Raw genomic sequence first — 56,609 nt, forward strand, 5'->3', positions numbered from 1 at the left:
GTGGCGTCGATGGCTGATCCCCGAAACCACAGCGATCGAGACAGCGGCGATGGCAAAAGGCAAGAACGTATAGACCAAACGATAAAGCAACAATGCCGCAATCACGTCCGAGCGCCCTGAGGCGCCCAAACCAGCGATCAGCGTCGCCTCAAAGGCGCCAATACCCCCCGGCGCATGGCTCAGTATTCCAACCGCAATCGCGCCGATATAGATCGCGAAGAAGAACGGGAAACCAACGCCCAGATCATCCGGCATCAGCACGTAGAGAGTCATCGACGCCCCGAACAGATCGCAGATGGCCGCTACGGTCAGAAGCCCGGCCAGCCGACCTCCGGGCAGGTTGAAGCCCAGCCCTCCATAAGCCAGCCTGCGCCCACCTTTAGCCAGCCAGAAGAGCAGAACCGCCAGCGCGATCAGAAGCGTCACGCCGATCACAGTCTCCAGCGTTGGGCTGATCGGCAGGATTTTCGAAATCCCGTCCGGGTGCATGGTCAGCAGTGTGCCCAGCAGCAGCACCATGCCCGACCAGAACGCAATCCACGACGTCGCAATGACACCCGCAACTCGGCTGAGGTCCAGCCCCAGCGATGCATAGATGCGATACCGGATCGCCGTCCCGGTAATGTATGAAAAACCAAGACAATTCGAGACGGCATAGCCGCAGGCCCCCGCCATCCCAGCCACCGGCAACGGCACCTCACCATCCGCCACGCTTTGCACCGCCAGAACGTCATACATCGACAACGCAAGAAAGCTGAACGCCGTCCAACACAGCGCAAAGAACATCAGCTTCCACGATGTGTTCGCCACATCGGTCTGTACATCTCCCCATTTCACGTGGGCAGATAGTTCATGCAGAACAACCAGTGCGATCAATGTCACCAGAATCGGAACAGCGATCCGCACCAGCGGCTTTTCCAGAAAGCCGGTGATCTTCTCGGCCCAGCGTACAGCCCAGAGCTCTTGCTCAGCGTCCTGCGTGGTCATTCCATCCCTCTGCTCAAAGGCGTGACAATCGTCATTGGCGCGCAACAGGCGCGCAGGGGGACCTTCGCATAGTTTCGCAAAAGCGCAAAGCGTCAGAAGGGGTTACACCCGGCCTTTCCGCGTGGACAGCAACAGATTGGTCTCGGACCGGGTGATCCCCTCCATCCGGCGGATCTGGAACAGGATTGCGTCCAACTCGGCCAGCGTATCGGTTCCGATCTCGGCAATCAGATCCCAGCTTCCATTGGTGGAATGCACCGCGCGCACTTGTGGCATCGCGGCAATTCGCGACATGGTGCGTTCGGTTCCGCGCCCTTCGATTTCCAGCATCATTAACCCGCGCACCGGACTTTGCGCCACGTCACGCCGGGTGAGAACAGTAAACCCTACGATCTCGCCCGATTGCTTGAGGCGCTGCAACCGGCTGCGCACCGTTGTGCGGGTCACGCCCAACGTCTCGGCCAGCTCAGACAGAGAGGCACGGGCATCACGGTGCAAAGCGCTCAGCAGGCGATTATCCAGATCGTCCATTAAGTGTTTCCATTTTGGAACCTAAAAATTCATTTTGAACAATTTGATGGCTTTTCGCAAGCCAAAGAGAATGACTAGATAGAAACATGACCACGGAAAACATCATACTCGTCGGCGCCCCTATGGATGCCGGTAAACGCCGCCAAGGATGCCGGATGGGCCCAGACGCGTATCGCGTCGCCGGGCTGAAGACAGCCTTGACGAACCTCGGTCACTCGGTTCTTGATGCCGGAGATGTCCGACCCGACCAAACCGATCTGGCCGAACACGCGCACCTTTTCGCATTGCCGGAATGCGTCGGCTGGACCAAAGCGCTGCAACGCGCCGCGCTTGAAACAGCACCCAAAGGCGTGCCGATCTTCATGGGTGGCGATCACGCGCTGTCGATGGGCACCGTTTCGGGCATGGCCCTGCACGCTCAACAGCTGAACCGTCCCCTGTTTGTGTTGTGGCTGGACGCGCACAGCGATTTCCATACCCCCGATAGCACCGATAGCGGCAACCTGCACGGCACCCCGGTCGCCTATTTCACCGGCCAATCGGGTTTTGACGCCTTTCCCGAGGTCACAACCCCCGTGCCGACCGATCGCGTTGGCATGATCGGCCTGCGATCTGTAGACCCGGCCGAGCGCGCGCGCCTGGAACAGGACCGTGCTATGCTGGCCGATATGCGCAGCATCGACGAACACGGGATCAAGGCCCCGCTAATGGCCTTTCTGGATCGAGTCCGCGCCGCAAATGGCCTGCTTCATGTGTCGCTCGACGTTGATTTCCTCGACCCCTCCATCGCCCCGGCGGTCGGCACTACTGTTCCCGGCGGCGCGACCGAGCGCGAGGCGCATCTGGTGATGGAATTGCTGCACGAAAGCGGGCTGGTCTGCTCGCTCGATCTGGTCGAGCTCAACCCGTTTCTGGATGAGCGCGGCCGTACTGCAAAACTGATGGTCGATTTGGCTGCGTCGCTGATGGGGCGGCGCATCTTCGACCGCCCGACCCGGAGTTTCTGATGACCCAACCCTCAGACAAAGCCCTCGTGCCCTTTGTGTCAGTCGACAATATGATGCGCCTTGTGCACCATATCGGCCTTGAGCGCATGATCACCCAGATCGCCGCCCGCATCGAAGTAGATTTCAAGCGGTGGGAAAGTTTCGATAAAACGCCCCGTATTCCCGCTCATTCCCCCCATGGCGTGATCGAGCTGATGCCGACGTCTGATGGCGAGGCCTATGGGTTCAAATACGTAAACGGCCATCCCAAGAACACATCCGAAGGGCTTCAGACGGTCACCGCCTTCGGCCTGCTTGCGGATGTCTATACCGGTTATCCCACCCTGCTGACCGAGATGACCTTGCTGACCGCCCTGCGCACTGCTGCCACATCTGCCCTGGTCGGCAGTTACCTTGCACCAAAGGGCGCCACAACCATGGCGATGATCGGCAATGGTGCACAATCCGAGTTTCAGTGCCTGGCATTCAAGGCCATGTGTGGAATTACCTCGGTACGTCTGTACGACACCGATTCCGCTGCAACCGAAAAATGTGCGGCGAACCTAAAAAACTCTGGCCTGACGGTTGTGCTATGCAAAACGCCCGAAGACGCCATCGAGGGTGCTCAGATCATCACCACATGTACGGCCGACAAGAAATACGCGACAATCCTGACCGACAACATGGTCGGCCCTGGCGTGCATATCAACGCCATCGGCGGCGATTGCCCTGGTAAAACCGAACTGCATCGAGACATCCTGCTGCGCTCGGACATTTTTGTCGAGTACCCCGAACAAACGCGCATCGAAGGCGAAATTCAGGCGCTGAACCCCGATCATCCCGTTACTGAACTTTGGCAGGTCATGACCGGTCAAGCTGCGGGTCGCAAGGACAACCAGCAAATCACACTGTTTGACAGTGTGGGCTTCGCAATCGAGGACTTCTCGGCCCTTTGCTATATCAAATCAGTAATCGAAGGCACCGACTATTTCGAAGCACTGGATATGCTCGCTGACCCGGACGATCCCCGAGATCTCTATGGTATGCTGATGCGGGCAAGCTAAACAGGGGGCTCTGCCCCCGCCGCCCTGCGGGCGACTCCCCCGGGATATTTGGGGCCAGATGAAGTACGGATCCGCTTTTCATCTGGCTAAAAATATCCCGGAGCGCGAGGCAGAGCCTCGCAAATTACCTGCTACCCAGCCAAGGACGGCAGATAGAGCACGATACCAGGGAACGCCACCAACAACGCGATGGTGACGGCGTCTGCGATGAAAAACGGTGTCACGCCTTTGAAAACATCCTGAACGCTCAGGTCCGGGCGGACCCCTGCAACCACAAAGCAGTTGAGCCCAATGGGTGGGGTTATCAGGCAGAACTCGGCCATTTTCACCACAAGAATACCGAACCAGATGGCGCACATCGGGCCAGACATCCCAAAGGCGCTTTCAGCCGCGCTGACGGTTTCACCGCCATTCAAGGCCATTACTGCGGGGTAGACCACCGGTAACGTCAGCAGCAGCATCCCGATGGCGTCCATGAACATGCCCAGAACCGCGTAAGCCAGCAGGATGCAGATCAGGATCAGCATTGGCGACATCTCAAGCGATGTGATCCAGTCCGAGAATGCCCCGGGCAGATCCGCGAACCCGAGGAACCGAACATAGATCAGAACCCCCCAGATGATCGAGAAGATCATGGCCGTCAGCTTTGCTGTTTCCAGCAGGGCCGATTTCAGCTCGGTCCAGCGCATTCCGTGAAACAGCGCAAAACAAAAGACGATAAAGGCTCCGATCGCGCCGCCTTCGGTGGGGGTGCCCCAGGCCTTGTCGCCAAAAGGGTTGTAGACGAAGCAGATGATGATGAGGATCACGGCGACGATTGGGAACGCACCGGGCAGTGCCGCAAAGCGCTGCTTCCAAGTGAACCCAGTAACGGGTGGACCAACTGATTTGAAGATCACGGCGATGCCAACGATCAGCAGACCGTAAATGACCGCTGAAAATGCGCCGGGGATGAAACCGGCCAACAGCAGTTTGCCGACATCCTGTTCAACGATGATCGCATAGATCACCAGAATCGCAGATGGCGGGATCAGCGAGGCCAGTGTTCCGCCAGCAGCGACGACGCCGGCCGCGAATTGTTTATTGTATCCGACCTTCAGCATCTCGGGGATGGCGATGCGCGCAAACACGGCAGAAGTGGCGACCGAAGCGCCCGACACTGCCGCAAAGCCAGCCGTGGCGAAGACGGTGGACACCGCCAACCCGCCGGGCACCCAGGCGACCCAGCGTTTGGCAGCTTCAAATAGCGCTCGGGTCAGACCTGCATAGTAGGCAAGATAGCCAATCAGGATAAAGGTCGGGATCAGGCTGAGCGTATGGGCCGCAACCTTGGAATGAGGCACCTGCCCCGCCGTTTTGACAGCCACGGTCAGTGCTTTGCCAAAGCGGTCGGGATCATAGCCGAACTTGGCCCAGAAAATCCAGACCAGCCCAACCAGACCTGCCAAACCTGCCGCAAAGGCCACGCGCATCCCAGTGACGACCAGAACCAGAAGGCCGCCTGTGACCCACAGGCCGATATCAATCGTGTCCATCTAGTCCTGCCCTTCGAATTGCTCGGCCTCGGCAGCCGCCTGGGCGGCGACATCCTGTATCAGCGGCACGGCCACTGGTTTCTCCAGCCCTAAGACAAAGGCGCGGCCATAGCCCCAGATTTGCAGGATCAGCCGCAGGCACAGCACCGAGAAGGCAACCGGGGCCAAGAGTTTGGCAGGCCAGAGCGGAATACCGATGTCGATTGAGCTGTCACGGCTCCACAACGGTGCGCCGAAATCGAACGAGCGGTCGAAATGGGACCAGCTGCCCCAGACAAGGGCTAGCATCAGAACAAGGATCAATACGACCGAGATCAGTTCGAACAGCCACAGCGCCCGCCCGTGCAGGCGCGAGATGACGATATCCATTCGGATGTGCCCGCCATCCCGCTGGACAAAGGAAATACCAAGGAACGCGATCAGTGGCATGGCCTGTTCGATCCAGTCCACATAGCCAGGCAAAGGTGCGTTGAACGCGTTACGCCCGCTAACCGATACCACGGCCAAAACCATCAGCCCAAATACAGCTATCCCACTGATCAGGGCAAGGAACCGTTCCAATCGCAATAATTGATGATCCAGACGGCTGAGACGACTGCCATCCTCAAGCACCGTGGCCTGTCCTGCCATGCCGGTGATCCCCTATTGTCTTTATGGGTGTCCGGGCGCCGATGAGGCACCCGGACGATGCGATCAGTTGCCGCCGCGCTGTTGTTTCAGCGTGGCCTGAACGAGATCATAGAGGTCCTGCGCAGGCAGACCTTGGGCCGACATGTCCGCTATCCACTGCTCGCGGATCGGATCTGCCGCCTTGGTACGAAACTCTTCGATCACCGCATCGTCGATTTCGACCTTTGCGACGCCCTTCTCGGATAGGACGCTGTCCCACTGTTCCAGCAAGCCACCATAGTTGGCGAGGTAATGATCAATCGCCTCATCAATCGAACTGTCCAGTGCCTCTCGATGTTCGGCCGGTAGGGCTTCATAGGCGTCGATATTTACTACCACCGGGCAGTTGACTGTGCCGGGGTTGAGGTTTGCGGTCCACCAATCAGCCTCGTTTATGGTGCCGAAAGACAGGTGAGCATGTTGGGCAAAGGCCACCGTGTCGACAACGCCCGATTCCATCGCATTGAACGCCTCGGTCGCGGGAACCGAGGTCGGGACACCTCCGACCGCTTCGAATGCCTGACCCAGACCACCGGTCGCACGCACACGCATGCCGTCGAAATCAGCCAGCTTGTCACGCGGATCGCCGGTGCCGACCAGATTATACTGCGGCATGGGCGAGGTCATGATGATACGCGCGTTCCACTGAGCCATCTCATCTTTCACCGCCGGGTGATCGTAAACAGCGTGGCTGACGGCCACCTCTTCTTCCAGGTTGTTCACCCCAAGGAACGGTAGCTCCAGCACCGTGATGGCCCGGTTCTTGTCGCGATGATAGCCCGCGCAGAATTGCGCCATCTCGAACGCGCCGATCTCAATCCCATCGAGATTCTCGCGCGGTTTGGACAGGCCGCCATAGCTGACATTGATGGTGAACTCGCCATTAGTCTTTTCACTGACCAACTCGGCCAGTTTTTCAACGTGCTCAGTAAAGGCGCGGCGTTTACCCCAGACCGAAGCGCTCCATTCGGTTGCTGCGGCCTCAGACACGAAGGCGACGGTCAAAGCGGCAACAGCCGCACCGCTCAGCATCTTTTTCATTGTGATCTCTCCCTTTTTTGCGCCCCTTCCCCAGGGCGCTTGCAAGCAAAGCTAGCGCCAACATCTTAAAGTGCCAACCCCCAGAGCGGGACGCGTGTCCGTGTTCCTCGGTTCCGTTTGGCGCTAACAACTAAAAGATGAGTTTCAAATACCTATTGCCTATGGATCAGAAGCCAGCTGTCACGCTTTTCACTTGTTACAATCAACTATATGTTTCTATTTTATTTTTCATCCGTTTTACAAATTTGTTTTCTAATTTGACAGGATTCAAGAAATTTATTTACAAACTAATCCTTAGTTTTCTGTAATTTATTCCCTTGTTTTCAGTTCTCCGTATTATTCGGTACGGGGAGGATGCGGGTCGACATTGCCAAATCAGCAGGCAAAATCGAGCCCGTCAATTTCAGTCCTAGAGGGAGGAGCCTCAGAATGACAACCGCTGCCCAGGCAGATGCCAAAGCTTATCCGCCAACTGCAGAAACCGTTGCGCGTGCACATGTCGATGCTGACAAATATTCCGAGATGTACGCAGCCTCCGTCAACGACCCTGTCGCCTTTTGGGGCGAGCAGGGAAAGCGTGTCGACTGGATCAAACCGTTCACGCAGGTCAAGGATGTCAGCTATGATTTCGGTTCGGTTGGCATCAACTGGTATGCTGATGGTACGCTGAACGTTTCGGCCAACTGCCTGGATCGCCATCTTGAAACACGCGGCGATCAGACCGCCATCATCTGGGAACCGGATGATCCAAACGACGCGGCTCAGCACATCACCTATGCCGAGTTGCACCGCCGCACCTGCCGGATGGCCAACATTCTGGAATCCTTGGGCGTGCGCAAAGGCGACCGCGTTGTCATCTACCTGCCGATGATCCCCGAAGCAGCCTATGCCATGTTGGCCTGCGCCCGTATTGGCGCCATCCACTCGATTGTTTTTGCGGGATTTTCTCCGGACGCATTGGCAGCGCGGATCAATGGGTGCGACGCCAAGGTTGTCATCACCGCGGATGAAGCCCCGCGCGGTGGCCGCAAAACCCCTCTGAAATCCAATGCAGATGCGGCATTGCTGCATTGCAAGGACACCGTCAAATGTCTGGTCGTCAAGCGCACCAATGGTCAAACCACTTGGATTGCCGATCGCGACTATGATTACAACGAAATGGCGCTTGAGGCAGACGATTATTGCGCCCCGGCTGAGATGAATGCCGAGGATCCTCTGTTCATCCTCTACACCTCCGGGTCGACCGGTCAGCCCAAGGGCGTCGTGCATACAACCGGCGGCTATCTTGTCTATGCCGCGCTGACTCATGAGGTCACGTTCGACTACCACGAGGGCGACATCTATTGGTGTACGGCGGATGTGGGCTGGGTCACGGGCCACAGCTATATCGTATATGGCCCGCTGGCCAACGGTGCGACGACGCTGATGTTCGAAGGCGTGCCCACCTATCCCGACGCCGGTCGTTTCTGGGAGGTGTGCGCCAAGCACAAGGTCAATCAGTTCTACACCGCCCCTACTGCGATCCGTGCCCTGATGGGTCAGGGCAATGAGTTCGTTGAAAAGCACGACCTCAGCGATCTGCGTCTGCTGGGCACTGTGGGTGAACCAATCAACCCAGAGGCGTGGAACTGGTACAATGATGTTGTCGGCAAGGGCAGATGCCCCATCGTAGACACTTGGTGGCAGACCGAAACCGGCGGCCACATGATGACCCCCCTGCCCGGCGCACATGCGACCAAGCCCGGCTCGGCGATGAAACCCTTCTTTGGCGTGCAGCCCGTGGTGCTGGATCCGCAATCCGGTGTCGAAATCAACGGCAACGGCGTTGAGGGTGTTTTGTGCATCAAGGACAGCTGGCCCGGTCAGATGCGCACCGTCTGGGGCGACCATGAACGGTTCGAGAAGACCTATTTCTCGGATTACAAAGGCTACTACTTCACCGGCGACGGTTGCCGTCGGGACGAAGATGGCGATTACTGGATCACAGGCCGCGTTGATGACGTGATCAACGTCTCGGGCCACCGTATGGGCACGGCCGAGGTCGAAAGTGCACTGGTGGCACATGCGGCCGTGGCCGAGGCCGCCGTGGTCGGCTACCCGCATGAAATCAAAGGGCAAGGCATCTATTGCTACGTCACCTTGATGAATGATCGTGAACCTTCAGATGAGCTGCTGAAAGAGCTGCGCACCTGGGTACGGACCGAAATCGGGCCGATTGCCTCGCCGGACGTAATTCAATGGGCGCCGGGCCTTCCGAAGACGCGCTCGGGCAAGATCATGCGTCGAATCCTGCGCAAGATCGCCGAGAATGACTTTGGCTCTCTGGGCGACACCTCGACACTGGCCGATCCGTCGGTCGTCGAAGACCTGATCGAAAACCGGGCGAATAAGTGAGGGAATGATGGACGCTGCCGTTACCACCACCCCCGCTGTTCTGATCCTTCTCGGCCCTCCGGGCGCCGGGAAGGGCACGCAAGCCCGGATGCTGGAAGATAAATTCGGTCTGGTTCAGCTCAGCACCGGCGACCTGCTGCGTGAGGCCGTTGCCGCAGGCACCGAGGCAGGTAAAGCCGCCAAAGCCGTTATGGAAGCGGGCGATCTGGTCAGCGACGAGATCGTCATCGCCATCCTGCGCGACCGAATGGCCAAGCCGGATTGCCAGAAAGGGGTCATCCTTGATGGTTTCCCCCGCACCACCGTTCAGGCCAAGGCGCTGGATGGGCTGCTGGCCACATCGGATCAAAAGATCAGCGCCGCGATTAGTCTTGAGGTTCAGGACGCTGAAATGGTCGCGCGCATTTCGGGCCGTTACACCTGCGCCATGTGTGGAGAAGGCTATCACGACACGTTCAAAGTGCCCGCTGTTGAAGGCAAATGCGACAATTGTGGCGGCACCGAATTCAAGCGTCGCGCGGATGACAACGCGGAAACCGTTGCGTCGCGCCTGTCCGCGTATCACGCGCAGACGGCGCCGCTGATTGACTACTACCGGTCCCAAGGTGTGCTGCAAGGCATTGATGCCATGGGCCAAATCGACGCCATCGCCAACGACCTGCAAGGGCTTGTGCGCGGGGTCATGAGTTAAGGGGAGGAGATAAGCCCAAACCGGGCTTTGATCCTTAAAACAGAATACTTCAATGGACCCGCCTTGGCGGACCAGAGAAGTTTTGCCGGACGTCACGGGGCGTTTGGCACATTCGAGAAGCGGTCCAACGCACTGGAGGAGTTGGGCAACGGGCCGCCAACGAGGTAGCGAAGGAGGAACCCGCAATGGCGGATAACACCACAAACTCCGCGCAGACTGCCGAGGCCGATAAGGGCTATTGGCAGGCCAACCTGCGTCTCATCTACATCAGCCTCGCGATCTGGGCGCTGGTGTCTTTTGGATTCGGCATTCTGCTGCGTCCGCTGCTGTCCGGCATCTCGGTTGGCGGCACCGATCTGGGCTTTTGGTTTGCCCAGCAGGGATCGATCCTGGTCTTTTTGGTGCTGATCTTCAACTACGCCTGGCGCATGAACAAGCTGGACGCCGAACACGGCGTGGAAGAAGACTAAGGGAGAGCGGGGATTATGGATCAGTTTACCATCAACCTGCTGTTTGTTGGCGCGTCCTTTGCGCTATACATCGGCATCGCGATCTGGGCCCGAGCGGGGTCCACATCTGAATTCTACGCCGCTAATCGCGGCGTTCACCCGGTCACCAACGGTATGGCGACTGCGGCGGACTGGATGTCCGCAGCCTCGTTCATCTCGATGGCAGGCCTGATTGCCTTCACCGGCTATGACAACTCGACCTTCCTGATGGGTTGGACCGGTGGCTACGTACTGCTGGCTCTGCTGCTTGCCCCTTACCTGCGTAAGTTTGGCAAGTTCACCGTTTCGGAATTCATCGGCGACCGCTTCTACAGCCAGACGGCCCGTATCGTTGCGGTGATCTGTCTGATCGTTGCGTCCGTGACCTACGTGATTGGTCAGATGACCGGCGTCGGCGTGGCCTTTGGCCGCTTCCTTGAGGTGTCCAACACCTCGGGTCTGCTGATCGGTGCAGCTGTCGTGTTCGCATATGCGGTGTTTGGTGGGATGAAAGGCGTGACCTACACTCAGGTCGCTCAGTACTGCGTGCTGATCACTGCCTATACCATCCCGGCAATCTTCATCTCGCTGCAACTGACCGGCACGCCTGTTCCGGCGCTGGGTCTGTTTGGTGACACTGCAAGTGGTGAACCCCTGCTGACCAAGCTGGATGCCATCGTGACCGAGCTGGGTTTCAATGAATACACCACCCACCACTCGAACACGCTGAACATGGTGCTGTTCACCCTGTCGCTGATGATCGGTACTGCGGGTCTGCCCCACGTCATCATGCGCTTCTTCACCGTACCGAAAGTGTCTGACGCACGTTGGTCCGCTGGCTGGGCGTTGGTCTTCATCGCGCTGCTGTACCTGACCGCTCCTGCTGTTGGTGCCATGGCCCGTTTGAACATCAGTGAAATGATGTGGCCGAATGGTGGCATCGAAGGTGGCGCTGTTTCGGTTGAACAGATCGACAATGACGCGCGCTATGACTGGATGGCCACGTGGCAGAAAACCGGTCTGCTGGACTGGGAAGACAAGAACGGCGACGGCAAAATCCAGTACTACAATGACAAGTCGGACGCTCTGAACGCGATTGCAGAAGAAAAAGGCTGGGCGGGCAACGAACTGACCAAGTTCAACCGTGACATCCTGGTTCTGGCCAACCCCGAGATCGCCAACCTGCCAGGTTGGGTGATCGGTCTGGTCGCTGCCGGCGGTCTTGCCGCTGCTCTGTCGACCGCTGCGGGCCTGCTGCTCGCAATCTCGTCGGCTGTGTCTCACGACCTGATCAAGGGCGCGATCAACCCGCAGATCTCGGAAAAAGGCGAGCTTCTGTCGGCGCGGATCGCAATGGCAGTCGCCATCGCCGTGGCAACCTGGCTGGGTCTTAACCCTCCGGGCTTCGCGGCGCAGACGGTGGCCTTGGCCTTCGGTCTTGCAGCGGCCTCGATCTTCCCGGCGCTGATGATGGGGATCTTCTCGACCCGCATCAACAACACCGGCGCGGTCGCGGGTATGCTGGCTGGTCTGGTCGTCACCTTGGTCTACATCTTCCTGCACAAGGGCTGGCTGTTCATTCCGGGCACCAACTCATTCACCGATGCTGACCCGCTGCTGGGTCCGATCAAGTCGACCTCGTTCGGCGCGATCGGTGCCATGGTCAACTTTGCCGTCGCCTACTTTGTAGCCGGCGCGACCAAGGAGACCCCGCAGGAGATCAAAGATATGGTCGAAAGCATCCGCATTCCCCGTGGCGCGGGTGCAGCTCAGGATCACTGAGCCCTGATGCGGCCCATTGGCCCATTGCCAAAGGCCGCGTCTTTCGACTGACTACTCCCGCCCGGCACACCACCGGGCGGGATTTTTCAACCCGAAACCGAGGAGTAGCCCATGCCCCTGTCCCATGACGAGATCACCCGGTTTCTGAAATCCGTCCATCCCTATGACGCCCTGCCCCACGACCTGCTGGATTCTGTCGCGCAACAGATCGAGGTCTGGGAGGTCGAAGAGGATTCTCCGATCTATGAGCTGGGCCATACCCTGCCCGGCGTCTTTGTGATTTACGAAGGACAGGTTGAGATCAAGGATGAGAACGACGCCGTGGTCTCTCATCTGGGTTTGCGCAATTCCTTTGGCGAACGGGGCCTGTTGAAGGACGGCAAGGCGCTCACCAAGGCCAAATCGCACGCGCCTTCAGTGCTGTTGGTTCTGCCGTCCGATCTGGTGCGCGAATTGATTGACGGGCATACAGTTGTCGCAAAGTTCTTTAACCGTACCCGTGATGCGCGCCAGGGCCCGCAAAGTCTGGCGACAAGCGCCATCGACGTGCTGATGGCACACAACCCTGCCACCTGCCCGCCGGACACTCTGGTCCGTGAAGCTGCGCAGGTGATGCGGGACAAACATATCTCATCACTTTGTGTAACCGAGGGGGACGCGCTGCGCGGGATCGCCACGTTGCGCGATATCTCGGGCAAGTTCGTGGCCGATGGGATGCCCGGCGACACCCCCATTTCAGCCATCATGACCGCCGATCCCATCACCCTGTCCCCATCCGATATCGGGTCAGACGTTCTGCACATCATGATGGAGCGCGGCATTGGCCATATCCCGATTTCCGAAGGCGGTCGTCTGGTCGGTATAGTGACGCAGACCGACCTGACCCATTATCAGGCCGTCAACTCTGCCGAACTGGTCCGGCGGATCGCGTCGGCGCAGACGGCCCAGCAGATGGCCGACGTGACCGATGAAATCCCGCAGCTTCTGGTACAGCTCGTCGCCGCCGGGAACCGGCATGAGATCGTCACGCGCCTGATCACCGATATCGCGGACACGGCTACAAGGCGGTTGCTGGCGCTGGCTGAGGCCAAGCTTGGACCCCCGCCTGTGCCCTATCTGTGGCTGGCTTGCGGATCGCAAGGTCGACAAGAACAGACAGGAGTGTCGGATCAAGACAATTGCCTGATGCTGGATGACAGCGTGTCCGAAGTGGACATGTCCTATTTCCACGCGCTGGCCAAATTCGTCTCAGATGGGCTGGACACTTGTGGGTATTTCTATTGCCCCGGCGACATGATGGCGACGAACCCGCGCTGGTGCCAGCCGGTGCGCGTCTGGCGCGATTATTTCAAGGGCTGGATCGCCAAGCCTGACCCTGAGGCGCAGATGCTGGCTTCGGTCATGTTCGACCTGCGCCCTATCGGCGGCGCTTTCCACCTGTTCGACGACCTGCAAGCCGATACGCTGGCTGCGGCGCGATCGAACTCGATCTTCGTGGCGCATATGATCTCGAACTCACTGAAACACACACCACCTCTGGGCCTTCTACGCGGCTTTGCCACCATCCGGTCGGGCGAGCACCGCAACACGCTGGATTTAAAACATAACGGCGTTGTGCCAGTGGTTGATCTGGCGCGGATTTACAGCCTGCAAGGCAAACTGCCGGAGGCCAACACCCGCGCGCGGCTGAAAGCGGCAGGATCGGCAGGTATCCTCAGTGCGTCCGGCGCGCGGGATCTGCTGGACGCCTATGACCTGATCGCTGAAACAAGGCTGGAACATCAGGTGCGTCTTGTGAAAGGCGACAAGAAACCGGATAACTTCCTGCCGCCATCGGACCTGTCTGACTTTGAGCGAAGTCATCTACGCGACGCGTTTGTCGTGATAAAAACGATGCAATCAGCGGTTGGCCACGGAAAAGGAATGCTGGGGTAAACCGGCTGGAAATGGGAGAGACAGAATGTTCCTCGAACTGATCGCCACCATCTTTGCAGGCATTGCATTCGCCGGCGTGGTGATGGTGATAAACAAATTTACCGGCGGTCGTCTGCCCAAATGGGTCGCGCCGGTCGCTGCAGGGCTTGGGATGATCGGAATGACGATCTCGAGCGAGTATTCGTGGTACGACCGCACCAAAGACACACTGCCCGACGGGATGACCGTGGTGCAAGAGGTCGAAAGCCGCGCGCTATACCGTCCCTGGACCTATGCGGTACCCTTCGTGAACCGGTTTGCGGCGATTGACACCGTCTCGGTCCGCACAAACGAACAAGTGCCGGAACAGCGGCTGGTTGACCTCTATTTCTTTGGCCGCTGGGCACCCGTGTCCAAGTTGCCTGTAGCGGTCGATTGCGCGCAAAACCTGCGCGCCAATCTAGCCGACGGGGCAGAGTTCGGGGCTGATGGGCAGCTTGTGAATGCCGACTGGATCACCGGCACAACCGACGACCCCATCATCGAGGCCACCTGCGGAGTGTAACATGCTGACCCGGCTAAGCCTGCGCCTACGTATCTTCCTGTTCTTCTGCCTGCTGGCCGTTGGCGGAGTAGTCGTCAGCGCACTGGCACTGTGGATCAGTTACCGCCGCGTGGCCGACCCGGACCTGATCAACGCGTTCATTTTTGCTGAAATCATCATGGGTTTCGGCTTCGTTGCACTGATCGTTGCCGTCTGGCTTTTGTTCGATGACAACGTCGCCAAACCGATCGAGCGTCTGTCAGCGGAACTGCGGGCGCGTGCTCATGCGGGTGTCAGCTCGGACATGGACATGCAGGCCGCGCGCTATCTGGGCGATCTGGCCCCTGCGGCTGCAGGTCTAGCTGATCAGCTTTCAGAAAAGACCCTGAGTGTGGCCGAAGCCGTCGCCGCCGAAACCGCACATTTGGCCGCTGAAAAGCAACGATTGACCGCTTTGCTGACTGATATCCCGGTGGCCATGCTGCTGGCCAGTCCGACCCATAAGATCGTTCTTTATGATGGACAGGCGGCCGAGGTTCTGGCTCAGATTTCACATCCCCGCCTGAACGCGGCACTGTCGGAATATTTTCAACCTGAACCGCTGGGAAATGCCTATACCAAACTGGTCAAAACCGGGATCGAGGTCAGCTGCACGCTGACAAGCACCGACGGCACCCAGTCATTTGCGACCCGCATGAAGCCCTTGGGCGATGCGCCCGGATACATGCTGATATTCGATGACAGCGTCGCCAATATCGCGCCCGAAGCCTCACGCCCGCTGGTCTATGATTTCGCACTGATGAACTCGGAAGCCAACCGCGCGCTTGAGACGCTGGAACTGCGAGACCTGTGTTTTGTCGTCTTCGACACCGAGACCACAGGTCTATTGCCGCACAAGGATGAGATCGTGCAAATCGGCGCTGTTCGGGTGGTGAATGGTCGGATCATCGAAGGCGAACAGTTGGATATGCTGGTTGATCCGGAGATGCCAATCCCGCCGGCCTCGACCAAGGTGCATAAAGTGACGAATGCCATGGTCCAGGATGCGCCCAAGATTGCCGAGGCAGGCCGCGTGTTCCATCAATTCGCGCGGGACGCCGTGATCGTGGCCCACAATGCGCCCTTCGACATGGCCTTTTTGCGCCGCCATGCCAACCAGATGAGCGTCGCATGGGATCACCCCATTCTGGACACGGTCTTGCTGTCCGCGGTGCTGTTCGGGGCCAGCGACAAACACACACTGGACGCGCTGTGTGAGAGGCTGGATATCACCATTCCGGACGCTTTGCGTCACACCGCCTTGGGCGACGCCGTCGCCACGGCTGAGGCTCTGGTTCGTATGCTGCCCATGTTACAAGCGCGCGGCATGAACACGTTCGGTGCGGTTATCGAGGCGACGCGTCAGCATGGGCGCTTGCTGGAAGACCTGAACTAAGCTGGAAAATATATCGGTTAAACACAGCTTTTCGTGGACAATCCCACCGGGTCGTGGCACCTGAGGCCCGGCCACTGAACGAGCGCGCAATGACGGAAACGACCTTTACCCCTACCCCGGATCAAAGCACCGCCTTCCGCGAGGCGTTGGGCTGTTTCGGAACTGGTGTCACAGTCGTTACTACCCACACCGAATTGGGTCCACGTGCGATCACGGTGAACTCGTTCTCCTCGGTCTCGCTGGACCCGCCTTTGGTGTTATGGTGTCTGGCAAAGGATTCCAACCGGTTCGGTGCGTTTCATGACTGCCAGCACTATTCAATCCACGTTATGGCGCAAGATCAGCAGGATCAGGCGCTGAAATTCGCCCGTGACGGCGCGGATTTTTCCCACGCGGATTGGGCGCCGGACCACGCCAACCGCCCGCAACTGTCGAATTGCCTTGCCCGCTTTGACTGCCAACTTCACGCCCGGTACGAGGCCGGAGACCACCTGATCCTGATCGGAGAGGTCGAAAAAGTCATGTATCGCACTGGAAAAGGATTGATTTTCAAACGCGGTCAATTTGGCGGTTTTGCTGACCTGATTTAGTTTATTTTATGTATTCACTTATTGCGATCTAATATCGTACAACCCCGTACAATGATTGGAAGCAAGAAGAAAATCGTCTTTGTCCACATCCCCAAAACCGGCGGAAGTTCGGTTGCATGGGCGTTGCGAAAAGAATTTGACCGACCAAATCCCCTTCAGCGGTCGCTCAAAAGCCTCGACAAGAGGACTTTAAATACCGGGCTTTACCCAAAGTCGAAATTCCAACCTCTTCCAGTCCATGCGAAGGCGACAGACTACGTCCAGCATTTGGGTGACAGATATTGGGCAATGCATTCGCTCGCCTTTGTTCGGAACCCGTTCGACCTCCAGATTTCGTTGTTCAGCTATATACAGCAGACCGATATTCACCCCTTGCATAACGCGATTAAGGACATCAGTTTTCGAGAGTTTATTATTGAGTATTGTGGGACCGAATGTTCGCCAAACTGTCAATCGTCGTATGTGTTGGACCCGCAGGACCGCTGCATCGTCGGTACTGTTGGGCGTTTGGAAAACCTAAACGCTGATTTCCGGTCTTTTTGCTCCGAGATCGGCGTAAACGCGACATTGGACCATGAAAACAAGTCCAAGCGATCACGTAGAATCGCCGAGTACTACGACCCGGAACTAACAGAAATGGTCATCAATGCGTTTCGCCCGGATTTCGATTTGTTAGGTTACAGCACCGATCCGCATGACTTGTCCTATGCGCAGATGAAACTGGCCCAGCACCCTAGACTGCAACCGCATTTGTCAGTCGTCTAGCGAGCCATGTACGGCCAACGCCTCAAGCTGGGTTTCCTGCGGGGTGATGATGCGGAAAGCCTCATGCACACCGGTCTCGGATAGTTCACGGGCAACGGTCAGCAGGGTGTTGGGCGCATGTTCTTCGCACAGCTCGGACATATGGGTGATCTCTGATTGCGCCACGCCCAAGGCGGCTTCGACCGAAGGTGCGCCATAGAACTGCACGAAATGCTCGGCCAGGTTCTGCGCAATCTGGTCGATCTCGGAGGGTTCCACCTGCGTCACGGCCACGAATGTCACCCGGCCAAAGGTCTCAACGCCCAACCAACCGTTCGAGAACGCCTGCCGGGCCTTGCCCTCAAGATCGCCCTCGCCCCAGTTCGAAAACTCGAACCCGCCCGAGATACACCACTCGCCCGTGCGGGCCGGGGAATGAAATACGTTCATGTCGCTTTCGTCGAAATGGATCGCGCGGGCCAGTTTCATCTTTAGTTCTCCAGTAGATCCGTCAAGGGGCGCAGGGTTGTTTCGGCACCGTCGCGGATCAGCATTCCGAACCGCTCGTCGGCGCCCAGAAAGACACCTGTGTCATAGGGTTCGCCCACCCCGCGTAGCAGCCCCATCCATTCGGCGTGTAGCGGCGCATTTCCGACTTCTTGCCAGCGGTTGAGCCATGTCAGCATGTGCCGCGACCAGCTTTCGACCAGTTGAGTCGGCGATACCTCGGCGCAGCCTTCGTCATAAAGCGCTGTGATATCTGGATTTTCGCCAGGCGCTTCGCTGGTTTGTATCAGCGCCAGTTCCCAGCCCACGATCAGCCAGTCGGGTTCGGCCTCGGGCACGGCAGCCGAGGCCGCGACCTGAAACATCCCGCACTTGGCCCCGTTCACACAGATCGGACCATCCCAGTCCAGATGCACCGCAACCTCGGGCGGTGCAAGGGCGCCAAGGGCGTTTTGAAAGCCCACGGCGCACAGAGGCAGCATCGCCATCGCGTCCTGAAGCGGAACCTCAGGTGCAAAGACGATAGCCACACGCAGGCGGTCCGCCTGAATGTTGTAGACCACCGTTCCCGCGTCGCAGCCCAACGCGGCCATGGCTTGCGCGCGCTGAAACGGATCCTCGCCGCCTTGCACCGGGTGGCCGACAAGCAGCGGAGGGAACACGGGTTCCGTCATGCGCTGCCCTTAGCAATCAGGTCGCGGGCGATTTTGCGGAACGCGTCGGCCTGCGGGCTGTCGGGTTTGCTGACCACGATGGGCGCGCCTCCGTCCGCTGCCACGCGAATGTCCAGATGCAGAGGGATTTCCCCCAGCAGCGGAACACCCAGCGATTCAGCCTCGGACGCCACACCGCCATGGCCGAACACATGTTCCTCATGCCCGCAATTCGAGCAAATATGCGTGGACATGTTCTCGATCATGCCGACGATGGGCGTTTTCAACTGGTTGAACATGTCGATCCCCTTGCGGGCATCGATCAAGGCGACGTCCTGCGGGGTCGAGACAACGATTGCGCCGTCTACCTGGAACTTTTGGCTCAGTGTAAGTTGCACATCACCGGTGCCGGGCGGAAGGTCAACGATCAGCACATCCAGCGCGCCCCACTGCACCTGGTTCATCATCTGCTGCAACGCGCCCATCAACATCGGACCTCGCCAGACAACCGCCTGCCCTTCGTTGGTCATCAGCCCCATCGACATCATGGTAACGCCGTGGTTGCGCAGCGGCAGGATCGTCTTTCCATCGGGGCTGGCCGGACGACCCGAGACGCCCAGCATCCGAGGCTGCGATGGGCCATAGACATCCGCGTCCAACAGACCCACGCGCCGTCCCTCAGCGGCCAGCGCGCAGGCAAGGTTCGCAGATACGGTGGATTTGCCGACCCCACCCTTGCCCGAAGCAACAGCGATGATCCGATCCACACCGGCCACTGGTTGAGGCCCGGTTTGCGCCGGTTTCGGCTTGGGTTTCAGATCCGGCGGCGCCTTGTCGGAATGCGCGGTCAGCATGGCCGAAACCTTGGCAACGCCATCCACCATCTGCGCGGCCTGCTCGGCCGTGGCGCGCACCGGCTCCATCTTGTCGGCGTGCTTGGGATCGATCTCCATCACAAAGCGTACGGCGTCGCCTTCGACGTTCAGCGCGCGCACGATACCAGCGCTGACAATGTCCTGACCCGACACCGGATCGGTGATCTTCTTGAGGTTCGCCAGAACCGCGTCACGAACACTCATGCCTGTAACCCTTTGATTTTCCCAACCATGTGGCTGCTGTTCATTGCATGTGTCTCCGTCTCATTCTGTTTATTTGACGCAATTGGGGCGCTGCCGCTAGGCTGACCCCATGCGCGTACTCCTTTTGTGCCTGAGCCTGACGCTCACCGCCACCCCCTCTTGGTCGCAAGAGGCGCTCGGGCTGACTGCCCCCCCCGAAGTTGCCGACTCTGGCCTGTTGCAACATATTCTTCCCCGCTTTTCTCTCAAGACCGGGATACGGGTTATTGCCGATGACGCGGGCGTTTTGGTGTTGGAAAGCGGCCCTCCGGGTGATCCGGTCTTTGCCCGCGATGGGGTGATATACCACCTGCGCATCGGGGACGACACCAAACACGAACGGTTCCGCGACTGGCTGCTGTCGGATATCGGCAAACGCACGGTCGAAGGGTTCGCCCCCGACAATGGCACGCCGTTTTCGGCTGAGTTCGAGATCGCCGCCGTGCAGGAAGAAACCGTGATCGACGGCGATGCCCTGTTGGGCGAGGAACTGTCGATGACCCATTGCGGGCGATGCCACGTGATCGGCCCTCAAAACCGCATGAACGGGCTGGGCTCGACGCCATCCTTTGCCGTACTGCGTGCGATGCCGGACTGGTCGGAACGGTTCGAGGCGTTTTTTGCCCTGAACCCGCATCCGGCCTTTACCCAGATCGACGGGCTGACACCGCCCTTCGACCCGGAACGCCCCTCGCCCATTCATCCGGTCGAGATAACGCTGGACGAGCTGGATGCGATATTGGCCTTTGTCTCGGTCATTCGCGCCGCTGATTTGGGCGCTCCGCTGCAACTTCAGTGATCCTTCCTTTTTGAGAAGTAGTCCTCGGTCGTGACGACCTTCGGGCGCGGCGCGGATTGGAACGGATTGTCCTGATGTTGAAACTGCGCGTTCACTCGGCAATTGTCGCACATCTGGATCATCCGCGCCTGATCCGAGGTGGCGAACATTGGATGCGTGCCCGACAGCTTCTCCATGATCCGTTCGACCGTGGATTTAACGCCGAACAGCGCGCCGCATTCGACACAGGCAAAGGGCTCTTCCTCGTTCAACACCTGCTGAGACAAGGCGGCATCGCTCAGGTCCAGTTGCGGGACCAGCGTGATCGCGTCCTCGGGGCAGATTGTTCGGCACATGCCGCATTGCAAACAAGCATCCTGCTGGAAGTTCAGCTGCGGCATATCCGGGTTGTCGATCAGCGCCCCCGACGGGCAGAGCGACACGCAACTCAGACACAGCGTGCAACTGTCTGTATTCACGGCCACCGCGCCGTAAGGCGCATCTTCGGGCAATGGCAGCGGAGCATCGGCCTGTGGATTAAGCGCCTGCGCGGCCAAGCGTGCGATTTGACGCCGATTTCCCAAGGGCAGCACCGTGTCGGCCAAAGGTGCTGGAACATCCTGACCATATAGCTGATCGGACATAGCGTCCGGGTCCGCTTCATCAATCAGGCCCAGCTTGCCCACGCCTGCGATGGCCTCGACCAATGCCAGTTCCCTGTCCAATGCATCCCGCTCGGTCGTTGGCGCCAGCAGCACATCCACACGGGCAAATCCATGGGCCAGCGCGGCCAGCATTTCGGAATGGCCAAAGCCCGAGATCACATTCAGTTCCAATGGAATCACGTCGGCAGGCAGACCACGACCAAAGCGGGCGGACAGTCGGATCATTTCAGCCCCGTGGGCATCATGAACCAGCAGCCGGGGCGCTTGTCCCTCGGCCCGTCGATAAGTGCGCGCCAGAATGTGCATCCGGGACAAAAGTGCTGCAACCGGCGGGTCTTCGTAGGTGATCGCTGTCGAGGGGCAGACCGCAGCGCATTCTCCGCATCCGGCGCAGATCATAGGGTCGATTGACACGTGTTCGCCCTCAGAGGTGATCGCACCGGTTGGGCAGATGTCCAGGCAGTTAGAACACCCTACCTGTTCGGCGCGGGAATGGGCGCAGAGAGTTTCCTCCATCCGAACATAAAGCGGTTTTTCAAAGGTGCCGACCAGTTGCGCCGCTTCAAAGGCCAGACGTTCTACAGCGACGGTATCCTTGGGATCGGCCCTCAGATACCCTTCGCGCTTGGCGGGGGCCTGCACGAAAGGCGTGTCCCCGGTCAGGTCCAGAACGATATCGCAGGATGAGCCCGCCCCGTCGCGCGGTTCCGACCATGCAAAGGCTCCGCGTCCGTCGGGTTCTAACTGTTGCAGCGCATCCAGCCGCAGGGAAAATCCACCCAAAGCACCGGTCAGCGACCGAACACGCCCGCGCACCACATCGTAGGCCCGCGACATCGGCTCGCTATCGTCGGTGCTGAGGACCGTGACGGCCAAGGTCGACGACAGGCGCTCGGCCAGATCAAACGCAACTGCACCGGGGCCGATGATAAAACACGTGCCTTCGCTGACGACATCCACGCTGGGCGTGATCGGCTGCGGCAACAGCGCCTCTGCAGCCAGCGCTGCCATCTTGGGGGCGGCATCAGCGCCCTCATCCGACCATCCCGCGCGGTCTCGTAGATCGACGAAACCTGGGGCCTCGACCCCAAGCTCTTCGGCCAGGTTGCGAAAGACTTCCTGCTCTTGCCCACAGGCGACAATCACGTCACCGTCCTGCATAAACTTCGCAGCTGTCTCCAATTCGCGCGTACACAGCGCCGTGTGGACCTTGGAACATGTCGCATCGCAAGCGGACGCAATCTTGTCTGCGTCCACGCGCTGAGTGCCCGCGCAGTCGCATAATAGTAGTTTGGTGCTCATATCCCCTCCCCGGATGTCGCGCCATCTCACAGCACAGTAGGCTGTATTCAGGGGACGGCAATGTAAACCCCATCGCAAACACGCCAAATCCAACCCCCGGACGCGCTAAACAACCCTGTTTTTCTACCGGGGAACAAGGCCCCTCACGAACTCGCTATCACCGTATGCGACTAAAGTCGTAGTGCTTGGGCTTGGCAGAAGATCATTTTGTGTACCATAGTGGACATGGGGAAGGCAGGGGAGAGCCTTCCGGGGAGGAATACGTGGCGAAGGCCGCTCATCAAATTGAAATGCCAATTGGCGTCGTCGTGCGCAAAACGCCCGGAGTCACTCGCTGGGCGAAATGGAACTGGCGCGCCGTCGCGGTTTTGCCCGGCGCCGGTCCTGCGGACTGGCACGAAATGCGCCGTGAAGGGGAGGCTGTAGAATACCACGCAGCAACCCTGCCCCTGACGTTGTGGGCGGATGAGACCGAGGCGTATATGGTCAACCTGTCCGACGGCACGCCCTCGATATACCTTGTGCTGCGCGATGCGCTGGACGGGCAGCGCCCGATGGATGCTGTGCTGGTCACAGCCTCACCCTATGAAGGACAGGATTACGCGGATACTGGTGAAGAGATTGTCGAGAAAATTCCAATGACCGACGGGCTGATCGCCTGGGTGCGGGATTTCGCTTTGGAACATCACCGCGATGAAGTCTTCGTTAAACGCAAACGCGACAAGAAACGCACTGATCTGGTCGAAGATGGCAAAGGCGATGCGCGCATCCGACAAACGTCTGATGTTTACCGCGCCCCGCGGAGGATCATCCAATGACCGAAGCCCGCGATTTCTGGTCCCGCCGCAAAGCCGCCGTTCAGGCCGAGGCTGAGGCCGAAGTAATCGCAGCCGAAGAACAGGTGATCGCAGATCAGCGCGCCGAGCTGGAAGAAAAAACCGACGCCGAGATTCTGGCCGAGCTCGACCTCCCCGATCCCGATCAGTTGCAAGCTGGTGACGATGTCTCGGGCTTTATGGCCAAAGCTGTCCCCGATCGTCTTCGCCGCCGCGCCCTGCGCAGGTTGTGGCGACTGAACCCGGTATTGGCCAATGTAGACGGCTTGGTGGATTATGGTGAGGACTACACCGATGCGGCCTGTGTGATCGAAAACCTTCAGACCGCCTATCAGGTCGGCAAGGGTATGCTTGCTCATGTCGAAGCGCTGGCCGCCAAGGCCGAAGCCGAGGCGGAAGATTCCGATATCGAGGTCGAGGCCGAGGAACCTCAGCCAGAACCCGAAGAAATCGACCTGCCCGACCCAGAGCCCGTTCTCGTGGCGGAAATAGAACCTAACGCGCCAGAGGAGGCGGAAGTCGCCCCTGCCCCGCGCCGCATGAAATTTGAATTCGAAGGATAACCGAATGACCGCAAGTGAAGCGCAACAGATGGATGTCTCGGCCGAGGATCGCCTGCGCGCGGATTTCTACAACTTTCTGGGCCTGCTGCTGGCCGGTCCGCCAGATCAGATGCTTCTGGACCAGATGGTGGGCCTCAGCGGCGATGACAGTGATCTGGGTCAGGCTATTCAGGCGATGGCTCGGGTGGCCAAAGTCACCAAACCTGCGGCTGCTGAACGTGAGTTCAACGCACTGTTCATTGGGTTAGGACGCGGAGAGCTTCTGCCCTATGCCAGCTTTTACCTGACCGGATTCCTGAACGAGAAACCATTGGCTCAGCTGCGCAATGACATGGCTGTGCGCGGTATTACCCGGGCGCAAAACGTCTATGAACCCGAAGACAACATCGCCTCGTTGATGGAGATGATGGCGGGTATGATCGTCGGCCGGTTCGGCGCGCCCGCGTCTTTGGAGGACCAGAAAGCGTTCTGGAACAAACATATCGGCCCTTGGGCCACGCATTTCTATTCGGATTTGGAAGGCGCCGAGAACTCGGTCCTCTATGCCTCAGTCGGCACTGCCGGTCGGGTCTTTATGGAGATCGAGCGCGAAGCTTTCCGAATGTCGGCAGCGTGAGACGTTGTCATTCGCCAGCGTCCCTTGCGGGGCGTTAAACTGCAAATGGGAAAGGAGACACCCATGAGCAAGACCAAGGAAGAAGGTGCAACGCGCCGCGACTTCCTCAAACTGGCCGGAACCGCAGCACCCGCTGCTGTCGCCGCAGCCAGCCTGACCGGACAGGCCGAAGCAGCCGAGCTGCCCACGGACGAAACCCGGATGCAGGACACCGCGCATACACGCGCATATCTGGAAAGCACCCGGTTCTAGGATCGGACGTTTTCACCACCCGACAGACGGTTGCGATTGGCCCTGACGTCGGTTTTGCGAAGTACCAAGCAGCCGTGACATACATGGCACGCAAGGGAGGAAAGTAATGCTTAGGAAAAAGACCAACGGGGTTGCGAGACGCCCCCAGCGGACAAGTATCCTGTCCCAGGTCGGCGAGAAAACCGTCGATCGCCGCGCATTTCTGCGTGGCTCGGGCCTGACGATCGGCGGCCTTGCCGCGATCAGCGCCACGGGTGGAACCGTGACGCCAGCCAGCGCCCAGACAGCGGCGAACACCGCCGTTGAAAACATCAAATCCGTATGCACTCACTGCTCGGTCGGCTGTACAGTTGTTGCCGAAGTGCAGAACGGTGTCTGGGTCGGGCAGGAACCCGGCTGGGACAGCCCGTTCAACCTGGGTGCGCACTGCGCCAAGGGGGCCTCGGTCCGCGAGCACGCCCATGGTGAGCGCCGCCTGAAGTACCCGATGAAAAAAGAAGGCGGAGAGTGGAAGCGCATCAGCTGGGAACAGGCGATCGACGAGATCGGCGACGGCATGATGAACATCCGCCAAGAATCCGGGCCGGACAGCGTGTACTGGCTGGGTTCTGCGAAACACAATAACGAACAGGCCTATCTGTTCCGCAAGTTCGCGGCCTACTGGGGCACGAACAACGTGGACCACCAGGCCCGTATCTGCCACTCGACCACTGTTGCTGGCGTTGCGAACACATGGGGCTATGGCGCCATGACCAACTCGTACAACGACATGCACAACAGCCGGGCCATCTTTATCATCGGTGGTAACCCGGCCGAGGCGCACCCCGTCTCGCTGCTGCATATCCTGCGTGCGAAAGAGCAGAACAACGCCCCTTTGATCGTTTGCGACCCGCGCTTTACGCGCACCGCGGCCCATGCGGATGAATATGTCCGTTTCCGCCCCGGCACCGACGTTGCACTGGTCTGGGGTATCCTGTGGCACATCTTCGACAACGGTTGGGAGGACAAAGAGTTCATCCGCACCCGTGTCTGGGGAATGGACCAGATCCGCGAAGAGGTTGCCAAGTGGACCCCGGATGAGGTTGAGCGCGTTACCGGTACGCCTGGCTCGCAGCTGCGTCGCGTCGCCCGGACAATGGTGAACAACCGTCCCGGCACCGTTGTATGGTGCATGGGTGGTACACAACACACGAACGGCAACAACAACACCCGCGCCTATTGCGTGCTTCAGCTTGCGCTTGGCAACATGGGCACATCGGGCGGTGGCACCAACATCTTCCGCGGCCACGACAACGTGCAGGGCGCAACAGACCTTGGTGTTCTGTCCCATACCCTGCCCGGCTACTATGGCCTCTCCGCAGGTGCATGGGGTCACTGGAGCCGCGTCTGGGGTGAAGATCTAGATTGGCTGAAAGGTCAGTTCGCCACGATCAAGGACAAGGAAGGCAAGGATAAGCCGCTCATGAATGAGCGTGGCATCCCGGTTTCCCGCTGGATCGATGGTGTTCTGGAAGACCCGGCCAACATGGATCAGGACAACAACGTTCGTGCCATGGTTCTGTGGGGCCACGCGCCCAACTCGCAGACCCGGATGACGGAAATGAAGACGGCGATGGAGAAGCTGGACATGCTGGTCGTGATCGACCCGTATCCCACCGTCTCGGCTGTTCTGCATGACCGCACCGATGGTGTCTACCTGTTGCCCGCCTGTACGCAGTTCGAAACACGTGGTTCGGCCACGGCATCGAACCGGTCGCTGCAGTGGCGCGACAAGGTGGTTGATCCGCTGTTCGAAAGCTTGCCGGACGAGGTCATCATGGCCAAGTTCGCCAACAAGTTCGGCTGGGCGGACCGCTTCTTCCGCAATATCGAGATGGAAGATTCCGAGACCCCGAATGTTGAAAGCATCACGCGTGAATTCAACTCGGGCCTCTGGACCATCGGCTATACCGGGCAGTCGCCGGAACGTCTGAAAAGCCACATGGCCAACCAGCACACGTTCGACAGAACCACGCTGCAAGCCATCGGTGGACCAAACGACGGCGAGTATTACGGCCTGCCGTGGCCCTGCTGGGGTACGCCGGAAATGGGTCATACAGGGACACCAAACCTCTATGACATGTCCAAGCCGGTGGCCGAAGGCGGCCTGACTTTCCGCGCCCGTTTCGGTGTGGAACGCGATGGTGACAACCTGCTGGCCGAAGGGGTCTATAGCGTTGGATCGGAAATTCAGGATGGTTATCCGGAATTCACGATGCAGATGCTGATGGATCTTGGCTGGGATGGCGATCTGACCGCCGAGGAACGCGCGGCGATTGACGCTGTTGCGGGTCCTGAAACCAACTGGAAGACCGACCTCTCCGGCGGTATCCAGCGGGTTGCGATCAAGCATGGCTGTGCGCCCTTCGGGAACGCCAAAGCCCGCGCGGTTGTCTGGACCTTCCCGGATCCGATTCCACTGCACCGCGAGCCACTCTATACCAACCGGCGCGATCTGGTGGAGGACTATCCGACCTACGAGGACCGTCAAGCCTATCGTCTGCCCACCCTTTATGCTTCGATCCAAAAGAACGACTTTTCAAAGGATTACCCAATAATCCTGACGTCTGGTCGTCTGGTCGAATATGAAGGTGGCGGTGATGAGACACGGTCCAACCCGTGGCTGGCCGAACTTCAGCAGGACATGTTCGTCGAGATCAATCCGCGCGATGCCAATAACCTTGGCATTCGGGACGGATCACAGGTCTGGGTCGAAGGTCCTGAGGGCGGAAAGGTCAAGGTGATGGCGATGCTGACCAACAGGGTTGGCGCCGGCGTGGCCTTTATGCCGTTCCACTTTGGCGGTCATTTCCAGGGCGAGGACCAGCGGCACAAATACCCCGCAGGTGCTGACCCCTATGTCTTGGGCGAAAGTTCTAACACCGCCCAGACCTATGGCTACGATTCAGTAACCCAGATGCAGGAGACCAAATGTACTCTCTGCAAGATCTCGGCAGCGTAAAGGAGGACGAAAATGGCTAGAGCAAAGTTTCTCTGCGACGCTGAACGCTGCATCGAGTGCAACGCCTGTGTCACCGCGTGTAAGAACGAGCACGAGGTGCCATGGGGCATCAACCGCCGCAGGGTGGTGACGATCAATGACGGCAACCCGGGCGAACGCTCGATCTCGGTGGCCTGTATGCATTGTTCGGATGCGCCTTGCATGGCGGTGTGCCCGGTCGACTGCTTCTATCAGAACGAAGAAGGTGTCGTCCTGCACTCCAAGGACCTGTGCATTGGCTGCGGCTATTGCTTCTACGCGTGCCCCTTCGGCGCGCCGCAATATCCGCAGGCGGGCAACTTCGGATCGCGCGGCAAGATGGACAAATGTACCTTCTGCGCCGGTGGTCCCGAAGAAACGCACTCGACCGCAGAGTTCGCCAAATACGGTCGCAATCGGATCGCCGAGGGCAAACTGCCCATCTGCGCCGAGATGTGTTCCACCAAGGCCCTGCTTGCCGGTGACGGCGACGTGGTCTCGGCCATCTACCGCGAACGCGTTGTGGCGCGCGGCTTTGGCTCGGGCGCGTGGGGTTGGGGCACCGCCTACGACCAGAAAGACGGCTAAGGTCTATCCGAAGCTCGACAGCCCCCTGCGCTAGGCCGGGGGCTGTCTTACCCTTGCCTGTGGCCGCCTGTCGGTCGCCGCCTTTCCTGACGAAGGTAGGACGCCTATGACCAACGATATCTACTGGCTGTTGAAGCTGGACCTGAACCCAGAAAAACAGTCCGAGTTTGAGGCCCTGATGGCCGAAATGGTCGCCGCGACCCTCGAGGAAACAGGCGCTAAAACCTATGAGTGGCACCAAAGCGACAGCGCCATTCACATCTATGAACGTTACGCAAGTTCAGATGATGCGATAATTCATATGCAGAATTTTGGGGCAAATTTCGCGGATCGGTTTATGTCCTTACTTAAGCCGGTTCAGTTTGATGTCTACGGCCCCGCGAAAGACGACCTTCAGGCGGCCCTGTCCCCTGTCGGAGCCGTTTTTCACAAGCAGATCGGCGGCTTTGACCGCTGACACGACCAAGAATAGGGAGAGAACCCATGCGCCTGATCCATTTTCTGCTCTTCTCACTCTTCCTGACCGGTGCCGCATGGGCGCAGGACGCCCCGGAATCCCCGGCACCGGATCGCTCGGCCACCGGAGGGGCCACGACGCTTGAGGATATTCTGGCCCGTCAACGGGGCGAGAAAGTGGACAACACTTATCGCTCGGAAAACACTGGCCAAGGCAATGTCGAAGGTTTGCTGGGGCAGTTTGGTACTGCCGGTGTGGCCTCGGACAGTGATGTCTATCGCGCGCTACGCTATGGGTCGGCGGATGTCACCGTGTCGTCTCAGGGGCCCGCAGCCAGTGTTCTTATCCAGGATGGTGGCATGTGGTGGTGGGCTTTCCGCACCGGACCGTTGCGAGAATACGGAACCTACATCATTGCAGGCATGGCCGCCGTGATCCTGCTGTTCTTCCTGATCCGTGGCAAAATCCGCATTGATGGTGAGAAAACCGGGCGCACAGTCACGCGTTTCAATGGGTTTGAGCGGTTCGGCCACTGGCTTTTCGCCGGGTCCTTTTTAGTGCTTGGGTTTACAGGGCTGTTGACACTGTATGGGCGGGATTTCCTGATCCCGATCTTTGGAAAAGAAGGCTTCGCGACTATTGCGCAAGGGTGCAAGTGGCTACACAACAACCTCGCCTGGGCCTTTATGTTGGGGTTGATCATCGTGACGGTGAACTGGATCGCTCACAACATTCCCAACCGGACCGACCTGAAATGGCTGGCCGCCGGTGGCGGTTTGTTCACCAAAGGCAGCCACCCGCCCGCCAAAAAGTTCAATGCCGGTCAAAAGGTCATATTCTGGTCCTGCATTCTGCTGGGCGTGTCGATCAGCCTTTCGGGCCTGTCTCTGCTGTTCCCGTTCGAGATGCCTCTGTTTGCCAAAACCTTCCAGATCGCCAATGCAACCGGCCTGCCTCAGGCAATGGGTTTGAGCCTGCCGGTGCAGATGTCGCCGCAAGAGGAAATGCAATACGCGCAGGTCTGGCATGTGATGATCGCCTATGTTTTCATCGCCATCATCATCGCCCATATCTACCTCGGCTCGGTCGGGATGGAAGGTGCATTTGACGCCATGGGAACCGGCGAAGTCGAAGAGCAATGGGCACGCGAGCACCACTCGTTGTGGCTGGAGGAGGTCCAGGAAAAAGAGGCCAGCAAAGCGGCGGCCTCGCCCGCCGAATAGATGCGCGGGCTGGTTCTGGCGCTGGCGTTGTTGCCCCTGCCCGCTTTAGCTGAGTTCTATACGCTCAAAGGTCATGGCGGTCCGATCATGGGGATCGCCACGGCCCCCGACGGGCGGATCGCCACCGCAAGTTTCGACAACTCTGTCGGCATCTGGTCGGATCAAATGCCGGAATGGCTGGAAGGTCATGAGGCGGCTGTCAACGCCGTCGCCTTCAACGGCACCGCGATCTATTCCGCTGGCGACGACTTCACCCTGCGCCGCTGGCCGGGTGGTGAGGTCGTGGGGCAGCACAAGGGTAAGATCGTACATGTCGCGGCCTCCAAAACCCATGTGGCGACCGCCAGTTGGGACGGCACAATCGGGTTGTGGCCCGTCGATGGATCGGAACCAACGACTCTGACGACCGGCAGCGGAGTGAATGCCGTGGCGTTTACACCTGACGGCAGCCAGCTTTATTCAGCCGGTGTCGACGGCGCTTTGCGCTTGTGGGATGTGACCAGCGGACAGGAAACTCTGCGGCTGGTCGAGCATGGCTTTGGCATCAATGAACTGGTGCTAAACACGCAGGACAACTGGATCGCCTATGGCGCTGTTGATGGTGTCACCCGCATCCGCGACCTGACCACGGGCGAGGAACGTGACTTTACCCTCGACCGTCGTCCTATTCTGGCATTGGCACTCAGCCCGGATCGCAGCATGCTGGCCGTCGGTGACGGCGAAGGCTTCATCATGGTGATCGACACGGTCGAGTGGCGCATCGCGCAGGATTTCCGCGCCACTTTACGCGGCCCGGTCTGGGCGTTGGCGTTTTCACCCGATGGTCAAAACATCCACGCGGGTGGTATTGATGAGGCGATGTACAGTTGGCCGGTCGCCAATCTGCGCGAGCAAGAACGGATGGCTGCGTCCGAGCCCAGCTTCCTCAAAAACCCCGATCAGATGAGCAATGGTGAACGGCAGTTTGCCCGCAAATGCTCAATCTGTCACAGCCTGACCCCAGACGGGCAACGCCGCGCCGGTCCGACGCTGCATGGCGTCTTTGGCCGCCGGGCTGGAACACTGCCGGGATATTTCTATTCGGACACGCTGCAAGACTCTGATATCATTTGGAATGACGAAACCATAAATGCCCTTTTCGACGAAGGACCCGACCACTACATTCCGGGGTCGAAGATGCCGATGCAGCGGATCACGCAGCCCAGCGACCGGGACGATCTGGTCGCCTTTCTGCGCCGCGCCACGGCACCGGAAAACTAACGCCGGAGGAGACAATGAAAGCCTTTCTAGCCGCCGTCGCCGCGATGGTCGTCATCGCGATCGCCGCCCCTGCTGTCCTGAACCAGATTGGATTCAGCGCAGCGGACGCCGGAACAGGATCAGCGGTGCGCTTGGACTGAATGCCCGAGTATCTGACCACCAAAGAACTGGCCGATCTGCTGCGCATCGGCGAGCGTAAGGCCTATGATCTGGCGTCTTCGGGCGAGGTACCCTGCGTGCGCGCGATGGGCAAACTTCTATTTCCCCGTTCCGAGGTTGTCGCCTGGTTGAATGCTTCACGCTCGGGTCCTCAGGTTGAAGATCCGCCCTTGCCTCCGATTGTGGCGGGCAGCCATGACCCACTGTTGGACTGGGCCTTGCGGGAAAGCGGCTCGGGGTTGGCGACCTATTATGACGGCTCGTTTGACGGGCTGAACCGCCTAAAGGACCGTACCGCGCAGGCGGCCGCGTTGCATATTCATGAGGCGGAAGGGTTCAACACCCAAGCCCTGCGCGATCATCTGGGCGAAGCATCGGTTGTTCTGTTTGAAATCGCACAACGCCAGCGCGGTTTGTTGCTGGCCCCCGGCGTGTCTGACATCCAAAGCTTCGCGGACCTCAATGGTAGGCGCGTGATCCTGCGGCAAAGCTCTGCCGCCAGCCAAAGACTGTTCGACGCACAGTTGGAGCATCACGGCATGACCCGCGCGGATCTGGACGCCCTGCCCACTTGCGCCCGCACAGAGGAAGAGCTGGCCATCGCCCTGCACGACAGCAAGGCCGAGGCCGGTTTTGGTCTGGGTGCACTGGCGGGTCTCTATGATCTGGGCTTTAGCGCCACCCATACTGAACGGCTGGACCTTGCGATCTGGCGGCGCGCCTATTTCGATGACCCAATGTTGAAGCTGTTGGCCTTTGTTCAATCCGATCGCTTCGCGGCCCGCGCCGCCGAGTTCGGAGGGTACGACCTAGGCGGGCTGGGCACAATTCACCACAACGGCGCTAGCGGTTAAGACCCGTCGGCGTTGGGGAAAAACAACTGTTCTCCATCCAGTTTGTAGGACGCAATGGCCGCTTGCCCGTCCGGCCCGGTCAGCCAGTCGATAAACCGCTGACCCGCCGCTGCCCTTACGCTTGGGTGTTTTTCCGGGTTCACCAGAATGACGCCATACTGGTTGAACAGGCGCGGGTCGCCCTCGACCATGATCTCAAGCTCGCCCCGGTTGCCAAAGGATTGCCAGGTGGCGCGGTCGGTCAGGACATAGGCGTTCATCCCGCTGGCGACGTTCAATGTGGCCCCCATGCCGGACCCGGTCTCACGATACCACGCACCGGATGCGCCCGTCGGATCTAAATTGGTCGCCGCCCAATGGCGCATCTCGGCCTTGTGCGTCCCGCTGTCATCCCCGCGCGAGGCAAAGGGGGCTTCGGCCTCGGCCACGGCGGTCAGGGCCGCAACGATATTGTCGCCGTCCTTTACTTTGGCCGGGTCCGATTTGGGGCCGACCAGCACGAAGTCATTATACATCACGTCAAACCGCTCAACGCCCCAGCCATCGGCGACGAACTGTTCCTCGGCGGGTTTGGAGTGAACCAGCAGAACGTCTCCGTCCCCGTTCACAGCGTTTCGGATTGCCTGTCCAGTACCGACGGCCACAACGCGCACATCGATTCCGGTTTCAGCCTCGAACCCCGGAAGGATATAGTCCAACAGGCCCGAATTCTGCGTAGACGTGGTGGATTGCACAACGATGAACGGGGCCTCGGCCCACGCAGGGGTCATCAAGCCAAGCGATACCAATGCAGCCCGAAGAAAATCTCGGATCATCCAGATCTCCATAGTTTGAGTTAGGTCACCAGCCCACCAGCAAGATAACGACGCGCGGCGTCGCTTTGCGGGGCGTCCAAAACTTGTCTGACGACGCCGTGTTCAACCACATGGCCGCCTTGCATCATAACGACATCCGCTGCAAGGCGACGCGCCTGACCTATATCATGTGTCACCATGACAATCCGCACCCCCCGGCGCGAGGCGCGCTGGATCATGCGTTCGATCATCTGCGTGGCACTCGGGTCCAGCGCACTGGTGGGTTCATCCAGAAACAGCGTCTCAGGCTCCAACGCCAGAGCACGCAGAATGGCTAGCCGCTGCGCCTCCCCCCCCGACAAAGAGCGCGCGGATTGCCGCCCTTTTCCGTCCAGACCGCCCTCGGTCAGCAAGTCTTCGATCCGGGCTTTGCGCTGGCCCCAAGACAGGCCCTGACGCTTCAGCACAAAATCCAGATTGGCCGCGACCGAGCGACGCAGAAGCACCGGCTGTTGAAACACCATCGCCTGCCGAGATTTGTGCACGCCAGACAAAGCCACGCCGTCCTGTTCGATCCGCCCCCGGTCAGGCGAGATCAAACCATGCAAGCAACGCAGCAACAGACTTTTCCCAGCCCCGTTCGGCCCAAGGATCAGCGTCGGCCCGGGCCCGTCCAAAGACAAATGCGCAACGTCCAGAAGGACCTTTCCCTTGCGTGTTATCTTCACGTCCCGAACCGTCAGGCTGCTGGCCATGTCACACACCAGATCACGCATGGCGCAACCCCTCCTGCTCGGCGCGCAGGCTGACGGTGCTGACCATGGCGTTCACCGCCACCGCAATCCCGATCAGGATCGCGCCCAAGGCCAGCGCCAGCGCCAGATTGCCCTTGGAGGTTTCAAGCGCGATGGTCGTCGTCATCACCCGCGTCACATGGTTGATGTTGCCGCCAACGATGATCACCGCGCCCACCTCGGCAATGGCACGTCCGAACCCGGCCAACAGCGCAGTCACCAGCGCCAGGCGTGCATCCCACAGCAGCACCGGCACCGAGGCTAAACGCGACACCCCGAGCGAGCGTAGCTGTTCCGAATATTCCTCGGCCAGCATCTCGATCACTTGCCGGGTCAGCGCGGCCACAATAGGTGTCACCAGAACAACCTGTGCGATGATCATTGCGGTCGGGGTATAGAGCAACTCCAGAACACCCAGCGGCCCGGATCGGGACAACATCAGATAGACCAACAAGCCGACAACAACCGGCGGGAAGCCCATCAGAGCATTCATCAGCACGATCAGCATCCGCCGTCCCGGAAAGCGCGCAACGGCCAAGGCCGCGCCCACAGGCATCCCGATAAGGGCAGAAATCAGAACGGCGAAGACAGAAACTTTCAAAGATAACAGCACAATCGCCCACAGCTCTGAATCCCCTGTCAGGATCAGGCCCAAGGCTGAATTGAATTCTGATGCAAATCCCTGCATTTTTTTCCGTCCAGTCGCGATTTCGTACGAAATGCGATAATTTACAACGGAATACTAAGTCATTTCCCGGCCAAGTACACACACTTTTCCGACATCAGAAACGCAAAACGCGGCCCCAACCGGGGCCTCGCTCAATTCGGTTTAAACCGGGCTTAGTTCAGCGCTGCGTCGGTGATCTTGTGGGTCCACGCCCCCTCAGGCTGTTGGGTGATGACCGGATCAGAACCACCGGCCAGCAGAGTACCCACGGTCCGCTCAAAGTCCGCCGGGTCCAAAGCGCCATTCGACCCTGCGGTCAGCTTGGCGATCTCACCCATCATGCGCTTTTGGTGTTTTTCGGTCTGCGCTCCGGTCGCGTCATTGTCCAACACGATCTCGGCGGCCTCATCCGGGTTCTCCTCGGCGTATTTCCAGCCTTTCATCGAGGCACGGACGAACCGTTCCATCTTGTCGACAAAGGCTTCGTCGCTCAGGTTTTCTTCCAGTACGTAGAGGCCGTCTTCAAGCGTGGCGACACCCTGATCTTCGTACTTGAAGGTCACAAGCTCATCGGGATTTACGCCCGCGTCGATCACCTGCCAGTACTCGTTATACGTCATGGTGCTGATGCAATCGGCCTGGCGCTGCAGCAGAGGATCAACGTTGAAACCTTGCTTGAGGACCTCAACCCCACTCTCGCCCTTGCCGCCAGTGTCGATGCCTAGCTGGCTCATCCAGCTCATGAAGGGGAATTCGTTGCCAAAGAACCAGACACCCAGCGTGCGGTTCTTAAGGTCATCCGGTGATGCAATACCGGCATCCTTCCAGCAGGTCAGCATCATGCCCGAGCTTTTAAATGGCTGCGCGATGTTTACCAGCGGCAGACCCTTTTCACGTGCGGCCAGCGCAGCAGGCATCCATTCGACAGTCACATCCGCGCCGCCCCCCGCGATCACCTGAGTTGGAGCGATGTCGGGGCCGCCGGGCAAAATGGTAACGTCCAGCCCTTCTTCCTCGTAGAATCCCTTATCGGCGGCCACATAGTAGCCCGCAAATTGCGCCTGCGTGACCCATTTCAGCTGCAATGTCACCTCATCGGCGGACCATGCGGCACCGGCGGTCAGGCCAAAGGCGGCAACCGCCCCGCTGAGTAGCTTTTTCATCTTCATGTCTCCTAGTTGCTGTTTATGCCCCGTTGTCGGGGTCTGTTGAATTCCTATCCTCGTTGCGACGGGTGCCAGAAGGTCACCGCCTTTTCCGCCGCTGCGACAAGGCCATAAAACACGGTCCCGGCCAGCGCGGCTACGGCGATCTCGGCCCAGACAAGGTCGATCGACAGGCTGCCGACGCCGGTCGAAATCCGAAACCCCATGCCCCGTGTGGGTGAACCGAAATACTCGGCCACAATCGCCCCGATCAAAGCAAGCGTGGTTGCAATCTTCAACCCATTGAACACAAAGGGCATCGCCGCTGGCAAGCGCAGTTTCCACAAGGTCTGCCAATACCCGGCCGCGTAGGTCCGCATCAGGTCACGCTGCATCGCATCCGCCTCGCGCAGACCCTGCACGGTGTTCACCAGGATTGGAAAGAACACCATGACCACGACAACCGCCGCTTTCGAGTGCCAATCGAACCCGAACCAACTGACCAGAATTGGCGCGATCCCGACAATGGGCAGCGCCGCGGCGAAATTCCCGATGGGCAGCAGACCACGCGTCAGAAAAGCCGAGCGGTCAATGGCAACCGAACAAGCAAAAGCCGCAGCACACCCGATCACAAATCCGGTCAGCGCGCCCTTGAAGACGGTTTGCTTGAAGTCTTCCCACAAAATGCCGGATGACTGCACAAAGGCTGTCCCCACATCTGAAGGTGGCGGCAGGATAACCGGCGAAACACCCAACCCGCGCACCAGCCCCTCCCAAAGCACCAACAGCGTGATGCCAAACAGAACCGGTACAAAAATGCGCGCCGCACGGGTTTTGCGATAGGACGAGATGGCCAGCCGGTAGTTCGCGAACCAGGCCAAGCCCCAGAACAGCAAAGCAAAGGATAGCCAGGTCATGCGTTCAACCCCATCCGGCGCAGGGCCAGTCGCTGCAGCAGATCCAACAGTGTCACCAGCAAGCCCGCCAGAATGGCGGCAGCCAGCAGGGCCGCCCAGATGGCCAGAGGCGTTCCGAACTGGTCTCCGATCAGGATTCTGGCACCAAGACCTGACACAGCCCCCGTCGGCAACTCGCCCACAATCGTGCCAACCAATGCAGCCGCGATCCCGACCTTGAGCGACGTGAACAGATACGGCACCGAGGATGGCAGCCGAAGTTTAAAGAACCCCTGCGCGCCCGAGGCGTTATAGGTCTTCAACAAATCCAGTTGCGGCAGCGATGGCGACCTTAGCCCCTTCACCATCCCCACCAGCACCGGGAAATAACACAGATAGGCCGAGATTACCGCCTTGGGCACCCCGCGCCCCTCAATCCCTAGCTGAGAGCTGACGACAATAATCATCGGCGCCAGCGCCACAATCGGGATGGTCTGGCTTATAATCGCCCATGGCATCAGGCTCATATCCGCGACACGCGAATAGACGATGGCGACAGCCGCCAAAATGCCCAGCGTTGTGCCAAGTAGAAAACCCCACAGCGTGGATTTCAGCGTGATTCCAGCATGGTAGATCAGCGACCGTTTCGAGAATGCACGACCCTTGGCCACCATCTCACCGGTCGTTTTCCACAGCTCCTGCCCAACCTGTCCGGGGGTCGGCAGCCGTGGACGTTCCAGCGCATAGCCGCCGGAAATCGCTCCGGGGTTTGACGCCATCAGGACCCAGACCGAAGTCTCTCGCCGTTCGCGCGACGTCTCGGGCGTCACTACCTGCCCCGCACGCTCGGCCTGATCCAGCGAGATGCGAATGTTCATCGGGGCCACTGCCGCGTACCACAGCGCGACAATTGCGGCGAGCACCACCAAGATAGGCACCAATTTCTTCATCGCGCGCCCCGCAGTCTGGTTGCCTTAATCATCATAGGAATGCCCCGCCCGCAGCCCTTCGCGCACCCGATGCGCAACCTCGATAAATTCCGGCGTGTCACGAATATCCAAAGGCCGCTCCTTGGGCAGAGGGCTGTCGATCACATCGGTGATCCGACCGGGCCGAGGGCTCATCACCACGATCTTGGTACTAAGATAGACCGCCTCGGGGATCGAGTGCGTTACGAATCCGATGGTCTTTTCCGTCCGCGCCCATAGCGCCAGAAGTTGCTCGTTCAGGTGATCGCGCACAATCTCATCCAGAGCGCCAAAGGGTTCGTCCATCAACAGGATATCGGCATCAAAAGCCAAAGCCCGCGCAATACTGGCCCGCTGCTGCATCCCGCCCGACAGCTGCCACGGAAATTTTCCACCAAACCCATCCAGATCAACAAGTTCCAGGACTTTCTTCACGCGCTCTTCTTGCTCGGACGCGGAATAGCCCATGATCTCGAGCGGCAATTTAATGTTCTTGGAGATGGTCCGCCACGGATACAACCCCGCGGCTTGAAACACATAGCCATAGGCGCGCTTCCGCCGCGCCTCGTCAGGGGTCATGCCATTGACGGTCAGCGTTCCCCCGGTCGGCGTCTCGAGCGCTGCGATACAACGCAAGAAAGTAGTTTTGCCACAGCCGGAGGGGCCGATAAAACTGACGAAATCCCCCTTGTCGATTGTCAGGTTCACGTCTTTCAACGCGTGGATCGGGCCGTCATTGGTTTGGAAGGTGAGATCGAGTTGCCTTGCCTCGATCACAGGCTGGGTCGTACTTTCAGTAGTCATTCCATTACCTTGAAAAGGTTTCGCTTTGGGGCGCCCAGGGGACGCCCCCGCAAATCACACACCCGTCGCCGGAATACCCGTCCGCTCGACCGGGCGCGGGGCGGTCAGCTCTTTCCACGTGCTCAGCGCTTTGTTCACATGGGTATTGGCCTCGCGTGCCACGAATTTTCCATGTCCTTCCTGTGTCTGGATCTCACCATCATGAACAGCGACCGAACCACGGGTCAGCGTGAACCGGGGCAACCCGCGCACTTCCTTGCCTTCGAACACGTTGTAGTCGATCGAAGACTGCTGCGTTTCGGCTGAAATCACCTTGGCTTTGTCCGGGTCCCACACAACGATATCCGCATCCGCACCAACCAAAATAGCACCCTTTTTAGGATAGCAATTCAATATCTTAGCGATGTTTGTTGAAGTAACTGCCACAAATTCGTTCGGCGTCAGGCGCCCGGTATTCACTCCATGGGTCCACAGCATCGGCATCCGATCTTCCAGCCCGCCTGTCCCGTTGGGGATCTTAGTAAAATCGCCCACGCCATATCGCTTCTGTTCGGTGGTAAAGGCGCAATGGTCGGTGGCCACCACGCTCAGCGTTCCCGATTGCAAACCGTTCCAAAGACTGTCCTGATGCTGCTTGTTCCGGAACGGAGGGCTCATGACCCGCCGCGCCGCATGCTCCCAATCATGGTGGAAATACTCGCTTTCATCCAAGGTCAGGTGCTGGATCAAAGGCTCGCCCCACACCCGTTTACCCTGCATCTTTGCCCGGCGAATGGCCTCATGGGCTTCTTCGCACGAGGTGTGCACCACATACAAAGGCACGCCCGCCATATCGGCGATCATAATGGCGCGGTTTGTCGCCTCACCTTCGACCTGCGGCGGGCGGGAATAGGCGTGTGCCTCGGGCCCTGTATTGCCTTCAGCCAGCAGCTTAGCACTCAACTCGGCCACCACATCACCGTTCTCGGCATGCACCATCGCGGTGCCGCCCAACTCGGCAAGACGCTTGAACGAGGCGAACAACTCATCATCATTCACCATCAACGCACCCTTATAGGCCATGAAGTGCTTGAACGTGTTGATCCCGCGCGTTTCAATCACGGTTTTGATGTCGTCAAACACCTGCTCGCCCCACCATGTGACGGCCATGTGGAACGAATAATCGCAATTCGCCCGCGTCGATTTATTGTCCCAACGCTTCAGTGCATCCAGCAGGCTTTCCCCCGGATTAGGCAGCGCAAAATCCACCACCATCGTGGTGCCACCAGCCAAAGCCGCCCGGGTTCCGCTTTCGAAATCATCGCTGGAATAAGTGCCCATGAACGGCATCTCAAGATGCGTATGCGGATCAATCCCACCCGGCATCACATAGCAACCGGTCGCGTCCAGTTCCTTATCGCCTTTCAGATCCTGACCGATCTCGGTGATCACGCCACCTTCAACCATCACATCCGCGTTGTAAGTCAAATCGGCGGTCACAACGGTCCCGTTCTTGATCACAGTGCTCATTTCAATCTCCCTGTGGCGGTCTACGCCGCCTGCTTCATCTGGCCAAAAGTATCCCGGGGGATTCGCCCACCGGGCGACGGGGGCAGCGCCCCCTACTCCACGATCTCAGCCGTCTCGACAACCGCATGCAACAGAACATCAGCCCCTGCCGCAGCCCAGTCTTTGGTGATTTCCTCAGCTTCGTTATGGCTTAATCCATCCACACAAGGGCACATCACCATCGCCGTCGGCGCCACCCGGTTGATCCAGCACGCATCATGCCCGGCGCCTGAGATGATATCGGTATGCGAATACCCCAACCGTTCCGCTGCATCGCGTACCGCCGCCACACAGCCGTCATCGAACTGCACAGGATCAAACCCACCGACCTTCTCGAACTCGATCTGCAAGCCCATTTCTTCGACAATATCTTCAGCCGCAACGCGCAGTCGTGCCTCCATATCTTGAATCACGTCCAGATCGGGCGAGCGAAAATCGACCGTAAACACCGCCTTGCCAGGGATCACATTCCGCGAATTCGGGAACACATCGATATGCCCCGCCGCCCCAACGGCATGGGGCGCATGGGACCAGGCAATCTCGTCCACTTTCTCAAGAATCCGCGCCATCGCCAGACCCGCATTCTTGCGCATCGGCATCGGGGTCGAGCCGGTATGGGCATCCTTGCCGGTCACCGTGATCTGGGTCCAACTCAACCCCTGACCGTGGGTGACAACACCAATGTCCTTACCTTCCGCCTCAAGAATGGGTCCCTGTTCAATATGTAGTTCAAAGAAGGCATGCATCTTGCGCGCGCCCACCTCCTCTTCACCACGCCAACCGATCCGCTGCAATTCATCGCCAAAGGCCTTACCCTCAGCATCTTCACGCGCGTAGGCCCAATCCTGCGTGTGCATCCCGGCAAACACCCCCGAGGACAACATAGCGGGCGCGTAGCGTGTCCCTTCCTCATTGGTCCAGTTCGTAGCCACAATGGGATGCTTTGTCTTGATCCCCAAATCGTTCAACGTTCGGATGATCTCCAAACCGCCAAGAACCCCCAAGACGCCGTCGTATTTCCCGCCTGTCGGCTGCGTGTCCAAGTGCGAACCAACATAAACCGGCAAAGCGTCGGGATCTGTTCCCGCTCGGTGAGCAAACATATTGCCCATCTGATCCAAGCCCATGGAGCAACCCGCATCCTCACACCATTTCTGAAACAAGGCGCGGCCTTCAGCGTCCTCATCGGTTAGGGTCTGGCGGTTATTGCCGCCCGCAACACCGGGGCCGATCTTGGCCATCTCCATCAGACTGTCCCACAATCTGTCGCCATTGATCCTGAGGTTCTGCGCCGGAGCTGCCATCTTGTTCTTCCCTGTTGCTTGCGATTTGGCTCGCTTTTGGTGTCTTGATTTGACCATCTGGTCAAACTCACGCTATCACGGGTTCGAGATCAGTCAAGAAATTGCAGGACGCCATTAGATTTTTTGGCCTATCCAGCGCCCACTTGCCGTAAAATGAGACAGTCTGGAACAATGTCCAAAGACCGCGCCCCCACCAGAATTCAGAAAAAGAATCGCGCAGCGATTCTCGAGGCTGCCTTGAACGTGTTTTCATCCCATGGCTTCCGCGGCGCGACCGTAGACCAGATTGCCACCGAGGCAGGCCTGAGCAAGCCAAACCTCCTGTACTATTTCCCGACAAAAGAGGCCATTCACACCGCGCTCCTGTCCGGATTGCTGGAAACATGGCTGGCCCCTCTGCACGAACTGGATGCCGATGGCGACCCTATGGAGGAAATCCTCGCCTATATCCGACGCAAACTGGAAATGAGCCGCGATCTGCCGCGCGAAAGCCGCCTATTCGCCAACGAGCTCGTGCAAGGCGCGCCGCGCATTCACGACTCGCTTTCAAGTGACCTCAAGATCTTGGTGGATGAGAAAACGGCGATTCTTGTCGGCTGGATGGATCAGGGGAAAATAGCGCGACTTCATCCGTATCACCTTATCTTTTCGATCTGGGCGCTGACCCAGCACTACGCCGATTTCGACGTACAGGTTCGTGCGATTTTGGGGGACGAAGATCCTTTTGAAGGCGCGGAACCTTTTGTAGACACGCTCTACCGGAAACTCCTTATGCCTTAAGGTCCAGTTAACCAAATTGCGGCAGCATATGCCCATGATTACCGTTCGCCCCTATCCCGATCCCTGGCTCGACCAGTTGTTTTCCACCAAATCCGCGCAACGCGGTGCGGTCGTGCGCAGGTCCACGAGCTGGGTGGAAAGAGAAGTAGGGCATGAGACGTTTCAGCAAGAAATAAGGCGGCGTGGATACCACCTGATCCGCACCGCCAACCAATATATCGTGATCTGCCACAGCGGCCCCATCGACATTTTGTTCTGAGAAAATTCGTCGAATTTTCTGATCCAAGATTTTTCGACGAAAAATCTCCTATTCCGCAGCTTTCGCCATCGGATTGTTCGGATGTGACGTCCAATTGGCGTAGTCAGGCTGCACTTCCCGTCCGGTACGCGGATCAATTTCGCCCGCATTCATCGGGACCATCGAAATGCACCCATCCACCGGGCACACATCCACGCATAGATTGCAGGCGACACATTCGTCATCCATCACCTCGAACACACGATCATCAGACATGGAAATCGCCTGATGGCTGGTATCCTCGCAAGCGGCATAGCAGCGGCCACATTTGATGCATTGGTCCTGATCGATCTTGGCCTTCGCCACATAGTTCAGGTTCAGATATTGCCAATCCGTCACGTTCGGCACGGCCAGACCAACAATCTCCGAGACGTCCTTATACCCCTTCTCGTCCATCCATTTGGACAGGCCCGCCGTCAGTTCATCAATAATCTTGAACCCATAGGTCATCGCAGCCGTACAGACCTGAACGGTGCCACAGCCCAAGGCCATGAACTCGGCCGCATCACGCCATGTAGTCACGCCACCGATACCGGAGATCGGCAGACCATGCGTTGCTTGCGCCCGCGCAATCTCTGACACCATCGACAGAGCGATCGGCTTCACCGCCGGACCGCAATAGCCACCATGGCTGCCCTTGCCGTCAATCGAAGGTTCGGGGCTGAATGTGTCCAGATTGACACTCGTGATCGAGTTGATTGTGTTGATCAGCGACACCGCATCCGCGCCGCCATTCTTTGCAGCCTCGGCAGGTTTGCGGATATCCGTGATGTTGGGTGTCAACTTCACGATCACAGGACGGTCATAGTGTTTCTTGCACCACCGCGTGACCATCTCGATATATTCCGGCACCTGCCCGACGGCCGATCCCATCCCGCGCTCGCTCATGCCGTGGGGACAGCCGAAGTTCAACTCGATCCCGTCAGCACCGGTTTCAGCCACGCGAGGCAGGATGGCTCTCCAAGCCTCTTCCTCGCACGGCACCATGATCGAGGCGATCAGCGCGCGGTCCGGGTAGTCGGCCTTGACCCGGGCCATCTCTTCCAAGTTCACCTCCAGTGGCCGATCGGTGATCAGTTCGATGTTATTCAGCCCCAGCAGCCGCCGATCCGCGCCATAAATCGCTCCGTACCGAGGCCCGTTTACGTTCACGACCGGAGGGCCCTCGGCCCCCAGCGTTTTCCAGACCACGCCGCCCCAACCGGCCTCGAAGGCGCGGCGGACATTGTATTCTTTGTCAGTCGGCGGCGCCGAGGCCAGCCAGTACGGGTTCGGGCTTTCTATACCCAGAAAGTTTGTCTTTAAATCAGCCATTTATCCGACCCTCCTGATGCCGATTAGCATCCAAAATCACAGTTTCACGCCGTCAGTTTGGCGTGGATGTCCATTGCTGCATCGCGACCCTCGGCCACAGCGGTCACGGTCAGGTCTTCACCACCAGCCGCGCAGTCACCCCCGGCCCAGACACCCGCCATCGAGGTCCGACCCGCGCCAGTGACAGCGATCTTGTTGCCGTCCAGCGTTAGCCCTTCGGGCGCGCCTTCCAGCGTCTGACCAATCGCTTTCAAAACCTGATCCGCAGGTAGGCGGATCACTTCGCCCGTCCCGGTCAATTGACCGCCCTCGCTCGAGGTATACTCCAACTCAATCTCAGCCGCGGCGCCGTTTCCGTGCACGGCCACAGGCTGCACATTGGCCATGATCTTGACCCCATGCGAGGCCGCAAGGTCCTGCTCGTACCGACTGGCCCCCATGGCATCACGTCCCCGGCGATAAGCGATAGTGACATGTTCCGCCCCTAGCAGCTTGGACTTCACCGCCGCGTCCACGGCGGTCATGCCACCGCCAATGACGACCACATTGCGCCCTACCGGCAAGTCAGTCAAATCACTAGCCTGCCGTACATCCGAGATGAACTCGACCGCAGCCCGCACGCCATCCATATCAACGCCACCCGCGCGCAGAGCGTTCACTCCGGCCAAGCCAATGGATAGGAAAACTGCGTCGTAATTTGCTGACAAGCCCTCCAGAGAGATCGTGTCGCCCAGAACCGAACCTGTCTCGATCGTGATCCCACCGATCTGCATTAGCCAATCCACCTCGGCCTGCGCGAAGTTGTTGGTCGATTTATAGGCCGCGATCCCATATTCGTTCAGGCCGCCCGGCTTGGGCTTGCTTTCGTGAATAACAACCTCATGCCCCAGCATCGCCAGCCGGTGTGCGCAGGCCAGACCTGCAGGCCCTGCCCCAATCACCGCAACGGTTTTGCCGGTCGACTCGGCACGTACAAACGGATGCGCCCCGTCTGCCATAACACTATCGGTTGCATAACGCTGCAAACGCCCAATCTCGACCGGAGCGCCCTCAGCTGCTTCGCGCACACAGGCTTCTTCACACAATGTCTCGGTGGGACACACACGGGCGCACATGCCGCCCAGAATATTCTGCGCCAATATGGTCTCACCCGCCGCTTCGGGCTGACCGGCCTGAATCTGCCGCATGAACAACGGAATATCGATATCCGTCGGACAGGCTGTCACACATGGCGCGTCATAGCAAAAGTAGCACCGATCTGCTGCCACGGCGGCCTCATGCGCGGCCAATGGCGGATGCAGATCCGTGAAATTCGAGGTCAGCTCATCGCTGGAAAGCCGCCCGGAGACAATGCCGGGGACCATCTGGCCCTGTGCCATCGCTCTACTCCCTGTAGATATGGTTGTTGTACTCTCAGCTTGCCACAGTCTGAAATTTTATCAATTGGTAAAATTTGCCAAATGGTCAAAAAATTAAGAAACCGGGCTCGACGGCCCGGTTTCCAGAAAATACTGCCTAAAATTACAGCGTCGCTGTCGGTCAGACCATGCCAGAGAGGTGCCCAGACTTGATCCACACGCGGGCACCATCGGTCCCGGCGGTCGCAACAGACTGGGTTTCCGGCGGCAGTCGAAGCCAATCCCAGGCCGAGAATTCCTCATCTGCTTCTGAAACAGACCCCTCAATGATGAACAACTCCAGCCCTTGCTCTGAATCCAGGTTCAGCGATTCACCGGCGGCGAGGCTCAGGACTCTGACATCCTCTTGGGCATCCTTGAACAGTTGCAGTTTCTCTGCCCCGTTGATCGATCGCCGCACCTCAGTGCGATCCGCTGGATCGAACTGATGCAGCTTGACCAGAATCGTCGCGCCTTCCTTGGCCGAAGGCGTATGCGACGAGGTCGGCGGGTTGCGCACGTAGCTGCCCACCGGGAAATCCCCGGTTTCATCCTGAAAGACACCTTCAAGAACCAGATATTCCTCACCCCCATCATGGGTGTGCGCGGCAAAGGCGCTGCCCGGAGCAAAACGCACAATCGTGGTGGCGCGGGCGACCTCCTCACCGATACGGTCCAGCATCTTCCGCTCGACCCCGGCGGCGGGGGATTGGACCCATTCGCTCTGATCAAAGTGAACGGCGACGCGTTTGGTGAAATCTGCGTTGACCCTCATTTGAGATATCTCCTGTTTCGGCATCTTGGCATAAGATGGGGGCACGGTCCCGGTTTTCAAATTTTGCGCCTCAAGGTGGAGTTCACATCTGGTTTTGCCCGCCGCCCCTGCGTAATGTGCCGCCAACCGAAATACCCCAGTGATTGACCGGACACCGATGCAGGCCACCCCCAAGACATTCAACATCGTCCTGATCGGACAAAACAACCGCCTGCAATACGAGTCGCTACTGTTTGCCACCTCACTCCGTCACAGCAGCCCCGACTTTGCCGGTCGTGTGTTCGTCGCCGTGCCCCAACCCGGCCCGCTTTGGTCACAAGACCCCAGCATTCAGAACGAAGATATCCTGCACGCGCTGCGCCAGTTGGATGTCGAGATATTGCCCTTCGACTCCCAGGTATTTGGCGAAAGCTATCCCTACGGCAACAAAATCGAGGCTTTGCTGGCCCTTCCCGAAGGTGAGCCCTTTGTGTTCTTCGACAGTGACACGCTCTTCACCGGTGATCTGAACACTGTCCCCTTCGATTTTTCCCGCCCAAGCGCTTCGCTGAAGGTCGAGGGGACATGGCCCCGCCCGACCCTCTACGGCCCCGGTTTCGACGGAATTTGGCGGGCGCTCTACCAGCGGTTCGGGTTGGATTTCGACAGTTCGCTGGATACCAGCCAACCGCATGACTACTGGCGGCGCTATCTGTATTTCAACGCAGGCTACTTTTTCTATTCCTGCCCGCGCGTTTTTGGGGAGCGTTTCCGTGACTACGCGCGGGCCATACGCGACGAAGATATCCCGGAACTGGCCGGTCAGGTGCTGGACCCCTGGCTGGATCAGGTGGCGCTGCCGCTGGTCATTCATTCACTGGGCGGAGGACGCGATGCCCTGCCCGCTGGCCTGTTGGACGGCTCTGTCACTTGCCACTACCGACTGTTTCCGCTGCTCTATGCCCGTGAAAGCGATCATGTGGTCGAGGTGCTGGAAACAGTGGCGGCCCCAAACCGGATCAAGAAAGTGCTCAAGGGCTATGACCCGATCCGCAAACTGGTGATTCAGCGCAAAGGTCACAAAATTCGCGCGATGTTTGATCGCGAGAACCTGCCGCAACGCGAGCAGGTTATCCGCAACAAGATCAAGGCGAAGGGATTGTGGATGCGCTGACTGCGTTGTTGTGCGCACGCCCCTGATCGCCTAGAGATTCTGCAACATAAATTCCAAAGGGAGATTTTGACCATGTCTGACGGCCCCACCTACGGCTTTGACACGCTTCAGATTCACGCAGGCGCCCGGCCCGATCCGGCCACAGGCGCGCGCCAGACGCCGATCTATCAGACCACGGCCTATGTCTTCCGTGATGCCGACCACGCGGCCGCGCTGTTCAACCTGCAAGAGGTGGGCTTCATCTATTCCCGTCTGACCAACCCCACCGTCGCCGTGCTGCAAGAGCGCGTGGCAACGCTTGAGGGTGGCGTGGGCGCTGTCTGCTGCTCGTCAGGTCACGCCGCGCAGATCATGGCGCTGTTCCCGCTGATGGGACCGGGCTGCAACGTTGTGGCCTCGACCCGCCTGTATGGCGGCACGGTCACGCAGTTTAGCCAGACCATCAAACGCTTTGGCTGGTCGGCCAAATTCGTCGATATGGACGACGCCGAGGCGGTGAAGGCCGCGATTGACGAAAACACCCGCGCTGTGTTCTGCGAGTCCATTTCGAACCCCGGTGGCTACGTCACCGATATCCGTGCGATGGCAGATGTCGCGGACGCGGCGGGCATTCCGCTGATCGTCGACAACACCTCGGCCACGCCCTACCTGTGCCGCCCCATCGAACAGGGCGCGACACTGGTGGTGCACTCGACCACCAAATACCTGACCGGGAACGGCACCGTCACCGGCGGCTGCATCGTGGATTCGGGCAAATTCGACTGGTCAGCGAATGACAAGTTCCCTTCGCTCAGCGAACCCGAACCCGCCTATCACGGCCTGAAATTCCACGAGACTTTCGGGCCGCTGGCCTTCACCTTCCACGGTATCGCCATCGGTCTGCGCGATCTGGGCATGACCATGAACCCGCAGGCGGCGCACTATACGCTGATGGGGATCGAAACCCTGTCGCTGCGGATGGAGCGTCACGTTGAGAACGCGCAGAAGATTGCAGCCTGGTTGGAGGCCGATGACCGCGTCGATTATGTGACCTATGCGGGCTTGCCCTCGTCGCCCTATCACGATCGGGTCAAGGCACAATACACCAAGGGTGCCGGTGCCCTGTTCACCTTTGCTGTAAAGGGCGGCTATGACGCCTGCGTCAAACTTGTGAACGCACTGGAAATCTTCAGCCATGTTGCGAACCTCGGCGATGCGCGCTCGCTGATTATCCATTCGGCCTCGACCACGCACCGGCAGTTGACCCCTGAACAGCAAGAAGCTGCAGGGGCAGGTCCCGGCGTTGTACGTGTCTCGATCGGGATTGAGGATGCAGATGACCTGATCGCTGATCTGGATCAGGCTCTGTCCAAAGCCACCGCCTGAATGATGACGGACCACCGAACCAACGCCTTTGGCCAACCTATCGGCGCGCCGGTGTCGGGTGAGTTTCCACGCCCGATGCCCCCCCGCACCGATATGCCGGGGCGGTTTTGTTCAGTGGTTCCTTTGGATGCGAAACAGCATACATCCGGCCTCTACCGGGCGTTTGCGCAGGACGAAGACGGTCGGAACTGGACCTACTTGCCAGAAGAGCCGATCACATCCGAGCCCGCGTTCTCAGATTGGATGAAACAGGCCGAACGTAGCGCAGACCCGATGTTTCACACTGTTCTGGACGCAACCGGCACCCCGGTTGGCCACGCAACCTATTTGCGTATCACCCCCGACGCCGGCGTCATCGAGGTCGGCTATATCCATTTCTCACCCTTGATGCAGCGCACGCCCGTGGCGACTGAAGCGATGTATCTGATGATGCGGCGGGTCTTCGACGAACTGGGCTATCGCCGGTACGAATGGAAATGCGACGCGTTGAACGCACCGTCGCGCAGCGCGGCCGAGCGGCTAGGCTTCACCTTCGAAGGCATCTTCCGGCAAGCAACCCATTATAAAGGACGCAACCGGGACACCGCGTGGTATTCGATTCTGGACAGCGAATGGCCCCGTATTCGATCGGCTTTCGAGGCATGGTTGACCCCTGAGAACTTCGACCAGACGGGCCAGCAGCGTCAGTCACTGCAAGCCCGCGCATCACGCTGAGCTTACTGGGAAATCCCAAACTCCATCGTGACATTGACCGAGACCGAGACCTCGCCTCCTGCCACCGGAATTCCACCTGCATCCGCCGCCGCGAATTCGCGCATCTGGGCCGCAGGCCGGATGCCGCCGACCTGCTCGCTGATCTGCTGAACAGGGCCCAGTGTGACCGTGGCTGCCTGCGCCAGTTGCTCGGCCTTGGCTGTCGCCTCGGCCACGGCTTTGGCACGCGCCTCAGCCTCCAGCGGTTTGGGGTCTTGAATACCAAAGCTGAGACCGCCGAAATCATTGGCCCCGTCTTGGATGACCGCATCCATCACTGCGCCCAACTGCGTCAGATCACGCACCCGCACAAACACGCGGTTTGAGGCTGAAAAGCCCGAGATTTCAGGCCGTTCTCCAGCTTGGTTGCCACGGCCCGCCCAGACCGGTGACAGTGACAGATCGCGGGTCTGCACATCGCGCGCGTCGATCCCCATCTGGTCCAGCCGTGCCAGGATTTGCGACACAGCATCTGACGTGGCCTTCATCGCAGCAGCGGCCTGCTCATTCTCATTGGTAACGCCCAGAGTAATGGTGGCCATGTCCGGTTCAGCCAGCACAGTGCCTGCTGCGCTAACGGTGATGCGACGTTCTTCCGCATGGGCTGCGCCAACCGCAGTTGCGGCCATCAAGGCCGCCAGAAAAGCGAATTTCTTCAAGGTCTTCCCTCCGATTTCGTTACTGTCAAGATGGGGTGGCAAGGGTCTGCCGAACAAGGGGGAAACCCGGCTTTTTCTTTCCCTCGGCAAGATCCTGCTTTAATGTCGGTCTGCGGACGGGATGCCTGTCTGTTTTGACCCTGATAACTATGGTTCGTCCGGCTTATGAAACCTGCCTTTGAGCTGATTTTTTCGTCTACCGGAATCTCTTTGCACCATTTGGCCAACAATGACTCATTTTGGCTTGGTGATGTGTTCGTGGATGAGCCGGATCTGGGCACGCAGCTTGCCACGCTACGCGACAAGGCCTTTGCGCTTGAGACGCAGCTGAGCTGTACGCTGGTGCTGCCGAAAGATCAGGTACGCTATCTGGCTGTCGACGCCGATGGCGCGGACGGATCTGTTGAGACGGCTCTGACCAGCGCGACGCCTTACACGTTGGACGAGCTGGTTTATGATACCGCAACAAGGGACCAGATCATTCACGTCGCCGCTGTGGCGAAACAAACGCTAACCGAAGCCCGCGAGTTTGCCACTGAACATGGATTCGTACCGGTTCAGATCACGGCACCAACCGATGGTGAAGACTATCCCGAAGCGCCTCAGTTCCTGTCACCCGAGCCTATCGCGGCACCCGTTCCCGACACTCCGCAACCAGCTGTACATGTCGTAGCGCCCTCTCCCGCTGCTGCGGATTTCCGGTCGGTCCCTGAAGCCGAGACTCGGTCCATTCCGTATGCAGCGAACCTGACGCAATATACGGTTCCCGCAGCAGTCGCAGGTGTTGCAGCGGTGGCCATTTTAGTCTGGGCGCTTGGCGGCAATCCCGACGACGAAGTCCAAGAGACGGAAACCGCCCAAATCGAGGTTGATCCCGAGATTGCGGTCGCCCCGCCTGAACCATTGGAATCTGTGGAGGCCGATCCGGATGTGACGGACTTCGCGGAACCCGAACCAGATGAACCGCGCGCGACAGAAACGGTCGTAAGTGACCCCGTTGAAATAGAAACCGCCGCGTCCGAACCAATTCCGGCCCCTGCCGAACCAGAAGAACCTGCGCTTTCCGCCACAGATGTCGCCATCCTCGAGGCGCTGAAAGTGGCGCCCACCGTTGTTGAACCGATCGCGCCCGAACCGGAGCCGCAACCGCTGCTGCCCGCTGTGCGGTTTGAAACACCTCAGCCCCTGAACAGCCCTGTCGCTGTTGAGGCCGAAGATATCTATCTGGCCTCCATCGACCCGTCGGACCTGTCGCGTGACGCGGTTGCCCTGCCACAGGTCGCAAGGTTTGACACCGATCTGGAATTCCAACCGGTCGCGCAACCCTCAGCTGCAGGCACCCGGTTTGAGTTGGATGAGCGCGGATTGGTGACACCCACTGCCGAGGGCACGCTGAACCCGGACGGCATTATCGTCTATCTCGGCCGCCCGTCGAAAGTACCCCCAGATGTCCCCGTGCGGTTCGAGGAAGAGCCTGTCCCTGATGAGGTGACATCACGTCTGGCCGAACTGCGACCAAAGCCGCGCCCCGAGAACCTGATCGACCAGTTCGAGCGCCAGCAGCTTGGCGGGCGCACATTGCAGGAACTGGCAGTCTTGCGCCCCAAACTGCGACCTGCGTCCCTGAAGCCGCCAGAGATTGACTACACACCCACCGCACTGGCCGTAGTTCGCGTCCCGCGCCCTAAACCGCGCCCGGCCGGGGCAGCTCGTAGCGCGCGTGTCAACACTGTGAATTTGGGATCGACCGCCGCCGTTGCGCAATCCGTTGACGAGGCGGAGTCCTTCCAGCCCAAAGCGGTCGCGCCAAAAATCCCGTCCTCTGCTTCGGTCGCGCGGCAGGCGACAATCGATAACGCGATCAACCTGCGCAAGCTGAACCTGATCGGCGTCTATGGGACGCCTGCCAACCGACGCGCCTTGGTGCGTCTGCCCAGTGGGCGCTACAAGAAGTTGAAAGTCGGAGACAGGCTGGACGGCGGCAATGTGGTGGCGATTGGCGATTCCGAACTGCGCTATCAAAAACGCGGCCAGAACGTAACATTGCGGCTGCCCAGAAGTTGATCACCGGGGGCGCAGGCCGCCCCCGAGATCAAGTTAAGACACAGGATCAAGCGGCTGAAATTTCACCGGATTCGATTTGTTCGCGCTCGATGGATTCGAACAGAGCCTGGAAATTTCCTTCACCAAACCCGTCATCTCCTTTGCGTTGGATAAACTCGAAGAAAATCGGGCCGATCACGGTTTTCGAGAAGATTTGCAGCAAGATCCGGGTTTCGCCCCCGTCCAGCACGCCCTCGCCGTCAATCAGAATGCCGTGTTTCATCATCCGGTCCAGCGGCTCTTCATGGTCGGCCACGCGGTCCTTGGACATGTGGTAATAGGCTTCGTTCGGGCCCGGCATAAACTTCAGACCCTTTTCGGCAATCGCATCGGTCGAGGCATAGATGTCCTCGCTGCCGACCGCGATATGCTGAATACCCTCGCCTTTGTATTTCTTGAGGTAGGACACGATCTGGCCCGTCTCGCCCCGGTCTTCGTTGATAGGAATGCGGATACGGCCGCAGGGGGATGTCAGCGCGCGACTATAGAGCCCGGTGAACTTACCCTGAATGTCAAAAAAACGAATCTCACGGAAGTTGAACAAATCGCCGTAAAATTTGAACCACTTGTCCATATTTCCCTTGTAGACGTTGTGGGTCAGGTGATCGAGGTAATAGAACCCGTCGCCGCGCGGCTTGGACTGTTCGGTCCATGTGAATTCCTGATTATAGGGCGAGGTGTCATAATATTGATCGATGAAATAGATCAGCGATCCGCCAATCCCTTTGATCGCGGGAACGTCCATCGTTTTGTCCGCAGCATCATAGGGCTCGGCGCCCTTGCTGACGGCATACTCGAAGGCTTTTTTCGCATCCACAACTCGCCAGCCCATCGACGGGGCGCAAGGGCCATGTTCTGCGACAAACTTGGCGGCAAAGCTCTCGGGATCCGCGTTGAGGATATAGGTCACGTCGCCCTGCTGCCACAGCTCGACCGAGGGCTTGTCCTTGTGGTGGCCGACCAACTCAAACCCCATCTTGGCGAACAGGTCTCGCAGTTCCTGTGGCTCGGGGTGGGCGAATTCGACAAACTCGAACCCGTCGGTTCCGGCCGGATTTTCGGGGCCGATGACAGATTTCGGGGCGTTATGCGGGAAGGGTCCCATGGCGCGTCTCCGTAAAAACAGGAATTTCTTTGCTGATTCCAAAATAAGTCTTATTCAGCGCTGTTTCTGCGCATTGTTTTCGGGTAAACTAAGTTTAAGTGCGAAAAATCCGCACGTTTTGATGATTTTATGAGGAATTTGTGCAGGTGTTGGATTCAATAGACACACGGCTTTTGTCGGCGCTTCAGACAAATGCGCACCTGACGGCCCATCAATTGGGTGAGATGCTGAACCTGTCGCCCAGTCAGGCCGGACGCCGCCGTCAACGGCTCGAGGCCGAGGGGTATATCACCGGCTATGCCGCGCGGCTGGACCCACTAAAGTTGGGCTTGCAGGTGCAAGGTTTTATCCAGGTACATTTGGGCACCCATGGCCCCGAGCAATCCGAAAGTTTCGCCCGTTTGGTTGACACTCGACCCGAGATCACCAGCGCCTGGACGATGACCGGCGAGGCTGACTATCTGCTGCATGTCTATTGCGACGATCTTTCCGCGCTCAATCGCTTGCTTCATCAAGTGATACTGCCGCATCCTGCGGTGGCACGGGTGCAAAGCCAGATCGTGATGGACCAACTCAAGCGCGATGCGCCCCTGCCCACCTGACCCGAGAGGATAATATGGACGATTTCCTATACCAGGCTTCGATCTATCTGGCGGCTGCCGTGATCGCTGTGCCCTTATCGGCGCGCCTGGGTCTTGGGTCGGTATTGGGATACCTGGCCGCCGGTATTGTCATCGGTCCGATGTTCGGACTGGTGGGGGCCGAGACCGAAAGCCTGCAACATGTTGCCGAATTCGGTGTTGTCATGATGCTGTTCCTGATCGGGCTGGAACTGGAGCCTCGCGCCTTGTGGGATATGCGCGAACGGCTACTGGGTCTTGGTGGGCTGCAGGTTCTTTTGTCCACTGCGGTGATTGCCTGCGTGGCCATGTATGCCAACCACCCGTGGTCGGTGGCGCTAGCTGTCGGGTTGACCCTGTCATTGTCCTCAACCGCGATCGTGCTGCAAACCCTGTCGGAAAAGGGGTTGATGCAGACAAATGGCGGCCGGGCTACGTTCTCAGTTCTGTTGACGCAGGATATTGCGGTGATCCCGATGCTGGCCTTGCTGCCTCTGCTAGCGTTGCCTGCGGTGCCTCACATCCAGAATGACGGATCTATCGAGCGGGGCGCGGCAGATCTGCATGACAAGGCACATCACAGCCTGTCCCTGGTCGAAGGCCTGCCCGGGTGGGCTGTGACGCTGGTGACACTGGCCGCCATCGCCTTCGTCATTCTTGCCGGCATCTACCTGACCCGCCCCTTGTTTCGCTTCATCCATGCCACCCGCCTGCGCGAGATGTATACGGCGCTGGCGCTGATGATCGTCGTGGGGATTTCCTTCCTGATGACGTTGGTCGGCCTTTCGCCTGCCCTTGGCGCATTCCTGGCAGGCGTGGTTCTGGCAAGTTCGGAGTTCCGCCATGAAATGGAAAGCGACCTGGAACCGTTCAAAGGTCTGTTTTTGGGGTTGTTCTTTATCACCGTGGGGGCCGGGATTGATGTCGCCTATTTCTTCAACGACCCGTTTGATCTGATAGGCCTTGCCCTTTTGGTCATTCTGGCCAAAGGCATCATCCTGTTTCTGGTTGGCCGTGCCTTCAAACTGCGCGGGCGCGATCATTGGCTATTCACCTTGGGTTTAGCGCAAGCGGGTGAATTTGGCTTTGTTCTGCTGGCCTTCTCAACACAGCAAAACGTCATCCCGCCCGATCTGTCACAAAAGCTGCTGATGATCATCGCCCTTACAATGTTGATTACGCCACTTTTGTTCATCATCTACGACCTGCTCTCGCGCCGGATCAGCGATGGCGGGCCCGCCCCCGAACCCGATGAGATCGACGAGAAAGGCCCGGTGATCATCGCAGGCATCGGTCGGTTTGGTCAGATCGTGAACCGGCTGGTGCGTGCCAGCGGGTTCAAGACAATCGTTCTGGACCACGATATCGAAACCATCCAGCTGATGCGTCGGTTTGGCGTCAAAGGGTTCCTGGGCGATCCCACCCGCCCAGAACTGCTGCGTGCCGCCGGGTTAGAGAAAGCCTCGGTTCTGGTCGCTGCGATGGATGACCCCAAGACAGTCACGCGGCTGGTCAGCTTCGCCCGCCGCCAGCGTCCCGACCTTCATATCGTCGCCCGCGCTCATGACCGAACCCATGTGTACGAGCTGTATCAGGCCGGGGCCAATGACATCGTGCGCGAGATGTTTGACGGATCGCTCCGGGCTGGACGCTATGTGCTCGAGAATATCGGCCTCAGCGACTACGAGGCGGCGCAGGCCGAGCAGACCTTTTACCACCACGACCGGACCGCTGTTCGGGAATTGGCCGAACTGTGGATCCCCGGGATGCCCACCGGTGAGAACAAGAAATATATCGATCGGGCCCGGCAGCTTGAAAAGGACTTAGAGACCGAGCTGTTGGAACTGGCCGAGAAACACGCCCAGAAATCAGCCTGACCGTTCCCCGGTCAGGCCCTTCAGCTTAGCCGTCCGACACGCCAGCTTCAGCAAAGGTTGCCATACCGGAATGACAGGCGACAGCGCTTTTAACGATATTGATCGCCAAAGCACCACCAGACCCTTCACCCAGACGTAGGCCGAGGCTGAGCAGCGGCTCTTTGCCAAGCTGGGCGAGCACCGCGCCATGCGCGCCTTCAGCGCTTTGATGGCCTGCCGCGGTGTGATCCAGCGCCCCGTCGACCGTGCGGGCCAGACAGGCCGCAGCAGCTGAACAGATGAACCCGTCCAAAACAACCGGAATGCGCAGGATGCGGGCGGCAGCAATCGCCCCAGCCATGGCCGCAATCTCGCGCCCGCCCAGACAGCGCAGCACCTCCAACCCGTCGCCCGAGCCGCCATGCAGGGCTACGCCCTCTGCCACCACACGGGTTTTGTTGGCCAGCCCAGCATCGTCCACGCCGGTTCCACGCCCAGTCCAATCGGCGGCTTCGCCTCCGAACAGAGCGCAGGCAATCGCGGCGGCGGGGGTGGTATTGCCAATCCCCATCTCGCCCACGACCAGCAGGTCAGCTTCCGGGTTCACTGCGTTCCAGCCGGTTTGCAGCGCACGCAACAGTTCGTCCTCGGACATGGCCGGACCGGTGGTGAAATCCACGGTCGGACGGTCAAGCTCCAGCGCGTGCACGTCCATCGTTGCTCCCGCCGCTTTGGCCAACTGGTTGATCGCCGCGCCGCCATGTTCGAAATTCATCACCATCTGCACGGTCACTTCGGGCGGAAAGGCCGAAACGCCCTGCGCCGTAACACCATGGTTTCCGGCAAAGACAATGACCTGCGGCGCATTGATCTGCGGCCGCGCGTCCCCACGCCAGGCCGCATACCAGATCGCCAGATCTTCCAGCCGCCCCAGCGCACCTGGAGGTTTGGTCAATTGTCCGTTCCGGTCCGCGGCACCCTGACGGGCGTCGCCATCGGATCCGGGCGCATTAGAAAGGGCGTCACGAAAAGAATTCAGGTCGGTCAGGTCTGGCAGCATCCAAAGCCTCGTTGCATCAGAGTGGTCCTGTGTGTTTAACCGAAGCGACCAAAGCAACAAGACCCTGAAAGGCGCGGGAGTGCTAAAAAACGACACCAAACTCATTTCCCACTGGGATATACTGCTGGCACTGGTCCTGTTGACGCGTTTACCGATCCCGCGCCTGCCCGAGGATGCTTTTGATCGTCAGGTCTTGGCCGCCTGGG

56 protein-coding genes (2 of these 56 cut by a window edge) are annotated in these 56,609 nt (G+C 59.0%); 32 read left to right on the top strand and 24 right to left on the bottom strand.

Annotated elements, in window-relative coordinates; genetic code table 11:
• Positions 1–987, bottom strand: the 5' end (the start) of a protein-coding gene (gene mprF / locus ACR0CA_RS05260; protein WP_480897646.1) for a bifunctional lysylphosphatidylglycerol flippase/synthetase MprF. It extends 1,623 nt beyond the left edge of the window; the window shows 987 of its 2,610 coding nt (coding positions 1–987); it begins with the start codon at positions 985–987; the stop codon falls past the left edge of the window.
• 102 nt (positions 988–1,089) lie between these two features.
• A complete protein-coding gene (locus tag ACR0CA_RS05265; RefSeq protein WP_170769501.1) occupies positions 1,090–1,518 on the bottom strand; it encodes an Lrp/AsnC family transcriptional regulator in 429 nt (142 codons plus the stop codon).
• 86 nt (positions 1,519–1,604) lie between these two features.
• Here ACR0CA_RS05265 and rocF point away from each other — a divergent pair, with 86 nt between their 5' ends.
• Together rocF and ACR0CA_RS05275 are read left to right on the top strand one after the other, a co-directional pair.
• Positions 1,605–2,525, top strand: coding sequence for an arginase (gene rocF, locus ACR0CA_RS05270; RefSeq protein WP_480897647.1), 921 nt, complete (start codon positions 1,605–1,607; stop codon positions 2,523–2,525).
• Positions 2,525–3,568 (top strand): ornithine cyclodeaminase, encoded by a 1,044-nt coding sequence (locus ACR0CA_RS05275; RefSeq protein WP_480897648.1) that lies wholly within the window; start codon positions 2,525–2,527, stop codon positions 3,566–3,568. Before rocF ends, ACR0CA_RS05275 begins: the two co-directional genes overlap by 1 nt.
• Positions 3,569–3,699: 131 nt before the next feature.
• On the opposite strand, the gene ACR0CA_RS05280 is transcribed toward ACR0CA_RS05275, so the two are convergent.
• The 3 genes from ACR0CA_RS05280 to ACR0CA_RS05290 all read right to left on the bottom strand — a co-directional run bounded on the left by ACR0CA_RS05280 (position 3,700) and on the right by ACR0CA_RS05290 (position 6,813).
• A complete protein-coding gene (locus ACR0CA_RS05280) occupies positions 3,700–5,103 on the bottom strand; it encodes a TRAP transporter large permease (RefSeq protein ID WP_170784520.1) in 1,404 nt (467 codons plus the stop codon).
• Positions 5,104–5,733: a TRAP transporter small permease subunit gene (locus ACR0CA_RS05285; protein WP_170788537.1), complete on the bottom strand. Its 630-nt coding sequence runs from the start codon at positions 5,731–5,733 to the stop codon at positions 5,104–5,106.
• A 63-nt stretch (positions 5,734–5,796) separates the two neighbouring features.
• Positions 5,797–6,813, bottom strand: a complete 1,017-nt coding sequence (locus ACR0CA_RS05290; RefSeq protein WP_170784515.1) for a C4-dicarboxylate TRAP transporter substrate-binding protein — start codon at positions 6,811–6,813, stop codon at positions 5,797–5,799.
• A gap of 429 nt (positions 6,814–7,242) precedes the next feature.
• Between ACR0CA_RS05290 and acs the strand changes: the two genes are divergently transcribed.
• From acs to ACR0CA_RS05335, 9 genes are all read left to right on the top strand, one after another.
• Positions 7,243–9,207 (top strand): acetate--CoA ligase, encoded by a 1,965-nt coding sequence (gene acs / locus ACR0CA_RS05295; protein ID WP_170784513.1) that lies wholly within the window; start codon positions 7,243–7,245, stop codon positions 9,205–9,207.
• Positions 9,208–9,214: 7 nt separating this feature from the next.
• Positions 9,215–9,898: an adenylate kinase gene (locus ACR0CA_RS05300; RefSeq protein WP_170788535.1), complete on the top strand. Its 684-nt coding sequence runs from the start codon at positions 9,215–9,217 to the stop codon at positions 9,896–9,898.
• 185 nt (positions 9,899–10,083) lie between these two features.
• A complete protein-coding gene (locus tag ACR0CA_RS05305; protein ID WP_170769493.1) occupies positions 10,084–10,368 on the top strand; it encodes a DUF4212 domain-containing protein in 285 nt (94 codons plus the stop codon).
• Between the two features lie 15 nt (positions 10,369–10,383).
• The gene (locus ACR0CA_RS05310) at positions 10,384–12,168 is read left to right on the top strand and encodes a sodium:solute symporter family protein (RefSeq protein WP_170769492.1); all 1,785 of its coding nucleotides are present in this window, start codon (positions 10,384–10,386) and stop codon (positions 12,166–12,168) included.
• A 111-nt stretch (positions 12,169–12,279) separates the two neighbouring features.
• Positions 12,280–14,103, top strand: a complete 1,824-nt coding sequence (locus tag ACR0CA_RS05315; protein WP_480897649.1) for a DUF294 nucleotidyltransferase-like domain-containing protein — start codon at positions 12,280–12,282, stop codon at positions 14,101–14,103.
• 25 nt (positions 14,104–14,128) lie between these two features.
• Entirely contained in the window at positions 14,129–14,647 is a 519-nt protein-coding gene (locus ACR0CA_RS05320; protein ID WP_170784507.1) for a hypothetical protein, read from the top strand.
• Position 14,648: 1 nt separating this feature from the next.
• Positions 14,649–16,061 carry a 3'-5' exonuclease gene (locus ACR0CA_RS05325; RefSeq protein ID WP_480897650.1) on the top strand — a complete coding sequence of 471 codons (1,413 nt, stop codon included), beginning with the start codon at positions 14,649–14,651 and terminating at the stop codon, positions 16,059–16,061.
• Between the two features lie 89 nt (positions 16,062–16,150).
• The gene (locus ACR0CA_RS05330) at positions 16,151–16,651 is read left to right on the top strand and encodes a flavin reductase family protein (protein WP_170788531.1); all 501 of its coding nucleotides are present in this window, start codon (positions 16,151–16,153) and stop codon (positions 16,649–16,651) included.
• A gap of 51 nt (positions 16,652–16,702) precedes the next feature.
• Complete coding sequence (locus tag ACR0CA_RS05335) at positions 16,703–17,416, top strand: sulfotransferase family 2 domain-containing protein (protein ID WP_170769487.1); 714 nt, start codon at positions 16,703–16,705, stop codon at positions 17,414–17,416.
• Here ACR0CA_RS05335 and ACR0CA_RS05340 read toward each other — a convergent pair.
• Genes ACR0CA_RS05340 through ACR0CA_RS05350 form a run of 3 tightly spaced genes read right to left on the bottom strand, consistent with a single transcriptional unit; the run spans position 17,405 to position 19,634 of the window.
• Positions 17,405–17,884: a DUF6505 family protein gene (locus tag ACR0CA_RS05340; protein WP_170788529.1), complete on the bottom strand. Its 480-nt coding sequence runs from the start codon at positions 17,882–17,884 to the stop codon at positions 17,405–17,407. The two genes, ACR0CA_RS05335 and ACR0CA_RS05340, sit on opposite strands and share 12 nt — an antisense overlap.
• Before the next feature lie 2 nt (positions 17,885–17,886).
• Positions 17,887–18,576 carry a biotin/lipoate--protein ligase family protein gene (locus ACR0CA_RS05345; protein WP_480897651.1) on the bottom strand — a complete coding sequence of 230 codons (690 nt, stop codon included), beginning with the start codon at positions 18,574–18,576 and terminating at the stop codon, positions 17,887–17,889.
• A complete protein-coding gene (locus tag ACR0CA_RS05350; RefSeq protein ID WP_170788527.1) occupies positions 18,573–19,634 on the bottom strand; it encodes an Mrp/NBP35 family ATP-binding protein in 1,062 nt (353 codons plus the stop codon). The genes ACR0CA_RS05345 and ACR0CA_RS05350 overlap by 4 nt, the downstream gene beginning before the upstream one ends.
• 109 nt (positions 19,635–19,743) lie before the next feature.
• Here ACR0CA_RS05350 and ACR0CA_RS05355 point away from each other — a divergent pair, with 109 nt between their 5' ends.
• Positions 19,744–20,472, top strand: coding sequence for a c-type cytochrome (locus ACR0CA_RS05355; RefSeq protein WP_170784495.1), 729 nt, complete (start codon positions 19,744–19,746; stop codon positions 20,470–20,472).
• Here ACR0CA_RS05355 and ACR0CA_RS05360 read toward each other — a convergent pair.
• Positions 20,466–22,418 carry a 4Fe-4S binding protein gene (locus ACR0CA_RS05360; protein ID WP_480897652.1) on the bottom strand — a complete coding sequence of 651 codons (1,953 nt, stop codon included), beginning with the start codon at positions 22,416–22,418 and terminating at the stop codon, positions 20,466–20,468. The genes ACR0CA_RS05355 and ACR0CA_RS05360 overlap by 7 nt on opposite strands.
• Before the next feature lie 263 nt (positions 22,419–22,681).
• On the opposite strand from ACR0CA_RS05360, the gene ACR0CA_RS05365 reads away from it, so the two are divergent.
• The 11 genes from ACR0CA_RS05365 to ACR0CA_RS05415 all read left to right on the top strand — a co-directional run bounded on the left by ACR0CA_RS05365 (position 22,682) and on the right by ACR0CA_RS05415 (position 32,245).
• Positions 22,682–23,236 carry a DUF3305 domain-containing protein gene (locus ACR0CA_RS05365; protein ID WP_170769481.1) on the top strand — a complete coding sequence of 185 codons (555 nt, stop codon included), beginning with the start codon at positions 22,682–22,684 and terminating at the stop codon, positions 23,234–23,236.
• Positions 23,233–23,817, top strand: coding sequence for a DUF3306 domain-containing protein (locus ACR0CA_RS05370; protein ID WP_480897653.1), 585 nt, complete (start codon positions 23,233–23,235; stop codon positions 23,815–23,817). The genes ACR0CA_RS05365 and ACR0CA_RS05370 overlap by 4 nt, the downstream gene beginning before the upstream one ends.
• Positions 23,818–23,821: 4 nt before the next feature.
• Positions 23,822–24,433: a TorD/DmsD family molecular chaperone gene (locus tag ACR0CA_RS05375; protein ID WP_480897654.1), complete on the top strand. Its 612-nt coding sequence runs from the start codon at positions 23,822–23,824 to the stop codon at positions 24,431–24,433.
• Positions 24,434–24,496: 63 nt separating this feature from the next.
• Positions 24,497–24,685 (top strand): ubiquinol-cytochrome c reductase iron-sulfur subunit N-terminal domain-containing protein, encoded by a 189-nt coding sequence (locus tag ACR0CA_RS05380; protein WP_170352882.1) that lies wholly within the window; start codon positions 24,497–24,499, stop codon positions 24,683–24,685.
• Between the two features lie 106 nt (positions 24,686–24,791).
• A complete protein-coding gene (locus ACR0CA_RS05385; protein WP_480897655.1) occupies positions 24,792–27,686 on the top strand; it encodes a formate dehydrogenase subunit alpha in 2,895 nt (964 codons plus the stop codon).
• A 12-nt stretch (positions 27,687–27,698) separates the two neighbouring features.
• Positions 27,699–28,292 (top strand): formate dehydrogenase FDH3 subunit beta, encoded by a 594-nt coding sequence (gene fdh3B, locus ACR0CA_RS05390; protein ID WP_037307340.1) that lies wholly within the window; start codon positions 27,699–27,701, stop codon positions 28,290–28,292.
• Positions 28,293–28,398: 106 nt separating this feature from the next.
• Positions 28,399–28,749, top strand: coding sequence for a putative quinol monooxygenase (locus ACR0CA_RS05395; protein WP_170788521.1), 351 nt, complete (start codon positions 28,399–28,401; stop codon positions 28,747–28,749).
• 26 nt (positions 28,750–28,775) lie between these two features.
• Positions 28,776–29,972, top strand: coding sequence for a formate dehydrogenase subunit gamma (locus ACR0CA_RS05400; protein ID WP_480549807.1), 1,197 nt, complete (start codon positions 28,776–28,778; stop codon positions 29,970–29,972).
• Positions 29,973–31,232 (top strand): c-type cytochrome, encoded by a 1,260-nt coding sequence (locus tag ACR0CA_RS05405; RefSeq protein ID WP_480549805.1) that lies wholly within the window; start codon positions 29,973–29,975, stop codon positions 31,230–31,232.
• Between the two features lie 14 nt (positions 31,233–31,246).
• Positions 31,247–31,372, top strand: coding sequence for a hypothetical protein (locus tag ACR0CA_RS05410; RefSeq protein ID WP_269149758.1), 126 nt, complete (start codon positions 31,247–31,249; stop codon positions 31,370–31,372).
• The gene (locus tag ACR0CA_RS05415; protein WP_170788518.1) at positions 31,373–32,245 is read left to right on the top strand and encodes a helix-turn-helix transcriptional regulator; all 873 of its coding nucleotides are present in this window, start codon (positions 31,373–31,375) and stop codon (positions 32,243–32,245) included.
• On the opposite strand, the gene ACR0CA_RS05420 is transcribed toward ACR0CA_RS05415, so the two are convergent.
• The 9 genes from ACR0CA_RS05420 to ACR0CA_RS05460 form a co-directional block, all read right to left on the bottom strand.
• On the bottom strand, positions 32,242–33,060 hold the full coding sequence (locus ACR0CA_RS05420; protein WP_480897658.1) for an ABC transporter substrate-binding protein: 819 nt from the start codon (positions 33,058–33,060) through the stop codon (positions 32,242–32,244). The two genes, ACR0CA_RS05415 and ACR0CA_RS05420, sit on opposite strands and share 4 nt — an antisense overlap.
• 20 nt (positions 33,061–33,080) lie before the next feature.
• Positions 33,081–33,815, bottom strand: a complete 735-nt coding sequence (locus tag ACR0CA_RS05425; protein WP_480897659.1) for an ATP-binding cassette domain-containing protein — start codon at positions 33,813–33,815, stop codon at positions 33,081–33,083.
• Entirely contained in the window at positions 33,808–34,521 is a 714-nt protein-coding gene (locus ACR0CA_RS05430) for an ABC transporter permease (protein WP_170769471.1), read from the bottom strand. Before ACR0CA_RS05430 ends, ACR0CA_RS05425 begins: the two co-directional genes overlap by 8 nt.
• Positions 34,522–34,673: 152 nt before the next feature.
• Positions 34,674–35,663 (bottom strand): ABC transporter substrate-binding protein, encoded by a 990-nt coding sequence (locus ACR0CA_RS05435; protein WP_170788515.1) that lies wholly within the window; start codon positions 35,661–35,663, stop codon positions 34,674–34,676.
• A 53-nt stretch (positions 35,664–35,716) separates the two neighbouring features.
• Positions 35,717–36,562 (bottom strand): ABC transporter permease, encoded by an 846-nt coding sequence (locus ACR0CA_RS05440; protein ID WP_480502987.1) that lies wholly within the window; start codon positions 36,560–36,562, stop codon positions 35,717–35,719.
• On the bottom strand, positions 36,559–37,491 hold the full coding sequence (locus tag ACR0CA_RS05445) for an ABC transporter permease (protein ID WP_480897660.1): 933 nt from the start codon (positions 37,489–37,491) through the stop codon (positions 36,559–36,561). The genes ACR0CA_RS05440 and ACR0CA_RS05445 overlap by 4 nt, the downstream gene beginning before the upstream one ends.
• A 24-nt stretch (positions 37,492–37,515) precedes the next feature.
• Positions 37,516–38,313, bottom strand: a complete 798-nt coding sequence (locus ACR0CA_RS05450) for an ABC transporter ATP-binding protein (RefSeq protein WP_480897661.1) — start codon at positions 38,311–38,313, stop codon at positions 37,516–37,518.
• Between the two features lie 54 nt (positions 38,314–38,367).
• Entirely contained in the window at positions 38,368–39,822 is a 1,455-nt protein-coding gene (hydA, locus tag ACR0CA_RS05455) for a dihydropyrimidinase (protein WP_480897663.1), read from the bottom strand.
• A 92-nt stretch (positions 39,823–39,914) separates the two neighbouring features.
• Positions 39,915–41,165, bottom strand: coding sequence for a Zn-dependent hydrolase (locus tag ACR0CA_RS05460; RefSeq protein WP_170788512.1), 1,251 nt, complete (start codon positions 41,163–41,165; stop codon positions 39,915–39,917).
• 171 nt (positions 41,166–41,336) lie between these two features.
• Between ACR0CA_RS05460 and ACR0CA_RS05465 the strand changes: the two genes are divergently transcribed.
• Both ACR0CA_RS05465 and ACR0CA_RS05470 read left to right on the top strand, forming a co-directional pair.
• A complete protein-coding gene (locus ACR0CA_RS05465) occupies positions 41,337–41,945 on the top strand; it encodes a TetR family transcriptional regulator C-terminal domain-containing protein (protein ID WP_480856576.1) in 609 nt (202 codons plus the stop codon).
• Positions 41,946–41,979: 34 nt separating this feature from the next.
• Positions 41,980–42,204: an N-(5'-phosphoribosyl)anthranilate isomerase gene (locus ACR0CA_RS05470; protein ID WP_237215754.1), complete on the top strand. Its 225-nt coding sequence runs from the start codon at positions 41,980–41,982 to the stop codon at positions 42,202–42,204.
• Between the two features lie 48 nt (positions 42,205–42,252).
• Here ACR0CA_RS05470 and preA read toward each other — a convergent pair whose 3' ends face one another.
• The 3 genes from preA to ACR0CA_RS05485 all read right to left on the bottom strand — a co-directional run bounded on the left by preA (position 42,253) and on the right by ACR0CA_RS05485 (position 45,729).
• Positions 42,253–43,557: an NAD-dependent dihydropyrimidine dehydrogenase subunit PreA gene (gene preA / locus ACR0CA_RS05475; protein ID WP_170788509.1), complete on the bottom strand. Its 1,305-nt coding sequence runs from the start codon at positions 43,555–43,557 to the stop codon at positions 42,253–42,255.
• Between the two features lie 44 nt (positions 43,558–43,601).
• The gene (locus ACR0CA_RS05480; protein ID WP_480897666.1) at positions 43,602–44,936 is read right to left on the bottom strand and encodes an NAD(P)-dependent oxidoreductase; all 1,335 of its coding nucleotides are present in this window, start codon (positions 44,934–44,936) and stop codon (positions 43,602–43,604) included.
• A 160-nt stretch (positions 44,937–45,096) separates the two neighbouring features.
• Entirely contained in the window at positions 45,097–45,729 is a 633-nt protein-coding gene (locus tag ACR0CA_RS05485; protein ID WP_480897667.1) for a cupin domain-containing protein, read from the bottom strand.
• A gap of 157 nt (positions 45,730–45,886) precedes the next feature.
• On the opposite strand from ACR0CA_RS05485, the gene ACR0CA_RS05490 reads away from it, so the two are divergent.
• The 3 genes from ACR0CA_RS05490 (at position 45,887) to ACR0CA_RS05500 (ending at position 48,961) form a co-directional block, all read left to right on the top strand.
• The gene (locus ACR0CA_RS05490) at positions 45,887–46,882 is read left to right on the top strand and encodes a hypothetical protein (RefSeq protein ID WP_480897882.1); all 996 of its coding nucleotides are present in this window, start codon (positions 45,887–45,889) and stop codon (positions 46,880–46,882) included.
• A gap of 72 nt (positions 46,883–46,954) precedes the next feature.
• On the top strand, positions 46,955–48,247 hold the full coding sequence (locus tag ACR0CA_RS05495) for an O-acetylhomoserine aminocarboxypropyltransferase/cysteine synthase family protein (protein ID WP_480897669.1): 1,293 nt from the start codon (positions 46,955–46,957) through the stop codon (positions 48,245–48,247).
• A 3-nt stretch (positions 48,248–48,250) separates the two neighbouring features.
• A complete protein-coding gene (locus ACR0CA_RS05500) occupies positions 48,251–48,961 on the top strand; it encodes a GNAT family N-acetyltransferase (protein WP_480549781.1) in 711 nt (236 codons plus the stop codon).
• Between the two features lie 2 nt (positions 48,962–48,963).
• Here ACR0CA_RS05500 and ACR0CA_RS05505 read toward each other — a convergent pair whose 3' ends face one another.
• The gene (locus tag ACR0CA_RS05505) at positions 48,964–49,659 is read right to left on the bottom strand and encodes an SIMPL domain-containing protein (RefSeq protein WP_480897670.1); all 696 of its coding nucleotides are present in this window, start codon (positions 49,657–49,659) and stop codon (positions 48,964–48,966) included.
• A 219-nt stretch (positions 49,660–49,878) separates the two neighbouring features.
• On the opposite strand from ACR0CA_RS05505, the gene ACR0CA_RS05510 reads away from it, so the two are divergent.
• A complete protein-coding gene (locus tag ACR0CA_RS05510; RefSeq protein WP_480897672.1) occupies positions 49,879–51,723 on the top strand; it encodes a hypothetical protein in 1,845 nt (614 codons plus the stop codon).
• Positions 51,724–51,769: 46 nt separating this feature from the next.
• Here the strand turns inward: ACR0CA_RS05510 and hppD are convergent, their stop codons facing one another.
• Positions 51,770–52,867: a 4-hydroxyphenylpyruvate dioxygenase gene (gene hppD / locus ACR0CA_RS05515; RefSeq protein WP_480897673.1), complete on the bottom strand. Its 1,098-nt coding sequence runs from the start codon at positions 52,865–52,867 to the stop codon at positions 51,770–51,772.
• Positions 52,868–53,013: 146 nt separating this feature from the next.
• On the opposite strand from hppD, the gene ACR0CA_RS05520 reads away from it, so the two are divergent.
• Positions 53,014–53,469, top strand: coding sequence for an Lrp/AsnC family transcriptional regulator (locus ACR0CA_RS05520; RefSeq protein WP_480503000.1), 456 nt, complete (start codon positions 53,014–53,016; stop codon positions 53,467–53,469).
• A 14-nt stretch (positions 53,470–53,483) separates the two neighbouring features.
• Complete coding sequence (locus ACR0CA_RS05525; protein ID WP_170784446.1) at positions 53,484–55,364, top strand: monovalent cation:proton antiporter-2 (CPA2) family protein; 1,881 nt, start codon at positions 53,484–53,486, stop codon at positions 55,362–55,364.
• A gap of 25 nt (positions 55,365–55,389) precedes the next feature.
• On the opposite strand, the gene cobT is transcribed toward ACR0CA_RS05525, so the two are convergent.
• Positions 55,390–56,403 (bottom strand): nicotinate-nucleotide--dimethylbenzimidazole phosphoribosyltransferase, encoded by a 1,014-nt coding sequence (gene cobT, locus ACR0CA_RS05530; protein ID WP_480897674.1) that lies wholly within the window; start codon positions 56,401–56,403, stop codon positions 55,390–55,392.
• Positions 56,404–56,482: 79 nt separating this feature from the next.
• Between cobT and cobS the strand changes: the two genes are divergently transcribed.
• Positions 56,483–56,609, top strand: partial view of an adenosylcobinamide-GDP ribazoletransferase gene (gene cobS, locus ACR0CA_RS05535; RefSeq protein ID WP_480874964.1) — the 5' portion only. It continues 638 nt past the right edge of the window; only the first 127 of its 765 coding nucleotides appear in the window; its start codon is at positions 56,483–56,485; its stop codon lies beyond the right edge, outside the window.

Source organism: Ruegeria sp. F12, from assembly GCF_056533885.1.

Excerpts from the sequence above, each read along its gene's own strand:
- ACR0CA_RS05385 (WP_480897655.1), top strand. The coding sequence starts at position 24,792 with ATGCTTAGGAAAAAGACCAACGGGGTTGCGAGACGCCCCCAGCGGACA.
- ACR0CA_RS05310 (WP_170769492.1), top strand. The coding sequence starts at position 10,384 with ATGGATCAGTTTACCATCAACCTGCTGTTTGTTGGCGCGTCCTTTGCG.
- ACR0CA_RS05315 (WP_480897649.1), top strand. The coding sequence starts at position 12,280 with ATGCCCCTGTCCCATGACGAGATCACCCGGTTTCTGAAATCCGTCCAT.
- ACR0CA_RS05345 (WP_480897651.1), bottom strand. The coding sequence starts at position 18,576 with ATGACGGAACCCGTGTTCCCTCCGCTGCTTGTCGGCCACCCGGTGCAA.
- ACR0CA_RS05285 (WP_170788537.1), bottom strand. The coding sequence starts at position 5,733 with ATGGCAGGACAGGCCACGGTGCTTGAGGATGGCAGTCGTCTCAGCCGT.
- ACR0CA_RS05425 (WP_480897659.1), bottom strand. The coding sequence starts at position 33,815 with ATGCGTGATCTGGTGTGTGACATGGCCAGCAGCCTGACGGTTCGGGAC.
- ACR0CA_RS05375 (WP_480897654.1), top strand. The coding sequence starts at position 23,822 with ATGACCGCAAGTGAAGCGCAACAGATGGATGTCTCGGCCGAGGATCGC.
- ACR0CA_RS05460 (WP_170788512.1), bottom strand. The coding sequence starts at position 41,165 with ATGGCAGCTCCGGCGCAGAACCTCAGGATCAATGGCGACAGATTGTGG.
- ACR0CA_RS05500 (WP_480549781.1), top strand. The coding sequence starts at position 48,251 with ATGACGGACCACCGAACCAACGCCTTTGGCCAACCTATCGGCGCGCCG.
- hppD (WP_480897673.1), bottom strand. The coding sequence starts at position 52,867 with ATGGGACCCTTCCCGCATAACGCCCCGAAATCTGTCATCGGCCCCGAA.
- acs (WP_170784513.1), top strand. The coding sequence starts at position 7,243 with ATGACAACCGCTGCCCAGGCAGATGCCAAAGCTTATCCGCCAACTGCA.
- ACR0CA_RS05440 (WP_480502987.1), bottom strand. The coding sequence starts at position 36,562 with ATGACCTGGCTATCCTTTGCTTTGCTGTTCTGGGGCTTGGCCTGGTTC.
- ACR0CA_RS05435 (WP_170788515.1), bottom strand. The coding sequence starts at position 35,663 with ATGAAAAAGCTACTCAGCGGGGCGGTTGCCGCCTTTGGCCTGACCGCC.
- ACR0CA_RS05350 (WP_170788527.1), bottom strand. The coding sequence starts at position 19,634 with ATGAGTGTTCGTGACGCGGTTCTGGCGAACCTCAAGAAGATCACCGAT.
- ACR0CA_RS05405 (WP_480549805.1), top strand. The coding sequence starts at position 29,973 with ATGCGCGGGCTGGTTCTGGCGCTGGCGTTGTTGCCCCTGCCCGCTTTA.
- ACR0CA_RS05495 (WP_480897669.1), top strand. The coding sequence starts at position 46,955 with ATGTCTGACGGCCCCACCTACGGCTTTGACACGCTTCAGATTCACGCA.
- preA (WP_170788509.1), bottom strand. The coding sequence starts at position 43,557 with ATGGCTGATTTAAAGACAAACTTTCTGGGTATAGAAAGCCCGAACCCG.
- hydA (WP_480897663.1), bottom strand. The coding sequence starts at position 39,822 with ATGAGCACTGTGATCAAGAACGGGACCGTTGTGACCGCCGATTTGACT.
- cobT (WP_480897674.1), bottom strand. The coding sequence starts at position 56,403 with ATGCTGCCAGACCTGACCGACCTGAATTCTTTTCGTGACGCCCTTTCT.
- ACR0CA_RS05465 (WP_480856576.1), top strand. The coding sequence starts at position 41,337 with ATGTCCAAAGACCGCGCCCCCACCAGAATTCAGAAAAAGAATCGCGCA.
- ACR0CA_RS05490 (WP_480897882.1), top strand. The coding sequence starts at position 45,887 with ATGCAGGCCACCCCCAAGACATTCAACATCGTCCTGATCGGACAAAAC.
- ACR0CA_RS05415 (WP_170788518.1), top strand. The coding sequence starts at position 31,373 with ATGCCCGAGTATCTGACCACCAAAGAACTGGCCGATCTGCTGCGCATC.
- fdh3B (WP_037307340.1), top strand. The coding sequence starts at position 27,699 with ATGGCTAGAGCAAAGTTTCTCTGCGACGCTGAACGCTGCATCGAGTGC.
- ACR0CA_RS05325 (WP_480897650.1), top strand. The coding sequence starts at position 14,649 with ATGCTGACCCGGCTAAGCCTGCGCCTACGTATCTTCCTGTTCTTCTGC.
- rocF (WP_480897647.1), top strand. The coding sequence starts at position 1,605 with ATGACCACGGAAAACATCATACTCGTCGGCGCCCCTATGGATGCCGGT.
- ACR0CA_RS05430 (WP_170769471.1), bottom strand. The coding sequence starts at position 34,521 with ATGCAGGGATTTGCATCAGAATTCAATTCAGCCTTGGGCCTGATCCTG.
- ACR0CA_RS05485 (WP_480897667.1), bottom strand. The coding sequence starts at position 45,729 with ATGAGGGTCAACGCAGATTTCACCAAACGCGTCGCCGTTCACTTTGAT.
- ACR0CA_RS05395 (WP_170788521.1), top strand. The coding sequence starts at position 28,399 with ATGACCAACGATATCTACTGGCTGTTGAAGCTGGACCTGAACCCAGAA.
- ACR0CA_RS05320 (WP_170784507.1), top strand. The coding sequence starts at position 14,129 with ATGTTCCTCGAACTGATCGCCACCATCTTTGCAGGCATTGCATTCGCC.
- ACR0CA_RS05420 (WP_480897658.1), bottom strand. The coding sequence starts at position 33,060 with ATGATCCGAGATTTTCTTCGGGCTGCATTGGTATCGCTTGGCTTGATG.
- ACR0CA_RS05280 (WP_170784520.1), bottom strand. The coding sequence starts at position 5,103 with ATGGACACGATTGATATCGGCCTGTGGGTCACAGGCGGCCTTCTGGTT.
- ACR0CA_RS05410 (WP_269149758.1), top strand. The coding sequence starts at position 31,247 with ATGAAAGCCTTTCTAGCCGCCGTCGCCGCGATGGTCGTCATCGCGATC.
- ACR0CA_RS05330 (WP_170788531.1), top strand. The coding sequence starts at position 16,151 with ATGACGGAAACGACCTTTACCCCTACCCCGGATCAAAGCACCGCCTTC.
- ACR0CA_RS05480 (WP_480897666.1), bottom strand. The coding sequence starts at position 44,936 with ATGGCACAGGGCCAGATGGTCCCCGGCATTGTCTCCGGGCGGCTTTCC.
- ACR0CA_RS05470 (WP_237215754.1), top strand. The coding sequence starts at position 41,980 with ATGATTACCGTTCGCCCCTATCCCGATCCCTGGCTCGACCAGTTGTTT.
- ACR0CA_RS05355 (WP_170784495.1), top strand. The coding sequence starts at position 19,744 with ATGCGCGTACTCCTTTTGTGCCTGAGCCTGACGCTCACCGCCACCCCC.
- ACR0CA_RS05525 (WP_170784446.1), top strand. The coding sequence starts at position 53,484 with ATGGACGATTTCCTATACCAGGCTTCGATCTATCTGGCGGCTGCCGTG.
- ACR0CA_RS05450 (WP_480897661.1), bottom strand. The coding sequence starts at position 38,313 with ATGACTACTGAAAGTACGACCCAGCCTGTGATCGAGGCAAGGCAACTC.
- ACR0CA_RS05275 (WP_480897648.1), top strand. The coding sequence starts at position 2,525 with ATGACCCAACCCTCAGACAAAGCCCTCGTGCCCTTTGTGTCAGTCGAC.
- ACR0CA_RS05300 (WP_170788535.1), top strand. The coding sequence starts at position 9,215 with ATGGACGCTGCCGTTACCACCACCCCCGCTGTTCTGATCCTTCTCGGC.
- ACR0CA_RS05380 (WP_170352882.1), top strand. The coding sequence starts at position 24,497 with ATGAGCAAGACCAAGGAAGAAGGTGCAACGCGCCGCGACTTCCTCAAA.
- ACR0CA_RS05370 (WP_480897653.1), top strand. The coding sequence starts at position 23,233 with ATGACCGAAGCCCGCGATTTCTGGTCCCGCCGCAAAGCCGCCGTTCAG.
- ACR0CA_RS05400 (WP_480549807.1), top strand. The coding sequence starts at position 28,776 with ATGCGCCTGATCCATTTTCTGCTCTTCTCACTCTTCCTGACCGGTGCC.
- ACR0CA_RS05265 (WP_170769501.1), bottom strand. The coding sequence starts at position 1,518 with ATGGACGATCTGGATAATCGCCTGCTGAGCGCTTTGCACCGTGATGCC.
- ACR0CA_RS05290 (WP_170784515.1), bottom strand. The coding sequence starts at position 6,813 with ATGAAAAAGATGCTGAGCGGTGCGGCTGTTGCCGCTTTGACCGTCGCC.
- ACR0CA_RS05335 (WP_170769487.1), top strand. The coding sequence starts at position 16,703 with ATGATTGGAAGCAAGAAGAAAATCGTCTTTGTCCACATCCCCAAAACC.
- ACR0CA_RS05445 (WP_480897660.1), bottom strand. The coding sequence starts at position 37,491 with ATGAAGAAATTGGTGCCTATCTTGGTGGTGCTCGCCGCAATTGTCGCG.
- ACR0CA_RS05360 (WP_480897652.1), bottom strand. The coding sequence starts at position 22,418 with ATGAGCACCAAACTACTATTATGCGACTGCGCGGGCACTCAGCGCGTG.
- ACR0CA_RS05305 (WP_170769493.1), top strand. The coding sequence starts at position 10,084 with ATGGCGGATAACACCACAAACTCCGCGCAGACTGCCGAGGCCGATAAG.
- ACR0CA_RS05340 (WP_170788529.1), bottom strand. The coding sequence starts at position 17,884 with ATGAAACTGGCCCGCGCGATCCATTTCGACGAAAGCGACATGAACGTA.